This is a genomic window from Huijunlia imazamoxiresistens (assembly GCF_037132455.1).
In the GTDB taxonomy this organism is placed as follows: domain Bacteria; phylum Bacteroidota; class Bacteroidia; order Chitinophagales; family Chitinophagaceae; genus Flavisolibacter; species Flavisolibacter imazamoxiresistens.
Genome location: NZ_JBBBEI010000028.1, coordinates 1 through 57,671, shown reverse-complemented (window position 1 = coordinate 57,671; position 57,671 = coordinate 1). Strand labels below are relative to the sequence as shown.

The following is a 57,671-nucleotide window of genomic DNA, read 5'->3' as shown; positions in this document are numbered from 1 at the left end:
GTAAAGACGTAGCTGAAGCGGTTCTGGGTTTCGTTGGGACCCAAAGTAGGCAGGGGCGGCTGGGCGCCGATCAGCAGCTCGAGCTGGGGCAGCACCTCGGTCAGCACGCGGCCGTTGCGGCCCACGGCCTTCAGGATGCGTTCCTTCCAGAGGTCGATCTTTTGGGGGCCCTGCGTGAGGATATAGGCAGTAAATTCTTTAAAGGCCTGGATAAAGGCAAAATAAGGGATGTTGCGCTGGAACTGGTTGAACTTGCCCTCGATGAACAGGCCGCCTTCCTGCAGCACCGTTTCCTTCAGCTGGTGTACCAGGGCCGACTTGCCGATGCCGGAATAGCCGCCCACCAGGGCCACTTCCGTGGCGCTGCCGCGCACCCGTTCCAACGACTGCCGCAGGGCGGCGATCTCTTTTTCGCGGCCAAAAAACCGGCGGGGCTGCTGCAGCCGCCCGGAAAAATCCTGCTGCCCCAGCGGGAACAGCTCGGTGCCGGCACCCGCGTGCCACAGCTTCAGGCAGGTCAGCAGGTCGGCTTTCAGGCCAAAGGGCGACTGGTAGCGGTCGGGCGCGTTTTTCGCCAGCAATTTGAGGATGAGCCCCGACAGGGCCACGGGCACGTAGGGGTTGCGGCGGTGCGGCGGCTCGGGCTGCTTGGCAATGTGGCAATGGATCAGCGACAGGGCATCGGCGGCCACGAAGGGCACGCTGCCGGTGACCATTTCGTAGAGCAGCACGCCCAGGGAATACAGGTCGCTGCGGATGTCGATCTCGCCCTTGAGCCGGCCCGTCTGCTCCGGCGCACTGTAGGTGAGAAAATCCTGGCAGAATACCGGTTCCTTGACGGTGCGGTTGAGGGCGGAGACGGGCGAGGAATGGGAAAAGTCGATGAGCTTTACTTCCAGGGTCCGCCCATTCACCAGCAGGTTGGAAGGGCAGAGGTCCTGGTGCACGATGCCTTTGAGGTAGAAGTATTCGAGGATCTCGGTCAGGGAAAGGGCGATGGAGAGGCAGTCGCCGATGCCGGGTTTGGCTTCCCGGAGAAACTGGTCGAGCAGCACCCCTTCCATGTCTTCCAGCACGGCGATGTAGCGGTCCTGGTAGGTGTCGAGGGCCAGGTAGCGGGCGCCGCCCTTGCAGGCGATGCCCCGGCCGATCTCGTATTCGTTCTGGATGCGGGCCGCCTCGGCGCTGCGGGCGCTGGCGTTCTCATACACCTTCAGGATCACCTTTTGCTTGTCGCGGCACCGCTCGGCCCGGTAAAAAAGCTTGCTGCCCTTCAGGCCGATACGTTCCAGAATGATATAATCCGAGAGCAACACCATGGGTCACAATTAGTTTGAAAAGAATAGTCGCTTATTCTTTGGAGTGGTAATCAATGATTGCAAAAAAGCTTTCAGGGGACGGGCAGCGGTGCGGGAAGGCGGGCGGGTAGCCGGGACCTTTCCTGCACAGCTAGTTTTCGGAATCGATCTTAAAATTAGGACTTATTTGCACCCGGGCAAAAACGGCACAGGCATCCGGGGCCCCTTCGGGTTCTGCCTCCCGGCCCAGCTTGCGCAGCATCCGGTAGTGCGACCGCAGGGCGGCGCCGAATGTGGGGTACTCGATATAGGGCAGGTGGAACTCCCGGGCTGTTTCGCGGATGATGGGGTTAAGGGCAGGGTAGTGGATGTGGCAGATTTTTGGAAACAGGTGGTGGGCCGTTTGCAGGTTCAGGCCCCCGCAAAGGAAAGTGGCCAGGGAGCTGTCGCCGGCGAAATTCGAAGAAGTGCGCACCTGGTGCTCGGCCCACGACTCCTCCATATTACCCTGGGCGTTGGGCTCGGGGAACGCCGTATCCTCCACCACGTGGGTGACCGAAAAGACGAGGCCCGATACCAGTCCCTGTACCAGCTGCAGCAATAAAAAGCCCGTCAGCACCTGCCACCATGGTAGCGGCACCACCATAAGGGGCAGCACAATGAAAAGAACATAATAGACCGCTTTATAAAAGAACAGGTTGAAGTATTCTTTCTTCGGGTGCCGGCCGGAGCGGTGGCCGCCGATCTCTTTTTGGAAAAACTTTTCAAAATCCTTCCGGAATACCCAGTTGAGCATGGCCACGGCGTACAGCCCAAAGGCGTAGAGGTGCTGGTAGCGCTGGTGGGGCAGCATTTTTTCGGTGACGGACAACCGGATCAGGCCGGGCGCCATGTCGAGGTCGCCGTCATGGCCGGCGATGTTGGTGTAGGAGTGGTGGACGATGTTGTGGGTGATGTTCCAGACGTAGGGGTTGGCGCCGATAAAATGGAACAGCAGGCTGAAGGCCTTGTTGACGTGGCGGTTGGCCGAGAAAGCACCGTGGATGGCGTCGTGGCAGATGTTGAAGCCGATGCAGGCACCGAAGGCGCCCAGCAGGGCTGCCAGGAGGGCCATAACGGGGGCGCCGAAAAGTCCCGACAGGAGCAGCCCGTAGAGCGCTATATAGCCGGTAAGGAAAAACAGGGCTTTGGCCCAGAGGGACCGGTTGCCGTATTTCGACAGGGCGTTTTGGTGAAAATAGGCGTCCACCCTTTGCTTTAGGGTTGCGTAAAACTGGGACTGGCGCGTATTGGTGAATTTCAGCTTTTTTGCCATAGCAATGGATTATTTCAAAAATGAAGGCAGGGTCGTTGGCGGCGGCGGTACTGCAAGGTACGGCGGTTGCGCTTACCGCCAAGCTTTCAATAAGTCGCCGTCTTGGCGCACCTGGCCCCCTTCGATCCGTTCCTGCACCGCTTCCAGCAGTTCGGTCCGCATGTCTTCCGTCACCCGGGAAAAGCCGAACAGGCGGGCGATGTAGGGCACGGCGGCTTCGGCGCTGATGGCCACCGATTCGCGTACGACCTTCTGGATGGCCAGCGTCAGCTCTTCGGGGGCAATGTATTTGAGGCGGCGGCTGGGCGAGGGCAGGCCGCTGCGGTTGCGCACTACCGGCACCGGCAGGGCGGCATGCCACAGGAAATCGCCCCGCTGCTCCACGCGACCGCTGCCCTGGGCAAACTTGGCCGCCAGGCGGATGTGGTCGCGCATGCGGGGGCTGACGCGGACCAGGCCGGCGCCCTCCGCCAGGCGACGGGCCACCTCCTCCACGTGCACGGGACTTTCGGCCTGCACCACCGTTTCCACCATCGAAGCCACGCGGCTCATGGGCTGCTGGTGCAGCTGCTGGCCTGCGAGCTCTTCGGGCAGCACCGCCACCCGGTACAGCGGCTGGCCTTTTTCCGGCCCCCCGGCAGGCTCGCGCAGCAGGGCCTTTTCCTGCACGGACGCTTCCAGCACGCTTTCGGATTGCGCCAGCGCACAGGCCGCCTTGATGGCGTCCACCACCCGGAGCGCTTCCTTGTCGGGCTGGCGGAACCAGTCGGCGCTCCAGATGCGGTGGAGCTGCCAGCCCATGCCTTCGAGCACCTGCTGACGCAGGCGGTCGCGGTCGCGGGCCGAGCGGGCCGCCCCGTAGGAGGCGCCGTCGCACTCGATGCCCAGCACGTAGCGACCGGGATGCTCGGGGTGCACCACCGCCAAATCGAGGCAATAGCCTTTGGAGCCCACCTGCCGGTGCACGGTATAGCCCAGGGCCGCCAGCTTCCGGGCCACGGCCTCCTCGAAGGGGGGGCCTTCGGCCCTTTGATGGGTTTCGGTGGCTTCCGACATCTCGCCCTGCTGGGCATAATGCAGAAAGCGCCGAAGGGCTTTGACGCCTAAGGAAGGGGAGCGGTTGGATTCCAGGTCGGCGGCGGTGAAGTTGGAAAAAACCTCGCAGCGCAGCCTCGCCCGGGTCATGAGCACGTTCAGCCGCTTTTCGCCTCCTTCGAGGTTCAGCGGTCCGAAGGAATGGTGCAGCACCCCTTCGGCGGTGCGGCCGTAGCCGATGGAAATGAGGATCACGTCGCGTTCGTCGCCCTGGACGTTCTCGAGGTTTTTAATAAAGAACGGCTCGTGGGTATGGCGGGCAAAAAAGCCTTCGGCATCGGTCTCCCAGCGGCGCCGTCCCTCGAGGGCTTCCTGGATGGCTTCGCGCTGGGCCGAGCTGAAGGCCACTACGCCCAGGCTCAGGTAGGGGTGGCGGCGGGCATGCGCCATCACGGCCTCCGCCACCGCCGTGGCTTCCAGGGCATTGGTGCGGCTGCCGCCGCGGTCGTAGGCGGCATCCTTCAGGTGGTGAAAGGCCAGTCCCATGGGCACGGCCGAACCCGGGGAGGGAAATACCACGAGGCGGTTATTATAAAAGGCTTCGTTGGACAGGTGGATGAGCGACTCGTGGCGGCTGCGGTAGTGCCAGCGCAGCATTTGTTGCGGCACGCCCCGGGCGGTGCAGAGGCCCAGGATGCTGGGGATGTCGGCCGTGAGGCTTTCCTCTTCCGGGGCATCGGCATACAGCTTTTCGAAAAACGAGGTGGGCGGCAGCTGCTGCGTATCGCCGACCACCACCAGCTGTTTGCCGCGCAGCAGGGCGCCCAGGGCTTCCACGGGCCGCACCTGGCTGGCCTCGTCGAAGAGCACGAGGTCGAACTCCAGGGCACCGGGCGGCAGGAACTGGGCGATGGACAGTGGGCTCATCATGAATACCGGCTTGATGGCCTGGATGGCCAGGCCCGCCTCCTGCATCAGGCGGCGGATGGGGAGGTGCCGCGCTTTTTTATTGAACTCGGTGCGCAGGATGGTGGCCTGTCCGCCGGCATCTACCGCGGGCATGCCTTCCCAGTGCTTCAGGGCCGCCAGGGCCCGGTTGTACTGGAAGCTCACCAGGTCGAGGCGCCGGAAATGGCGCACCACCTCTTCGTGGGTGGCGCGTTCAAAGAGGCGCAGCGGCGGGCGGTGCACCAGCGCTTCCTGCAGCAGGTTTTCGTAAAGCGTTTTTTGAAAGGCGGTTTTGAGCAGGCTTTTGGCGCCGGCCCAGCCGGTGGCGGCAGTCACCAGGCCTTCAAAGCCTTCTTCCAGCGCCAGGGCGGCCAGGTTGTTCCAGGAAACGGTCCGATGCAGGGCGGGAAGGCCGCTGCGCCACTGCATCAGCAGCTCCAGCTGCAGGGCAAAGGGCTGGTGGGAAAGCGATTTGCTGCCGAAGCGCAGGGCCTCGTCCAGCTCCAGCTTTACGGCCAGGGCGTCCACGCTTTTGCCGTGGTCGTTCAGGCTTTCGAGCAGGGCTTCGTGGTAGCCTTTGGCGATTTGGGACGCCTCCTGGCGGGCCAGGTAGTCGATGAGGGTGGAAGGGCAGGCGCCGGCCTGTACCATGCGGTGCAGTTTCAGCAGGTAATGGGTCGCTGCTTCCAGGGCGGCCCAGTCGCTTTTGGCGCCCTGCCACTGGCTGCCGAACAGGTTGGCGGCCACGGGCTCGTATTCGGGAATAAAGGTGCGCAGGCGCCGGGCTTCCAGCAGGTCGTCCACGTATTGCAGCCGGCCGGGAAGTTCGGCCGGCAGCTCGCCCACGGTCAGGGCGCGCAGGCGTTTGAGCGATTTGCCGTACGAGCCTACCACGAAGCGGTACCACTGTTCGCCATGGGCCAGCAGCTCCTGCCGCAGGGGCAGCACGTCTTCTTCCCAGGCTTCGGGCAGGAAGATGCCGTCGTAGGCGGCATAAATTTCCGCCAGGCGCTTGCCGGAGGCCAGCAGCTCGGCCAGCCCCGTTTCGTGGCGGAGCCAGAGGTCGCTGTGCAGCGAGAGGTCGCGCAGGTCGGGCTTGGCGGCAGCCAGCTGCACCCAGGAGGCCAGGCGGATGCTTTCCTCGCGGTTGGCGGGAACGGGCAAACCCATGGTGCCGGCGATAAAGCCCGTTTCGGTCCGCAGGGCCACGGTGGCGGCCAGGGCCAGCTCGAGCTGGTGGTCGAGGGTATCCTGCACCAGCGGCGACACCACCTTCAGGCGGCAGCCCCAGAACAGGGCTTCCGCCGGCACGCCGGTTTCCTGCAGCAGCGCCTCCATGCGGCCGGCTATCAGCTCGGCCCTCCGGATGCGGTCGCGGTCCCAGCTTTCGGGCCGGTCCATGGAAATCCGGGGCACGGGGTGATGCTCTACCAGGGGTTGTAACTGCAACAGGTAACCGAACAACTGCTGCGGCGATAGGCCGGTCTGGCCGATGGCGTCATTGACGGCCCGGGCATAGGCGTTCAGCTCGTCGCGGTGTTGCTGCAGCAGGGCCACTTCCTGCTGCAGTTGGAAAATAGCGGGCTTGCCGAGGTCCATGACGCGGCGCAGCTCCTCGTGCAATTCTTTTTTATGAGCTTTATGGGAGTGCAGCTCCAGGCAGGCTTCGCCCAGGTTGGCGCTGTCGAGGCGGCGCTTCACCACTTCGAGGGCGGCCATTTTTTCGGCTACGAACAGCACTTTTTTTCCCTGCCCGATGGCATGGGCGATGATGTTGGTGATGGTTTGCGACTTGCCGGTGCCGGGAGGGCCCTGTACCACCAGGTGGCGGCCTTTGTCCACGGCCAGCAGTACTTCCAGCTGCGAGCTGTCGGCATCGACCACCTGCAGCAGGCGGGCGGCTTCGGGCCGGTCGTCGAGGAAGGGATCTTCGGCTGCCGGGGGCGCTTCCTCAAAGCCCGTATGCAGCAGGCGCTGCAGCAGGGGATGGTCGTGGGGCTGGCGGTCCTCGGGCCAGCCGGCGGGGTCGAGGTCATTGTACAGCAGGAATTTACCGAACGAGAAGAAGCCCAGCACAATGGCGTCGGGCACCACCTTCCAGTGGGGGTAGTGGGTGATGGCGGTGGCCATTTTTTCGAAATAGGCTTCGGGTTCGGCCTCCTCGCCCTCGGGCAGCAGCGGCAGCGACAGGCTGAAGTCGGCTTTCATCTTGGCGGCCAGCGACAGGTTGCCGCCCACTTCGCCGCCGGTATAGCGCAGGCGGAAGCGTTCGCGGGCCGAAGAGCGTTCCAGGGTCACGGGCACCAGCACCAGCGGCGCCAGGCGCGGTTCGGTGCTGCCCGATTCGTACCACTGCAGCATGCCGAGGGCCAGGTACAGGGTATTGACGCCCTGTTCTTCCAGGGCGATGCGGGCGGCGTAATACGTATGAAGGAGTTTGTGCTGCAGGCCTTCCTCCGTTTCGGGGGTGCGCAGCTTGTTGTCGTTCCAGTCGGCATCCCCTTCTTCCAGCTGGGCCATGGCGGCGGCGGTGATGCCGTCTTCGATGGGCGGCTTGGGTTTGAAGAACATGGTTTTGCCTTCCGTCACCAGGAACTGGTACACGGAGGCGGAGCGTTCCCGCACCACCTGCAGTCCTTTGGTGGCGGAGGGTCGGTAATGGAGTAACGGATTGCGAAGGCCCAGGTCCAGCAGTTCCTTGCGGGCGGCTTCCAATTTGGAACGAATTTCCTGCATGGAGGCAAAGTAAAAGATTTTGGGAATTGGCCCCTTGGGAATTAGGGGTTTAGGGGTAGAATTGGGGATAACTGGTCATGGGGGAAAGGGATATTCGTTAATTGGTTCATTGGGAGGGGGTGGTTATTCCAATACCAGGGCGAGGATGGCAAAGGCGTCGATCGCCAGCAGGGCGGGTGGGACTTCTTTTGTTTTGCCCAGGGCCAGCTTCAGCACCGTCCAGGTGAGGAAACCCCAGATGATGCCCTGGGTAATGGAATAGGTAAAGGGGATCAGCACCATCGCCAAAAAAGCCGGGATGGCGTCGTCGAGCTGTCCCCAGCTGATCTTGACCACGGGCCGTACCATAAAGGCGCCCACGAGCACCAGGGCCGGGGCGGTGGCGATGGCCGGCACTACCGACAGTAACGGCGCCAGGAACAGGAAGGGCAGGAACAGCAGCGCCGCCACTACCGCGGTCAGGCCGGTACGCCCGCCCGCCTCGATGCCCACGGCCGACTCGATATAAGCCGTTCCCGGGCTGGAGCCCACCAATCCCGCCAGGGTGGTGGCCACCGCATCGGTCACCAGGGCCTTTTTCAGGTTGCGGGGCTCGCCGTTCTCGTCCAGCAGGTTGGCGGCCTCGGCCAGTCCCACCAGGGTGGACAGGCTGTCGAACATGTCGGTAAACACAAAGGCAAAGATCACGGGCAGTACGCTCCACTGCAGGGAATGCACCAGGTCGAGGCGGAGCAGCAGGCTGAAATCCGGGGCGGCAAACAGCTCGGTCACCTGCACCAGCGGGGTGCTTCCGCCCCACCACCGTCCGATGGGATAGGCGGCAAGGGTGGTAAAGATGATGCCCAGCAGGATGGCGCCCTTCACGTTGCGGGTGATGAGCACGGCCATCACCAGCAGGCCGGCCAGGAAGGTGAGCACGGTAGGGTTGAGGCGGCCGGCACCGATGATGGTGGCCGGGTTATGGACAATAAAGCCCGCATTGGACAGGCCGATCAGGGTAATGAACAGGCCGATGCCTGCCGCTATGGCGTACCGCAGGGGCCGGGCAATGGCCCGTACAATATAGGTGCGGACGTTAAAGGCCGACAGCAGCAGGAAAACCACTCCCGACCAGAACACGGCGCCCAGCGCCACCGGCCAGGGTACCTTCATGCCCAGCACGGCCGTAAAGGTAAAAAAGGCATTCAGCCCCATGCCCGGGGCAACGATAATGGGGTTGCGGGCATACAGCCCCATCATCAGCGAGGAAAAAAAGCACACCAGCACCGTTGCCGTCAGCACGCCGGAAAACGGCATGCCGGCCTGGCTGAGCACCGAAGGGTTGACGACAATAATATAAGCAGTGGCCAGGAAAGCCGACAACCCGCCAATAACTTCCGCGGTGACCGTGGTTCCGGCTCGTTTTAACGCTTCGGATGAAAACATGCTTCTTTTTTGAGTTTACAAGTTTACGGGTTTACGGTTAATAGTTCCTGAGTTCCTATGTTCCTGGGTTCCTGGGTTGGGCGTACAGGGGTTTGGGGTGTTTTTCCTTTGGGGGTTGAACGGTAGGCAGTGTTTTTGTACATTTATCCCCGTCATGAATACACGCTTCAGCTTTCGAACAAACGGCATTTATGTCCGGCGGGCAGACGGGGAGCCTGACCCCCACTTTCTGCGGTTTTTCATGGAAGACCCGGAAAGGGACCAGGCCGATAACTACCTGTTGATGGGTACATTGCGCAACGGCGCCCGCAACGGGGGCAAATCCCTGCAGGAGGGAGCGGAAGGTACGGAACGTATCGACTTTCATATTGATGACAACGACGGTACCGAAGTGTTCTGGTACGGCTCCGACGAATCGCACTGCATCGTGACGGTGTACAACGAAGGGCAGTCCGTACTGTTCACCCGCACCCACCCCGAACGTCCCAAGCAGACCTTTGAATTTACCTTCCAGGGGTTTGAAAACGGCGCCTGATTTCCTGCCCGAATCTATTGAATAGCGGCCCGCACCAGGACCGCTATTTTTTTGCCCTGCCGGCAACCTACCGGTGACGCCCGCCCGAAAAATTCTGCCCGCTGGGTACCATGAAAAAAGTCCCGGGAACACCGGGACTTCTTCTGCAGGGCATTGGTTGCGACCGAAAAATTTTCTTTCCTTACAGGTTGATGCACAGTTCATCACTGGGGCTGTCGGTGCGCAGGGCCTTGCTTTGTTCCACCTTCAGCACGCTTTTGCCGGACTTGTAGGTGATGGTATAACGGGCATACAGCTTTTCCTTGCGCTTGCGCAGGCTGTCGACCCGCACGGTCTGGTCGAGGGAAGCCCCCATCGTTTCCAGCTGGTTCAGCTTTACGTCGGGGTATTGATTTTCCCAGATCACCTCGGTATTCTTTTTATTCACTTTGATCAGTTCGACATTCACCTGTGCCCGGGCCTTGGCATACACGCGGGCCTGGTAATCGCCTGCCGGTTTGATGGAGATGTTGATTTCTTTGCTGTTGCCGGCCGCCGGTTTGATCAGGTGGCCTACCTGCGCACGGAAAGAAGCAGTGATCACAATCAGGGTCAGCACGAGGGTCATTAATACTTTTTTCATATCCTTTCTTTTGGTGAAAAAAACTTCACAGGTAAGCAACAGGCAGTACAATCGAAAGCGGGCAGGCAGGAGTCGTAGCAGGCCGGGATCCGGATGGGGGAGGCGTTTCTGCGCCTTTGCTCCCGGCGATGCAACAAAAGTAAACCGCCCCTTCGGGGCCTGGAAATCAACTTCTTTCTCCATTTTGCATCGTAAAACAGGCTTTAAAAAGCCGGAACCCTTGCCCTGCCTGCATTTGGCGGAGGTGCATCTATAATGCCCAACGGCCATTTAAGGCGGTAAAAGGCAAAAGGCCGGTCCGGTCCGGATGCAAGCAGCATTCGGACCGGACCGGCCTTTGGAAAAAAATTCAGTGAGGGGGTTATACTTCCACCCAGGTTTCGCTTTGCGAGCTCTGGAACACGGCCTCGATGACCCGCATGTTGTTGATGGCGTCTTTCAGGGGCATGGGGACGGGGGTATCGTCCAGGATGGACTTGGAAAAAGCGTCGCCCTGCAGGGTGTATTGGTCCACGGGATCGAAAATAAATTCCTCGGCCCCGGCGGCGGTATGCAGCCAGATCCGGGTAACCTGGTCGGGGGGCGCGTTGAAGGGGATCTCGATCTCGATGCGGCCGGTGGTGCCCAGGATATTCACCCGCTGGAAGGGCGTCAGCTGGGTGGAGCAGGTAAAGGTGGAGGTGCCGGTAACGAAGTCGAGGATGCCCGATGCCTGGCGGTCGGTGCCCAGAACGGGGTCCACGTTCATCATGCCGAAGACCCGCACGGGCTCCTTGCCGAACAGCATCCGGGAGAGCGATACGCAATAGCAGCCGATGTCCATCATGCCGCCGCCGCCCAGTTCCTTCTGGTTGCGGATGTTCTGGGGATCCACGTTGTAATAGGCAAAGAACGACTGGATGGTCTTCAGCTCGCCGATGCAGCCGGAGGCTACCAGGCTGCCGGCCTGCTGCCATTGGGGGTGGTAGCGGTACATAAAGGCTTCCATCACCTTCAGGTGCGGCTTCTGGCGGGCCACCTTCAGCAGGTGTTCGCCGTCCTCGGGCGACAGGGCGATGGGCTTTTCGCAGAGCACGTGCTTGCCGGCCTCCAGCGCCTTGATGGTCCAGGGAATGTGCATGTGGTTGGGCAGGGGAATGTAAACGGCATCGATGTCGTCATCCAGCAGCAGCTCCTCGTAGCTGTCGTAGGCTTTGGGAATGGAGAGGCTGGAGGCGACGGCCCGGCCCAGCTCAGGGTCCCGCGATGCAATGGCCGTCACCTCGCCAAACTGGCTGTGCTGCATGGCAGGGATAACTTTCTCTCTTCCGATTTTCGCGGTGCTGAGCACGCCCCAACGTATTTTCTTCATGAACCATATCAATTTTTCCGGTACAGGGTGATCCTCCCCGCCCGAATACAATGCGGGGTGATTAACAGCTTAAAGCTAATATAAAAAAGGGCTAACTCATGCGTTTTGTTGGGAAGAAAAGCAGCAACGGGGACAAAGAGGGGATAACCCTTCCTTGTCCCCGTTGACCGTATGGGCACTTTTATCAGCGGTTGCGGTTTTTGTTCCGCCCTTCACCTGCCACGTCCTGGTCGCGGGAGGCGGGGTTGCTCCGGTGTTTTTCATTCTTGTTGCTGCTGACGGTTCCTTTTTCCTCCTGCTCGCGCTGCGCTTCCTGGTTCCTCGGGTTTCCGCTCTGGCTGCCGGTCTGGTTGGCCAGACGGGTGCCTGTTTTTCTGTTGTCTCTCATGATGAAACGTTTTGGAAACTGGGGCAAGAATGTTGCCATTCAGGGGATTTCGGATGTCGGATTTCGGATCCCCTTGATAGCAGAAAGTGTCTTTTCCTGCAGCAGGCATCCGGCATTCGGAATAAAATAAAAAATGCCCCCGGAATCCGGAGGCATTCAAAACTATAAAACATTTTCTGCTATCAAGGAATCCGAAATCCCAAATCCGAAATCCCTAGATTCCGTCTTTGCGGCGGATCTTCACGCGGATGGCGTCTTTGACGGGTTTTTCAGAGATGAAGATGAGGTAACCACCTCCACCGGCGCCGCTCAGTTTCCAGCCCAGGGTGTCGGCAGCATACAGCTGAATGTGCTGCCGGATCTCGGGGGTGACCATATGCGGAAACATGGCCACCTGTGCTTCGAAGGATTCGGTAAAATACCGGCCGACGGCGGCGGCATCCTTTTGCAACAGGGCGTTCCAGCAGTTGTCGGCCGCTTGGGCCAGCCGGCGGGCGCCTTCGGCGGAAACCCGGGTGGCTTCCAGTACCGAATAGTCCGATACGCGGGGTCCCAGCATCACCAGGTACAGGTGGTCTTCCAGCCAGTCGAGGAGGTCGTTGTCGTCCACCGAAGTGATCGCCTCGGGCCAGTAATGGCCGTTGTAGTCCAGCCGGTTCAGGCCGGGCAGTACGATGCCCAGGGCGTCCTGCGAGCCGGCCACCTCTTTGGTGCCGGGCGGGTTTTCGTAGGTGAAGAGGATCTTCGCCAGCTTTTGGCGGTCCCCGGAAGGAATGGCGTGGCGCCACAGCTCAATGGCCTTGTTGCGGGTGCTGGAGGCCATGCCGCTGCGGTGGTTGAACTCCAGGGTAGGTTCCAGCGAAATGGTCAGTACCGGCCCCGGGTGGTGCTGCGACACGAACGGTTGATCGAGCCAGCCCCCGGCCAGGTCAATCCGGAAGGGAATGAGGCATTCGGTCCGCAGGTTGGTGGTGGAGCGGGGTGGCAGGTTCTCGTGGGGAATGCGTTGCAGTATTTTGTACTCGATATTCCGCTGCCGGCACAGTTCGGCCTTGGCCGGGGAGGCGCCGTCTTCATTCACCACGAATATATCGGGCCGGATCTCGTCCAGCTCCTGGGTAAAGTCGATAAGGCCAAATCCTTTGTTGATGTGGCAGGCCGTCACACAGGCCAGGGCGTCGATCATGTATTTCCGCTCCTCCTGTGAGGTAACCGGGTAGCGGCCTTTCAGGCGGTACACATTCTCGTCGTTGCCGATGCAGGCATGGACTTGTCCATAGGTGGACGCTTCTTTCAAAAAGGCGATGTGGCCGCTGTGCAGCATGTCAAAACATCCGGAAACCATTACTCTTTTAGGGTAACTCATAATAGTGAAGTAGGGCAAAAGCCTGTTAATGCAATTGTTTGGCAGGCGCAAAGATAAAGGTAAAGGATTGAAAATCGTGCTGGTACGGAATTTCCTATGATGGGGTACAAATAAATAGCTTATGGTAAGAATGATCCTGCTGCTGATAATGATCCTCTCCGGGGCAGCCTCCCGGGCCCAGGGAAGGGTGGCGGCCCGCGTTACGGGCTTTGCCAGCGACAAAGGGGTATGCAGGGCCTGCCTGTTCACCAGCGAGGCTTCCTACGCCAAGGGAACGGATCCGTTCCGGTGCGTGCAGGTGGCGGTGGCCGGGCGGGAAGCCACGGTGCAGTTTGAAAACCTGCCGGATGGGCGTTACGCCCTGGCCCTGTTCCACGACGCCAACAACAACAACCGGATGGACAAAAACTTTTTGGGCATTCCCCGCGAAGGGTATGGCGCCTCCCGCAACCAGTTGCCCTTCGCCGCGGCTCCGGGCTTTAAGGAAAATGCTTTCGACGTGGCCGGCACCGCTACGGTCCGGCTGGAGATCCGGATCCGCAATATCGGCCTGTAGCCGGCTTGCCCGGGCATAAAAAAGCCGTCCCGTCTCTCCCAGGGGGAGACGGGACGGCTTTTCCTTATATACAATCTGCAACAACAAAAGGCAGCGCTGCCCTGATTTCCTTTTCCGGTCATTTCGCCAGCAAGGGGGCGGGGGCGGGCTTAGGGCCCGTTTCCAGCTTCCGGCGGCTTTGCAGGTATTTTTCCTGGATCACCTGGCTCATGGGCTTTTTCAGCACCTTGCTTTCCACCCAGGAAATGATGTCGAGGTAGCCGAAGGAACGGGCTTCGTAGCGGTTGGTGTTCAGCTGCTTGATCTTTTGCAGGAACTGCTCGAATTCGTGTTGCAGCTTGTGCCGCGACAGGTGGAAGGTGGAGCGTACAAAGCGGAAGATCTCTTCTTCCACGATGGTCAGCTTTTCCATCTTCGCCATGAAGCGGTATACCGATTTGATCAGCGACTCCATGATGGAATCGTTGCCCAGCTCGTAATGCGACATCAGGTGCAGCAGCCGCGCATAGCATTGCAGGTCGTTGCGCATCTCCACGTTTTCGTTGATGATGCGCTGCAGGTAATCAATGGCGGTATCGTAGTCGCCGCTTCCGAAATAAAGGGTGGCTATTTTGTAGTTGAACACCAGCAGGCGGTGCTTGTCCAGGAACATGGAGTGCTCCTGCAGCTGTTCCTCGATGGAGGGGACCAGCTTGACGCCTTCCTTGAAGGTGCCCAGCATAAAATGCAGTTTCAGCTTGGCGCTCTGGATGTATTCGAAGGTCTGCACCCGGAAGTTGTCGTGGTGGCGGATGAGGTCCGATTCGGCAAAGCCCTCGAACTCTTTCAGCACCGTTTCAAAGCCGCGGTAGTTGCGCAGGTTGAAGTGGGCGTTCAGCAGGTTGTGCATGCCTTTGATGTAGTGGCCTGCTTCCATATCCACCATCACGGGCTTTTCGCGGAACAGGTCGGTCCACTTCTGGGCGTAGCGGTAGGAGTTGAGATAATCCTGCCGGATAAAGGCAAACCAGAAATAACTTTGATAGAGGTACAGCTTTTCGTAAAAGCCGTTGTGGCGGTCCGCGTCTTTGGGAAAGTGTTCCTGGAAGTATTGGGTAACGCCGGCCTCGTCCTTCTGGTTGCGGGCATGGCCGTTCTTCACGAACCAGCTGTACATCTGCAGGGCCAGGTTGGAGAGTTGGGTGATCACCTGGCGCCGTTCGTGCACTTCGTTGGCTTCCGCCATCAGTCGTTCGGTCCGGTCCTGCATGCCGCGGGTGGAGTGCAGGATCTCGATTTTCTTTTCCAGGGAGATCACCTGCATCAGCACGGTGTCCTGGCTGTATTCGTGGGCCAGTTCCTTTACCTTGTCCAGGATCTTCTGGCTTTGGTTGTACAGGCCTTTGTAGTAAAGAATCCGGGCATAGTCCAGTTGTTCGTTCAGTTCCAGGTCCACGTTGCCCGTGCTTTTCAGCAGGCGCAGCGAGGCCAGGACCTCCCGGTACAGGTGGGTCTTCAGGTTGGAGAGCTGGGGTTTTTCCGTTCCCGGCAGTTTTTTCAGGAGCACCTTTTCGTCGTAGTCGTGCATCTTATCGAGGGCATCGAACAGCTGCACGATCTTCAGGTCTTCCTTGGCCGAACTCCGTTTGATGTACAGCTTGAAATGGCGCTTTTCGGATTTTTCCAGCGAATGAACCAATTGAAACAACGTATCTGAATATCTGTTGGACATAATAGCTTGAACCTCATGAAACCCAAGCCCGGTAAGGGCTTTAACAAAAAGCGGTTTCTTTTGGCGTAATGACTTTCCGGTTTTTTTGGTTTTAAGGGGAAAGTGCCTCATCCTACTTTTGGATCCTCGGAATGAGTAGATAAGGCAAGCAATCGGGTATGGTTACAATCGTCGGCACTTATTCCTGTTGAAAGCTGTTCGCACTACAAGATTTCTCTCAACTTTTTCATATGGCAAGCAATCGTTAGTCGCCCCTTGTTTCTACTCGGGGCTTTTTTCTTTTATGGCCTGCAAGATATGTTTTGACCTGCCAACTAAAAAATTAAATTTCCTGTTCCTCCTCTGTAAGGCCCCCGTTTTTACTAAAGAAATCCTAAAATAAGTTTACGAGTTTACGAGTTCGTTACCGGCGTCAGCAACTCGTAAACTTGTAAACCCGTAAACTCGTAAACTAAACTATCAAAACAACGTCCCCTCCAACGGCATGCCCCGTGCAGGTCAGTATCATTCCCTCCGCCCGCTCTTTATCGGTCAGCACTTCGTTGTGCGACAGCCATACCTGCCCCTGAATGCAGCGGGCGGCGCAATTACCGCAAACGCCCGATTCGCAGCTGTAGGGCAGTGCGATGCCCTGCTTTTTGGCAGCCTGCAGAATCGTATCCGGGTACTGTACCGGCACCAGGATTTTTTCCTGTTTCCAGTAAATGGTGACCCCGTGGGGGTCGGTATCAGGAGGCAGGAGCCGCTGTACGGCCTTCCGGGGAAAAAAGTTCTCGCGGCGGATGTGGGCTTCCGGGATGCCTTCGCGCTGCAGGGTGTAGGTGCACATCCGCATGTAGTTGACCGGGCCGCAGGTATAAAACAGCTGCCGGGCAGGAGGTGCGGTGCTGTACTGCTTCCACAAAGCCACCAGCAGGTCGGCATGCAGGTGTGCCCGGTACAGGTCGGGGGCATTGCTGAAGAGAAATTCCACCTGAAGGCGCCCGGGAAAGGCGGCGGCCAGCTCCTGCAGCTGCCGGTAAAAGACGGTGACGGCAGGGGAGGCGTTGCTGTAGATCAGCACCACCTGCAGCCCCGGCCAGTCGTGCAGGGCGGTTTTCAGCAGCGCGTAAATGGGGGTGATGCCGATGCCAGCGGCCAGGAAGAATACCTGGTCCACCGACTGCCGGTCGTGGGGCAGGACAAAAAAGCCGCCCGCCCCGGTGGTCAGGAGCTGGTCGCCCGGGCGGGCATGGTCCACCAGGGGACGCGAAAACACCCCGTTTTCCACCCGCTTGATGCCCACCGCCGGCGGCTCGCCCAGCGCCGGGGCCGATACCAGGGAATAGGAGCGGCGCACTTCGGACGGCCCGTCCCGGTACACGAAGGTCAGGTACTGCCCCGCCTGGTAGGAGCGTGGCCCTCCTTCCAATTCAAAAATCTTTACGTCCCGGGCTTCCTCTTTAATGCTGCTTATCGTAAGTGTCGTGTACAGGTTTGAGGCATCCATATCCTTGGGGTTTACGAGTTTACAAGTTTACGAGTTTACGAGTTGTTTGCGAGCAGTGAAGAACTCGTAAACTTGTAAACAAGTAAACTTGTAAATTTCTTAAAAATGGATACACAACTCAACGGAAAGACCGCCCTGGTGACCGGCTCCACGGTCGGTATCGGCTTTGCTATCGCCCGAATGCTGGCGCAGGAGGGCGTACGGGTCTGGCTCAACGGGCGCAGTACCGACCGGGTCCAGCAGGCCGTCGATCGATTAAAGGCCGAGCTGCCCGGGGCCGCGGTGTCGGGCGTGGCCGCTGATTTTTCAAAGGCCCGGGACGTGGGTGATCTGCTGCGGCAGTTGCCCAAGGTCGATATCCTGGTCAACAATGTGGGCATCTTCGAGCCTAAGGCCTTTACCGACATCAGCGACGAGGAGTGGTGGCGGTTTTACGAGGTCAACGTGCTGAGCGGGGTACGGCTGTCGCGCCATTACCTGCCCCTGATGCTCGGGGCCGGCTGGGGGCGCATCATTTTTATCTCCAGCGAATCGGCCATCAATATCCCCGAAGAAATGATCCATTACGGCATGACCAAGACGGCCCAGTTGGCCGTTAGCCGCGGTCTGGCCGAGTTGACCAAGGGCACGGCCGTTACGGTCAATTCCGTGCTGCCCGGCCCTACCCGTTCCGAGGGTGTGGGCGACTTTGTCACCAGCCTGGCGAAAGCCCGGAACGTATCGCCCGACCAGGCCGAAAAAGACTTTTTTCGCACGGCACGCCCCAGCTCGCTGCTGCAGCGCTTTGCCTCCGTGGAGGAGGTAGCCAGCCTGGTGACCTTCGTAGCCAGTCCGCTGGCCTCGGCCATCAACGGCGCCGCTTTACGTGTGGACGGCGGCGTGGTGAAGTCGGCTTTTTAAAATGTAAAATGGAGGTTGTGAAATTCAGATGTTACAATCTCCCTTTTACATTTCTTAAATTCACCCTACAAATCTCGCAAACATGGCTTTTGTCGACTACTATAAAATCCTGGGATTGGAGAAGCATGCGACGGAAGATCAGATCAAGAAGGCCTACCGCAAGCTGGCCCGCAAGTACCATCCCGACCTCAATCCCGACGACAAGGAAGCACACCGACAGTTTCAGCAGATCAACGAAGCCAACGAAGTGCTCAGCGACCCCGAGAAACGCAAAAAATATGACCAGTACGGCGAAAACTGGAAGCATGCCGATCAATATGAACAAGCCCGGCAGTCGCAGGGGGCCGGCGGCTTTGGCGGCTTTAGCGGCAGCGAAGGCTTTTCCGGTTGGGGAGAAGGCGGCGGGGAATTTTCCGATTTTTTTGAATCCCTTTTCGGCCGCCAGGAACGCAAAGGGCCTACGCGGTTCCGGGGCCAGGACTACAATGCCGAACTGCAGCTGACCCTTCGCGAGGCCTACCATACCCACCAGCGCACCATTACCGTCAACGGCAAGAACATCCGCCTGACCATCCATGCCGGCGTGGAGCACGGGCAGGTGGTGCGGCTCAAAGGCCATGGCGGCCCCGGCGTCAACGGCGGTCCCGATGGCGACCTCTTTATCACCTTTGTCCTGGCCGACGACCCTTCCTTCCGGCGCACGGGTAACGACCTGCACCTGACCGTGGAACTCGACCTGTACACGGCGGTGCTGGGCGGAGATATTACCATTGATACCCTGGGCGGCAAGGTAAAGCTGAAAGTGCCCCCCGAAACCCAGAACGGGGCCAAAATCCGCCTGAAAGGCAAGGGCTTTCCCGTCTATAAATCCGAAGGCCAGTTCGGCGACCTGTACGTTACCTACAAGGTAAAGATCCCTACCCAGCTTACCGAGCGGCAGAAAGAGCTGTTCCGGGAGCTGGCAAAGTCGGGAACCTGAGGCGGTTCCCCTGGAACCGCCCTTCCGCAACTTCATCCGAAACATTCCAAACGCAATTCAAATGGAAAATGAACAATTGATACCGGCGGATGCGCTTTGCGCTCAATACAATATAGAATACGCCTTTATCCGGTCCCTGCAGGATTACGGCCTGGTAGAGATCGTAACGGTGGAGGACAGGTGCTTTCTGCATCCCGAGCAGTTGCTGGAGGTGGAGCGGTACATTCACTTCCACTACGACATGGACATCAACCTCGAAGGGATCGAGGTCATTTCCCGCCTCCTGGGAAGGATCCGGACGATGCAGCGCCGCCTGAACCTGCTGCAAAACCGCCTGCACGTATACGGGGAAGAATTGCCAACGGGCAACAGGTAATCAGCAATAGGCAATTGGCAATAAGCAACAACCCATCATTCACCTTAAAAAAACAACCAATGGAATCAACTCAGCAGGAACGGAAATCCCAGGGCGCCAACATCAGCCTGGAACAGGCGCAGGCCGCCGTACAGGCGGCGGTAAATAAATCAAGGGACCTGGGCGTTAAAATGAACATTGCCGTGGTGGATGCCGGCGCCAACCTGACCGCCTTTGCCCGCATGGACGGCGCCTGGCTGGGCTCTATCGACATCGCGATGCGCAAAGCCCGCACGGCCCGCTACTTCGATATGCCCACCGGCGACATCGGCCAGCTTTCACAGCCCGGCGGCTTCCTCTTCAACATCGAGCACTCCAATGGCGGGCTCATCACTTTCCCCGGCGGCATTCCCATCAAAGGCCCCGGCGACGCGATCATCGGTGCCATCGGCGTCTCCGGCAGCACGGTCGAAAACGACCATATTGTCGCGCAAGCGGGAGTGGAGGCGATTTAGGAAGTTTACGAGTTGCTGGCGCCCGTCCGGAAGAAACTACAAAAGTCTTTAAGACTTTTGTAGTTTGACGGTCCTTCAGGCTGCTGCTTCCGGAGTTACGCCAATTCGTAAACTCGTAAACCCGTAAACTCGTAAACTGCTCAAGCGTAGTAAAATATTCCAGCACATCAGTAAAACATTGCATTTTTCGTAACAGGCAACCGTTCTACCTTCACACCTCCTAAAAACCCCCTCCGAGCATGAAACTAACGAAGGTTTACGGTTTTGCCGCCGTCCTGATGTTTGCCTTTGCCGCACCGGCCGTTGCACAGGCGCCCCAGTCCAAAAAAGAAAAAGAAGCTGCTTACGTTAAGGTGGTAACCCCCCGGGCCGACAAGATCGTGGCTACCCTGGGCATTACCGACTCTTCTACCTACAAGAAGGTGCGCAGCATCATGGTGGACCAGTACTGGTCGCTGAGCGAGATCCACGATGCCCGGAACGAAAAGATTAAAGCCGCCAAGGCAGAGGGTTTGGAAAAGGCCGCCCTGGAAGCGAAGATCAAGGGATACGAGGACGAAGCCAATGCAAAGCTGGACAAGCAACATAAAAAATACCTGTCCGCCCTGAAGAAGAAGCTCAACGAAGACCAGGTAACGAAGGTAAAAGATGGCATGACCTATGGCGTCGTTCCCATTACCTACCGTGGCTATGTGGAGATGCTGCCGGAAATGAAGGAGGAGCACAAGCAGCAGATCATGGCCTGGCTGGTGGAAGCCCGCGAACATGCCATGGACGCCGAATCCTCCGATAAAAAGCACGCCTGGTTCGGTAAGTACAAGGGTAAGATCAATAATATGCTGTCGGCTGCCGGTTATGATACCAAGACCGCCCGTGCCGTTTGGGAGAAAAAGCTGAAAGAGCGCGAAGACGCCGCCCGGGCTGCCAAAGCCGCTCATTAAGGTCCACTGAAGTAGTCTCTTCGATTTACGATTTCTTATAAAAAAGCAACAAGTGCACTCCTTTTCAAGGGGTGCATTTTTGTTTTCAGTACTAAGGCGGAGGTGGCATATAATTAATAGGAGCAGCCATGTGCGGCAATTCTTCAGGTATACGGCCTGCCCTAGGCGGCGAAGCGGTTAAAAAGAACAAAATAGTCCATTGTTTGCCAGGTCACCCTTTTTGTGGTTCTGGTGCCGGTTCCTGGCCCAGGAAAGGGATAATTGCCGGTGGGGATTTGCCGGACAATTAAAAAAAGCGCCTTCTTTTTTTGAAAAGAAAGGCCTTAAAATTTTATTCCTTTGGGTTCCAAGTAATTTTCCCAATTCTTGTTTAAACATTAATATGTAGATCAGAGCTCATCTGTGTCGGAATTCACCTGTCTTTTCACCTTTTTCACCTGCCTATTTTAGGATTCTACGGAGTTGTTTTACCAGGTCCTGTTGAATTGATTAATTTGGATATAGAAAATAATCATACGTATGCTGGGAGTGAAAATAGTAAAATGTTCCATCAATGCAGTAAAACATGTCATTGTTCAGCCTACGGAACCATTCTACTTTTATGCTCCCGGTTTTACTTCAAAAATGCTTGCTAAAACCAGCTTTTCTATCACATTCAACGATTAATAAAGTCAATGCTTATGAAGCAATTATTGCTTGCCGTAGGAGTATCGCTGATTATTTCAGTGCCTACCCTGGCTACTCCCCGCTCCGACAGCGACCCTGCCTTTCTCAGAGAGTATTTCAAGAATGACCCGATCTCCGGTAAGGTGACCAATGACAAGGGCGAACCCCTGGCTGGTGTGACCGTGCAGGTGAAAGGATTGTCTACCTCCGCGGTAACGAATGCAGAGGGTGCCTTCTCCATCAACGTACCTACCGGCGCTTCTACTCTGGTGTTCTCCTTTGTGGGCATGGAGCGGAAGGAAGTAAGCATTGCCGGAAAATCAACTTTTCAAATTCAGCTGAAGAGCGCTGAAACCACCCTTACAGATGTGGTGGTAGTGGGCTACGGCAGCCAGAAGAAATCGGATGTTACCGGTTCCGTAGTGGCCGTTGATCCCAAGAAACTGGAAGACATGCCGGTGCGCACGCTTACAGAAGCGCTGGCCGGACAGGTTCCCGGTTTGAACGTTTCCGGTGGTAACTCCCGCCCCGGTGTGAACGCCTCGCTGAGCATCCGCCAGACCTTCGGCTGGGGTAAGGACGCCAGCAGCCCCAACCCCCTGATTGTAATTGATGATGTGATCCAGGTGGATCCCAGCACCGGTCTTCCCTCGATGGAGCAGTTCAACCTGCTGGATCCCACCGAAGTGGAAAGCATTACAGTGCTGCGGGACGGTACCGCCGCCATTTACGGCTCCCGTGCCGCCCAGGGCGCCATCATCGTGAAAACGAAGAAAGGCAAAACCGGTCCTCCGAAAATTTCTTATTCCGGTAAATTCGAGTATAACGACGCCGTAGGTCATGTGAAAACCATGAACGCCTACGAGTATGGCGTGTTCGCCAACCGTTTCGGCCGTGCCGCCGGCTGGCAGAAGGAGCAATTCTTCAGCGATGCCGAGCTGGACACGATGAAAACCCTCAACTACGACTGGCGCAAAGAAGCCTGGAAACCCGCCGGTGGCATGCAGCATTCGCTGAACGTTAGCGGCGGTTCGGACAGGGCTACCTACTTTGCCGGCGCCACTTACTTTACCCAAAGCGCCAACCTGGGCGAGCAGGATTACAACCGCTGGACCTTCCGTACCGGTACCGATGTGAAAGTGGCGAACAACCTGAAACTGAGCGCTACGCTTTCTGCCAACAACTTTACCCTGGAAAAGTCCTTTACCAAGCTCACCGGTATCAACGACGGCAGCTACGGCAAGCAATCGGAACAAAACGACTACCTCATCTTAAGCCACATGCCCCAGTACATTCCCTGGACCACCACGGTGAATGGGGTACAGCAATTCGTTTCTCCCGCCCTGGCGCCCAACCGCGCTTTGACTACCCCTGCGGGACAAAACAACATGGCCGGCTGGAACTACTTCGCCATGCTGAACAACGGTTCGAAAACTTCTTCCGAGAACTTCTCCTACAACACCAACTTTTCACTTCAGTATGATGTGCCGTTTGTAAAAGGCTTATCATTGAAAGGAACGTACGGTCTTAACTATATGCTGGAGAATTCCGACCAGGTGTCCATGCCGCAAATGCTGGCCCTGGCCCTCACCAACAACCAGGCAGGCAAACACCTGTATGGCACCGGCTCCAACTATATTGTTGCTGAAAACAAACAGGGCGCCCGCGTATCGTATTCCGACGCCGTAGGCAAGTCCGAGCAGATGAACTTCTTTGCCACCTACGACAAGACCATCGGCCTGCACAGCATCTCTGCCCTGGCCTCCGTGGAACGTGCCGAGCAGGACTGGCAGAAGAAATACGTAATCTACGACAACCCCCTGGCCAACGCCTATAACGGCGCCTCCACCACGGCCGGTACCCTGAACACTTCCAACTCTTATGTAAGCCGTATGGAAGGTGGTACCCTGTCGTACTTGGGTCGCATCAACTACAACTACAACAGTAAATACCTGCTGTCGTTCCTGCTGCGCTCCGATGCCTCTACCAAATTCGCTCCCGAGAACTACTGGGGCACTTTCCCGAGCCTTTCCGCCGGCTGGGTAATTTCGAAAGAAAACTTTTTCCGCGATAACGTTCGCTTCGTTGACAACCTGAAGCTGCGGGCTTCGGTAGGTTTGACCGGTAACGATAACGTAAAACCCTGGCGCTGGACACAGATGTACTCCTATGCTGCCGACAAGGGCCTCGGATTCGGCGCCAATGGCGGCACCCTGGTGGCCGGTGTCACTCCTGACCCCGCCCCGAACAGGGCCGCTACCTGGGACAAGTCCCTGAAGCGCACCTTCGGTATCGATGCCTCGTTCCTGAAGAACCGCCTGTCGCTGAGCGTGGACCACTACCGCGACAATATTTCCAACATCCTGACGCCTATGGCCGGTATGATCGGCATGCCCATCAGCGTAGGTGGCGCTTTCTCCGAACAGAACTTCAGCGCCGTGAAAGCCTGGGGTACCGAACTGAGCGCCAACTGGAAAGACCGCGTAGGACAAGTGGATTACAGCATCGGCATGAACTTCGGCACCGGCAACAACAAGGTGACCAAGTACTTCGAGCTTCCCTTTAACTTCCCTTCCGCCAACCTGCGTATGGAAGGACAGTCTTCCAGCATTTACCCTTACTGGGGCTTTGAAACCTGGAAAAACACTTCTGCCGGCGACGGCATGCTGCGGACCGACGCAGATATCGATTCCTACTGGGCTTACCTGACCGACCTGGCAACCAAGGCAGGAACTACACCTTCCTTCCTGGGTATCACCAACAAGAACAGCCTGAAAAAAGGTATGCTTGTCTACCAGGATAAAGGCGGACCGCTGAATGCTGCAAACAAAACCATCGGCGGACAGAACGGTAGAATTGAAAAGACCGGCGAGGATTATGTACAATTGCTGAAAGAAAACAGGAGCTACGGCGCCAACACCAACCTGAGCGTTTCCTGGAAAGGCATCACCGTTAACGCCCAGATCGCTACTTCCTGGGGTGGTTGGAACAGCCTGGATTATATCAAGCAGGGCACCAGCTCCTCCAACATGTTCTGGTCGCACGAGGTGTTCATGAACGATATGTACGACAGCACCGACAACCCGAACGGCAAATACCCGAACCTGTATTACTTTGATCAGAACGGTACCCCTTCGGATTTCTGGAAAGTTTCTTCCTTCCGCAGCTATGTGCGCAGCATGACCGTTGGTTATTCCCTGCCCAAAGACCTCTCCCGGAGACTGCATACCGAAGGCGTTCGCTTCTCCCTGTCGGGCTTCAACCTGTGGGATTTTTACAACCCCTACCCGAAAAAGTACCGTTCCATGTATGATGCTCCCGATGTGGACTATCCGACACTGCGTACCTGGGCACTGGGTGTAAACGTCACTTTCTAATCAATCAAAATCCATCGTTCTATTACCATTATTATCATGAAAAAGATTAAAATATTCTTATACTTATCCCTGGCTGCTGCAATGGCTACTGGCTGCAAGCAGGACTTCCTGGAGGAAAAGAAGAGTTACGATAAATTAGACGAAAGCCTCTTCACCAACGAAACGCAAACCGGCTGGTATATTGACCGGGTGTATTTCGATTATTTTTCGGCCTATAAATCGCCCCTGTCCACCGTTGTCGGCACTTATGACGGCACCCGGTCGCAGATGACCGAGGAAATCGGCGGCACGATTCCCAAGTGGATCAACCCCAACCTGACCTACACGAACGCCGCCGATGCGGATGCTTATTATGGAGCAGCCCTTTCGTCCAGTGTGACCAATAACCCGTATACCCGGATCCGTTACGCCAACTTCCTGCTGGAGAAAATGGAAACCGTAGGCCAGACATTGTCCGCGCAGTTCCGTGACCGCGCCAAAGGGCAGATGTTTTTCCTGAGAGGCCTGCAGTATTTTGAACTGGTGCGTATTTACGGAGGCGTACCCCTGGTGACCAAGGTAACCGACGTGAGCGCTACCGACGAGAGCATCAAACTGCCCCGAGCCACTGCTGCCGAGTGTTTCGCCCGCATTGCGGCCGACTTCGACTCTGCTGCCGCCCTGCTGCCTCCTACCTGGGAAGCCACCAACTGGGGCCGCTTCACCAGCGGTGCGGCACTGGCCATGAAAAGCCGTGCCCTGCTGACCTTCGCCAGCCCCCTGTTCAACCCGAACTGGGACAATGCAGGTGACGAACGCTGGCAGAAGGCCCTCGAGGCCGGCCTGGCTGCGGAAACTGCCTTAACCTCCGCCGGATATGGCCTGTACGGCTCTACCGCCAAGGAGTGGGGTGAAATGTGGTATTCGCGGGATAACGTCTTCAACAAGGAAGCCATCATGGTGCAGCTGTTGTCGAACTCCACAGCCGCTTCCGGTGTCTCCAACAACGGCTGGGAACGCTCCGTCCGCCTGACCAAACAAGCCGGCGGTGGCGGTGTGGCCGCTCCCAAGGATATGATCGACCTGTTTCCCATGGCCGACGGCTCCCGCCCGGTTGTCGGCAGCAACTACGACAGCCTGAACTTCTTCATGAACCGCGACCCCCGGTTTTACCGCACCTTCGCCTTCTCCGGTTCTAAGTGGCCCACGAAGGACAGTGCCAACGACGTGGTTTGGCTGTACCGCTGGAAAAACGGGAACACCTCCGTGTACAGCGATGGTAACAGCGTCAACAGCCCCGCCGTTGTGCGTAAAATGTCGAACCCCAACGCGGTTATGGCTACCCTGGCCAACTCCGGTACCGATATCATGGAATACCGTTATGCCGAATTGCTGCTGAACATCGCCGAATGTTATGCTGCCAAGGGTGACATCGGCAACGCTGTCAACTACCTGGGTAAAATCCGTGCCCGTGTGGGCATTCCTTCCGCCAACAACTATGGCATCGGTACCCCGGCGGATAAATACCAGGCACTGGAAGCCGTACTGTACGAGCGCCGCGTGGAACTGGCCTATGAAGGCAAACGTTTTTGGGATATCCATCGCTGGATGCTGTACGATGACGTGAACGGTGACCAGACCAACGCGAAACTGGGCATTGCCAAGATCAACGGCACCCAGCGTGTCGGCCGCAACTGGCAGTACAAAACCACTGCTTCGTCTGCCGATCCCCTGCTGGCCACCCGCAAGAGCATGATCTCCGGCATTGACCCTGATGCGTCCAACTTCAGCGCACAGCTGGACAGCCTGAAAAAGTTCGTTACCAATAATATTGTCGTACTGAATACCGATCAACCGGTTGACCGCGATAACAACGTGGCGGTGTCGATCAACTTCAGACCCCATTATTACATCCAGGGTCTGACCGCTACTATTCTTTCCCAAAACCCCTGGTTGCAACAAACCATCGGTTGGAATGATTACAGCGGAGCCCCCGGAACGTTCGATTTCAAAAAATAAGCAACTGATTGTTGTTGTAAAGGCTGTCTCAACGTAATAGTTGAGACAGCCTTTCTTTTTTTCAAGCCTTTTGAGATAGCCAAAGGCCAGGCCGGGTGCAACAAAGCTGGGTAAATATCCTGTTTTTCAGTTGCTCATGTATAACATAATAGTCCATTATTTGCAAAACAAACTGTCCTGCTCTTGCCAAAAAAATTTCCTTTATCGCTTCTCCTACAGTCCTTTCTAGGTATACGGTTAAAAATTCGGAACGACTCGACTGTAATAAAAAAATGAAAATGGATTTTGGCTACATAGTTTTACTTATTAAAACCGTTGAATCTCATCTTATTTAACACCTCTTTATCGTATTTCGCCTGCTAAATGGTAGGATTCGCCGAGTCGAGGCGGTTGTTTGGTTGGAATTGAGAAATTTGCAGGTGCAGGACAGTTGGTTGCACTATTTACTTAAAAAGCAGTAAAATAGTCCATCACTTCAGTAAAACCTGACATTTTCCAGATGAGCTTTCTAATCTATTTTTAATCTCTGTTAAAAGAATGTGATAAGCTAACCTGGATCACCACCACTTCACTTTTTTTATTAAACAACGACAATGCTTATGAAGCAACTCTTGCTTGCCCTGGGAGTTACACTGGTCATTTCCGTGCCTTCACTGGCCACTCCCCATGCTGTCTCTGACCCGTTTTTCCGCAATGAATTTTTTAAGAACGATCCCATCAAGGGTAAAGTCACCAACGACAAAGGCGAACCGCTGTCCGGCGTTACTGTGCAGGTTAAAGGAAGCGCCAAAAGCGTGGTGACCGATGCCGATGGAAATTACAGCATTGATGTTCCCGCCAATGCTGCGCTGGTCTTTACCTATGTGGGTATGGAATCCCAAACCGTATCAGCCGGTGGCAAAACCATGCTCAACCTGAAAATGAAGGGCATTGAAAGTACCTTGAACGACGTAGTGGTGGTAGGGTATGGTACCAAGAAAAAAGCCAACGTTATCGGCGCCGTTTCCTCCATCCGTGCCGAAGAAGTAGAAGACCTTCCGGTAGCCAACCTGGGTACCGCCCTGATGAACCGCGTACCGGGGGTAGGGGTGAGCGTTGCCTCGGGTAAGCCGGGTGCCACCACCACCATCAGCATCCGCAATCCCACCACTTTCAGCGCTTCCGCAGGCCTGGGCCTGACTTCGGACCCGCTCTATGTTATCGATGGGTTGATCCTGCCCAAAACAGACTTCGACAACCTCGATGCCAGCCTGATCGAGTCCATCACCTTCCTGAAAGATGCCTCGGCTGCCGTTTATGGTGCGGCTGGTGCCAAAGGGGTAGTGCTGGTGACTACCAAAAAAGGGAAGCCCGGCAAGCCCAAGATCAGCTACACCGGCTATTACGGGCATTCCGACGCCACGGTAAAGCCCAAGGTGCTCAGCGCCTATGAGCACGCCAAAATGCTCAACGACGGCTATGAGCTGAACAACTCAGCCTTTAACAGCCGTTTTTCCCAAAACGATCTCAATTACCTTGCTACCGATCCGTACAAAAGCTGGTATGATGAATTCTGGAAGCCTGCCGGCCTGATGCGCCAGGTGATCAACGTCAGCGGCGGCAACGACCGGGTAACCTTCTTTGCCGGCGGTAACTATTATAAAGAGACCGGCAACTACGCCGACATCTCGATCCAGAAATACGGTATTCGTTCAGGCATGAACGCCAAAATTACCGACGGCCTTACCGCCAACATCAGCCTGAATACCGATTTCTCCCGCGATAACCGCAATACGCTGAAAGGAGCCAGCGCGGAAACCGATGACCAAACCATCCGGGCCCTGTTCCTGACGCCCCAGTGGGTGCCGCTCAGCCTAAACGGTAAATACAACGCCTGGAACGGTCCCAACCCTCCCGGCCGCTGGAACCCCCAGGCCATGTTCGAGACCGAAAGCTACAAGTGGAACAAATCGCAGGGCATGACCCTCAACACCTCGCTGGAGTACAAGCCCGCCTTTGTAAAAGGCCTGACGGCCCGCGTTCAGTTTGGTAAGGTGAACCGCAGCGGTGGCTCCAAGGAATACTATGCCCCTTATATTGCCTACGACCTGGGTACCATGGGACAAAACGGCCTGTTGTTCGATACCGCGAAGAATGCCACCGCTACTTCCCGGACCATTTCCAACAACGACCAGATCCTGACCAACTCCAACAACGCCAGCAGCTACCAGGTCAACGCTTCACTGGCCTATGCCCGCTCCATCGGCAAGCATGATTTCGACGTGATGGTGCTGAGCGAACAGAACGAAAGCACCAGCGACGTGCTGCAGGTGTACCGGACTGGCCAACTGATCCCGGATGTGGACCAGTACTGGGCATATCCCATCACCACCACCACCATCCAAACCGCTACCAATAACGAGGCCGGCAAGCGGTCGTACCTGGGACGAGCCAACTATTCGTTCGACAACAAATACCTGGTAGAAGTGATCGCCCGCTACGACGGTTCGGCCAACTTCCACCCCGATTACCGCTGGGGTCTGTTTCCCTCGGTAGGCCTGGCCTGGAGGCTCAGCGAAGAGAACTTCATCCGCGATAACTTTCATTTCATCAACAACCTGAAGGTCCGCGCCAACTACGGACTGGTAGGGGATGACCGGGTAAACAACTACCAATACAAGGCCCGCTATACCCAAACTACCGGCGCCCTGTTCGGTACCACGCCTTCCAACGGTCTGGATCCCAGCATCGTACCCAACCCCCAGATCAGCTGGGAAAAGGCCCGCACCAAGAACCTGGGCGTTGATGCCGAACTGTTCAAGAACAAGCTGTCCGTTACGGCGGAATTTTACCATCGCCACACTTACGACGGCCTGGACAACATGAGCAACTCCACCATCCCGACGACCGCCGGTGTCACAACCGGTATCACCAACTATGGTATCCAGGACAGCTGGGGTACCGAGTTCTCGATCGGCTACCGCGGCTCGGTGACTCGTGATTTGAAGTTTAACGTCGACCTGAACTTTGGAACTTCGGACAACCAGATGATCCAGACATATTACAATCCCAACAACCTGGCCCTGCCGTACGAAGAGTACAAGGTGATGATCGGCAAAAGCTCGCGTAAATACAATGGCAGCAACTACGGCTTTATCGCCAAGGAAATCCTGCGTACCCAGGCGGAAGTGGACGCCCTGCTGGCGAAAAACCCCAACTACAAGATCGGCGGCGTGAAGCCCCAGGTAGGCTTTTTGGACTACGTGGACGTGAACAACGACGGTAAGATCGACGACTGGGATATCGTGCCCATGTTCGATAATACTTCCACCATCGTCGGTGGCGGCCTGTCCGTTGGCCTGAGCTGGAAGGACCTGAAGTTCAACACCAACATTCAGTGGTCCTTTGGCGGAAAGAAATTTTATGATTCGGAAGCCCGTAAGGTGCCCACCACCACGCAGAACGCCGTGGAATTCTGGGCCGACCACTGGACGGCGGAAAACCCGAACGCAAAGTTCCCCCGCGCCGATGCGCCCCTGGCCAAGGAAAATTCCACCTTCTGGGCGGTTACCGGTACCACCAGCCGGATCAACAACATGGTGCTTTCGTACAAAATGCCCAAGCGCATCTCCGAAGCACTGCGGATCCCCGATTTCCGCGCCGTGATCACCGGCACCAACCTGTGGAGCCTTTACAACCCCCTGAAATATAAGGATCCTTCCACCAGCAACTTTGCCTCTTACCCCACCCTGAGAACCATCTCCCTGGGTATCAACGCCTCCTTGTAATTGCGTGAATTTTTCTAAACTAATTATTGAAATGAAGTACTTGAATATATCTTCTCTGAAGAAAGCGGCAGCCGGCATGGCCATGGCTACCGTTTTCCTGAGCTGCTCCAAAAACGTTTTCGATAAAAAAGACCTCAACGGCGTGGACGTGGGCATCTGGGATACCGAAGGCGCCGTGAACCTTTTCCTGAATAAAACCTACGACCTGATCATACCGCAATGGCCGGTAGCCGGTGGCATCCACAACACCACCGATGAAATGAACAGCGCCAGTACCGCCCTGCTGTACGGCCAGCTGACCGGCAACGAGATCACCGATATTTATTCCGGCAACAATGCCACCGGCAACCGGTATTTCGACATCCGCCGCTGTTCGGAGGCCATCGAGGGGCTGACGAACAGTAACCTGGCCCCCGATCTGAAGGCAAAGCTGAAAGGCCAGTTCTATTTCCTGCGCGCCCTGACCTATTTCAACCAGGTGCGCCTCTACGGCGGCATCCCCTTGGTCCTGAAGACCCAGGACCTGGTCAACGATGACCTGGCAGTGCCCCGTGCCTCCACCAAGGACTGTATCGAAGCCATCGTTCGCGACCTGGATTCCTGCTACGCCTTGCCGGCTACCTGGCCTTCCGCCGAGCAAGGAAAGGTAGTGAAAGGCGCCGCCATGGCCCTGAAGGGAAAAGCACTGATGTACTGGGCCAGCCCGCAGTTTAACCCCGGCAACGATATTACTCGCTGGCAGAAAGCCTACGAGGCCTGCAAAGCCGCCTACGATACCTGTAAGGCCCACGGGTATGCGCTCAACCCCGATTTCTCCAAGATCTTTACCGACGAGACGGCCGCCAACAAGGAGCCCCTCCTGATCCGCAAGCACGATGCGGTTTCCGTGAACCCGGGCCGTGGTACCAATATTGAAGCTGCGATCCGTCCCTTTTCCGAAGCCGCCAGCGGCACCGGATCCTACCGGCCTACCTGGAACCTGGTAAAGATGTTCCCTATGAAGGACGGCTCCCTTCCCTACAAAGCCGACGGAACCGTCAATACGGCTTCCGGCTATGACGAGCTTTTATACTGGAAGGACCGCGACCCGCGCCTCGAGCAAACCCTGGCCTACAACGGCAGCGTTTGGGCCCTGAGCGGGAAAGGCGGCCGCCGGCAGTGGGTATACCAGAACCTGGTGGAAGACGGCAGCAACGTTTCGGCTACAGGTTTTTATACCAAGAAGTTCTCGATTCCTTCGCTTTCCGCCACAGCGGCCGTGTATAACAGCAATACCGGCGGCGGCAGCGGCATGGACTGGGTGGAAATGCGCTTCGCCGAGGTGCTGGTGAACTATGCCGAATGCGCCAACGAGATCGGCAACCTGTCCGAGGCCAAGGACCTCGTCCGCTTACTGCGCCAGCGTGCAGGCATCGTTGCCGGCGCCCAGGATTACGGACTTGCACTGGCCAGCACCGCCGACCAGATGCGCGACCTGATCCTGAATGAGCGTGCCGTGGAGTTCGCCATGGAAGGCAAACGTTACCATGACCTGCGCCGCACCAAGCGCTTCCACCTGCTGTCCGGTACGGTTCGCCAGGGTATCCGGCTGACCGCCAAGGATCCCTATATCGCCGGTAACCCTCCCGCTAACCCGGTAGCCGGTAAGATTTACCTGGATGCACTGACCCCGACCGGCGCACGTAACCGCGATACCATCAACATCAACAACAAGGAAGTGTACAACAAGATCTTTAAAGTGGATCTGGTAACTCTGGATGGAGCGAACTCCATCACCTACCCGCAAAACTATTATTTCTATCCCCTGCCTTCCGGCGTGGTCTCCTCCAGCTATGTGATCGAACAGACCATTGGCTGGCCCGGCGGCACCTACGATCCCCTGAAACAGTAACTTTCCCGACAGAAAAACGGAATCATCACCATCAAACGCATTTTCATGAAAAGAAACAATATATTTTTTGGATCCCTTTTCCTGGCGGGCTTGCTGCTGGGAAGCTGTACCAAAAATGCAGAACCGATTTCCTATGGCGTGTCGATCAACTATAAGAACAGTAGCGCCAAAGCCCTTACCGGGGATGTTACCCTGAATCCCAAGGACACCATTTATCTGGATTTCGACATAACTTCTGCATCCGAAGACATCAAGTTCCTGGAGATCCAGAAGAATAACACCAGGATCGATACCATGAACATCGATCCGTCGAAGCCCAGGAGCTTTTCCGGCTTTAAGAAATACGTAACGGACAGCATTCCCGGGCAATATACCTACCGGATTTTCGCCCGCAATGCAGAGAACGTGTTCATCGGCGATGGCAGCAAAACCCTTACGGTGACCATTCAGCCCGACTTCATCTACTACACCCTGCGCCAGCTGAATGTTCCGGACACGGTGGCGAAAGTGAAGGAGAGCTATTTCTCCACCACTACCGGTCAAACCTACAGCTATACCACCGGTGCTGGCCAAAGCAACCTGATCGATTTTGGCTATTTCTTCGATACCACCAATTTGTCGTCGTCCACCGGGCCCAAGAACACCATTTATGCCCTGACGGCTAACCCCTTCCAGCCGTACGACCTTTCGTCCTGGACAAAGAATGCCACGATCATGAAGAAGGTGACCTCGGGTTCGATCACCCCCGGCGCTTATACCTTCGACAGGTTGAATTCGGCCGGAGCCCTACGCGCCGCCGGCCTTTCCAACCTGGCGTCGGGTACTTCCAATAAGATCACCCAATTGGCTGCCGGTAACATCATCCTGTTCAAAACCGCCGCCGGTAAATACGGAGCCATCAACATCAATTATGTGGATGGCGCCACGCAGAACGGCATGCCCCGGTTCGTAAACATCGATGTGAAGATCGAAAAGTAAACAAGTGACAACTAAAAGCACCCAAAAGCCCCGGAACCAGTCCGGGGCTTTTGGCGTTAAAACAGCTGCCTGCGCGGGTGCATTCGGGTATCCAGGCAATAAAGCAGCTTCATCTTTTTAAAAGACCCGGTAGTTCCTCTGAGAAGAAAATAATCCATTGTCCTCCTTTTTTTTAACGCTAATTAACTTTTCTCCCTATCCTTTTTTCCTATGCAGATAAAACAATTTTTAACCGGGTACTGCGGGCTCGTCCCTCGGCACTTCCGCTTATTTTGATCGATGGTAAAACATCAGTATGAAAATTAATGTTTAAACTCTTCCGCCTGAACGATCTTTTTCCCTCGTTGACCTCCAGTTTCGGGCATTTTGCGGATGCGGCCTATGGCTCCTGGTGAATTCGCGTAACTTGGTTTAGCAAACGAAAACGTTACGCGGATGAGTGAATTAATAGTAAAATGTTCCATCAGGTTAGTAAAACCTGACATTGCCGGCGGAAAGGAACCATTCTAATTTTATGCCTCCGGCGGATCAGTTATCAAAACCACTAAAAACGGATTTCACCGGGATTTCTTTTACATGTTTTAAACGAGTTTGCCCATGAACCCCTCATTGCTAACCCTCGGATCTTCGCTCGTCGTAGCAATTTCCACCCTGGCTACCCCAGCCGTTGTATTTATTACCCAAGACTTTTCCGGTCCCGCAGGATCGATGGTGATCAAAGGAAAATAATCCTTTCCCGCCCTTACGCTCCCCGTAATAAATCCAATCCACCAGCCAAAAAAACTTAAACCGTTCACAATCTACCAAACGAATATTCAGAATGAAAAAAAATGCAGTTCGCTCCTTGATGGTTGCCTCCGCCATTTGCCTGGCGTCCTCTGCCATGGCGCAATACCCCTCCATTCCCGCGGATGTACAGCGCTGGTCCGACTCCCTGATGGGCGTTTCCCGTAAGCGCTCCGATGATGCCTGGACCAAGGCCCTTCCCATCATTGAAAAGGAAGCCCGTGAAGGCAAGCCCTTTATTCCCTGGGCTGCCCGCCCGGACGACCTGCCCCAGGCCTCGATCCCGGCCTTCCCCGGTGCGGAAGGCGGTGGCAAGTACACCTTCGGCGGCCGCGGCGGTAACGTATACGTGGTGACCAACCTCGAAGACAGCGGCCCCGGTTCTTTCCGCTGGGCCTGCGAACAAGGCGGCGCCCGCACCGTTGTATTCAACGTTGCCGGTATCATCAAACTGAAAACTCCCGTAGTGATCCGCGCTCCCTATATCACCATTGCCGGCCAGACCGCTCCCGGCGACGGCGTGTGCATTGCCGGTGAAACCGTTTGGATCAACACCCACGACGTGATCGTGCGCTACATGCGCTTCCGTCGCGGGGAAACCAACGTAGGCCGCCGCGACGACGCCATCGGCGGCAACCCGATCGGCAACATCATCATCGACCACGTTTCCGCTTCCTGGGGCCTGGACGAGAACATGTCGATGTACCGCCACATGTACAACGACAGCACCGGTTCGATCGAGCAAAAGCTGGGCACCGTGAACATCACCATCCAGAACTCGATCTTCGCCGAAGCCCTCGATACCTGGAACCACGCCTTCGGCAGCACCCTGGGCGGCGAGAACTGTACGTTCATGCGCAACCTGTGGGCCAACAACGCCGGCCGTAACCCCTCTATCGGCTGGAACGGTATCTTCAACTTCGCCAACAACGTCGTATACAACTGGGTACACCGCTCCATCGACGGCGGCGACTACCGCGCCAACTACAACATCATTAACAACTATTTCAAACCGGGTCCGGCCACCCCGACCAACTCCCCGGTGGGCCACCGTATCCTGAAGCCTGAATCGGGCCGCAGCAAGCTGAAATACCACGTGTATGGAAAGGCTTATGTGAACGGCAACATCATGGAAGGCAACGACAAGGTGACCAAGGACAACTGGAACGGCGGCGTACAAGTGGAAGAGCTGTCCAATACCGGCGAGCATACCGCCAACATGAAGTGGAGCAAGCCCCTGCCCATGGCCCCGATCACCATCCTGCCCACCAAAGACGCGTTTAACTACGTAATGGACAACGTAGGCGCCACCCTTCCCCGCCGTGATGCCGTGGATACCCGCGTGACCAAGCAGGTGAAAACCGGCAAGGTGGAAGTACCCGCCGGCGTAGTAGCGCCCACCGAACAGTTCAAGCACCGCCGCATGCCCCTGGATTCGTACAAGCAAGGTATCATCACCGACATCAGCCAGGTGGGTGGTTACCCCGAGTACAAAGGCACGCCCTATAAAGATTCCGACAACGACGGCATGCCCGACGCCTGGGAAATCAAAAACGGCCTGAACCCGAAAAACGCTGCCGACGCCTCCCTGGACCGCAACAAGGACGGCTACACCAACATCGAAGAATACCTGAACAGCGTTATCGATGTATCGACCGTGAAACCGGCAGTCGCCAAAAAATAAGTTTCTAAGTTCCTGAGTTCCTAAGTTCCTGAGTTCGTTGAGTACCTGAAGTTTACTTTAAGCCATTGCTGGTAAAGAGAAAACTCAGGAACTCAGGAACTTAGGAACTCAGGAACTTTTTAGCTTTCCCCCTTAAAACATTTTCGCCTTGACCCCCCATTTCCTCCGAAAGAACAGTCCCGTTTTTCTTACCCTTGCCTCCTGGGCGCTGCTGACCCATACGGCGCAGGCGCAAACCGCCTCCGGAACACAGACCGCTCCCGCCGCTCCCGCCGCTGCCGCTGCGAAAAAGGCCAAACCCGTACCACCACCGCCCCCGGTTACCGCCGGCGCTGGTGGCCGACTGGTGTATACCCCTGACGCCCTGGGCAACCGGGTGCCGGATTTTTCGTACAGCGGTTATAAGGCCGGTGCCGCGGCTATCCCCAATGTGCCGGTCCGCATCGTGGTGCCGGTAGCGAATGGCGATGCCACCGCCCGCATCCAGGCCGCCCTCGACTATGTGGCCGCCCTGCCGGCCGATAAGGACGGCTTCCGCGGCGCCGTGCTGCTGCAGAAAGGCGTGTACGAAGTATGGGGCGGATTGAAACTTTCGGCTTCCGGCGTCGTCCTCCGCGGCAGCGGCATGGGCGAAGACGGCACGGTGCTCCTCGGCGCCGGCATCGACCGCCAGACCCTGGTGTCCGTAGCGGGAAAAGGTGACCAGACCCTCGGGCCCTCCATCGCGGTTACCGGAGGCTACGTGCCCGTCAATGCGACGAAAATTAAAGTGGCGGATGTTTCCGGCATCAAGGCCGGGGACAAGATCCTGGTGCAGCGACCCAGCACCAGGGAATGGATCGACCTGCTGGGTACGGACCACTTCGGCGGCGGCGAAACCGCCCTGGGCTGGAAGCCCGGCGCACGCAATGTTTCCTGGGACCGCACCGTGCTGGCCGTCAACGGCAACGAGCTGACCCTGGACGCACCGCTGACCACCGCCCTCGACCCCGCCTATGGCGGCGGCACCGTGGCCGTGTACCAGTGGCCCGGCCGTATCAGCGGGGCAGGAGTGGAGCACCTCCGCCTGCGCTCGACCTTCGACAAAAACAATCAAAAAGACGAAAACCATCGCTGGATGGCCGTCACCCTCGAAAATATTGCCGACGCCTGGGTGCGCCAGGTGGTGTTCGAACACTTTGCCGGCTCGGCCGTGGCAGTGCTCGAAAGCGCCAGCCGTGTCACCGTGGAAGACTGTAAATCGCTGGCGCCCGTGTCGGAGATCGGCGGACAGCGCCGCTACACCTTTTATACCTCGGGCCAGCAGACCCTGTTCCAGCGCTGCTACGCCGAGCGGGGTTTTCATGACTTTGCCGCCGGCTTCGCCGCCACCCTCAACGCCTTCGTGCAGTGCCAGTCGGACCGCCCCTACAGCTTCAGCGGTACCATCGACAGCTGGGCCTCGGGCATCCTGTTCGACATCGTGAACGTAGACGGCCAGGCCCTGCGCTATGCCAACCGCGGCCAGGACGGCGCCGGCGCCGGCTGGACCGCCGCCAACTCGGTTTTCTGGCAGTGCTCCGCCGCCCTGGTGGAATGTCCCGCCCCGCCTACCGCTACCAACTGGGCCTTCGGCACCTGGTCGCAGTTTGCCGGCAACGGCCACTGGGAAAGCTCCAACGAACACATCCGTCCCCGCTCGCTCTACTACGCCCAGTTGGTCGACCGCCTGGGCGACAGCACCAGGGGCCGTGTGCAACTGCTGCCCGTGGAGTCGGAAGCTTCCAGCAGTCCCCCGGTGGAGGTGGCCATGAAGCTCACCCGCCAGGCGGTGGATCCCGCCCCGCTGCTGACCGACTTCATTGACGCCGCTGCTACCCGCAACCCGATCCCCGTAAACAGTGAGGCTGTCAAAACCATTGACCAGGTAAAAACTTCGGCTCGCCCCGCATTCGTCGGCGCCCCCGCCATGCGCGTGCTGAACGGCTGGCTGGTCCGTGGCGGCCAGCCCGTGATCGGCGGCCGCATGAACGAACCCTGGTGGCGCGGCAACGTGCGCCCCGACGGCATCAGGGCGGCATCCCCCGCCATCACCCGCTACGTGCCCGGCCGCACCGGCACCGGGCTGACCGACGACCTCAATGCCCTGACCGACACCATGGCCCTGCGCCGCCGGGTGGTGCTGGAGCACAACTACGGCCTGTGGTACGAGCGTCGCCGCGACGACCACGAGCGCATCCGCCGCATGGACGGCGAAGTATGGCCGCCCTTCTACGAGCAGCCCTTCGCCCGCAGCGGGCAGGAAAGCGGCTATGACGGCCTGAGCAAATACGACCTGACGAAATACAACCCCTGGTACTGGAGCCGCCTGAAGCAGTTTGCCGACCTGGCCGACCAGAAAGGGCTGGTGCTGGTACACCAGAACTATTTCCAGCACAACATCATCGAAGCCGGCGCCCACTATGCCGACTTCCCCTGGCGCCCGGCCAACAACATCAACAACACCGGCTTCCCCGAGCCCGTGCCCTATGCCGGCGACAAGCGGGTATTCCTGGCCGACCAGTTTTACGACGTCAACCACCCGGTTCGCCGTCCCCTGCACCGCGCCTACATCCGCCAGTGCCTGGAGAACTTTAAAAACAACAGCGGTGTGATCCAGCTGGTCAGTGAAGAGTATACCGGCCCCGCCCATTTCGTGCGGTTCTGGCTCGACGTGATCAACGAGTGGGAAACTGAAACCGGCAAGCAGGAGATCATTGGGCTGAGCACCACCAAGGACGTACAGGATTCCATCCTGGCCGACCCTGCCCGGGCCGCCGTGGTGGACCTGATCGATATTCGTTACTGGCACTACCAGCCCGACGGCAGCGCCTATGCCCCGGCCGGCGGCCAGAACCTGGCGCCCCGCCAGCATGCCCGCCTGCTGAAGCCCAAACGCACCACTTTTGAGCAGGTGTACCGGGCCGTGCGGGAGTACAAGCAGAAATTCCCCGACAAGGCGGTGCTGTTTTCCGCCGACGGCTGGGACGCCTTTGGATGGGCCTCCTTTATGGCCGGCGGCTCGCTGGCGACCATCCCCGCCATTGCCCACCCCGGCTTCCTGGCGGCGGCCTCCTCCATGCGGCCCCTCGACCTGCCCGGCGCTGCCAAAGGCGTGCTGGCCCTGGGCAACAAGGACCGCGAATACATCATTTACAACGAGGACGACGCCCCGGTTTCCGTGGACCTGTCCGGTGTAAAAGCCACCTACAAGGCCCGCTGGATCGATACCCGCAGCGGCGCCCTGCTGAAGGAGCAAAAAGTAAAAGGCGGCAGCGCCCTGGAGCTGAAAGCCCCCAAAAAAGGCGCGCTGCTGTGGCTGGCCCGTAACTAGGAATTAGGGTATTGGTTAATTTGTTCATTGGGAATCAGGAGCGATCCCACAGCCATCAAGGCCCAAATTAACCAATTAACAAATTAACCAATACCATGAATTTTCAATTCGGTTGTAGGGGAGAAGGGCGGCCTTGTCGTCATTAAAAGAATCCGGAACTGTCTTCCCTGTTTTCGCAAATAGATTTTCTTTGTTGATCATGAATAAAAAATCGATTCTCGCTTCTCTTTTATCATTTTCCTCTCTTTTTTCGCTGGGCCAGCAGGCAGCGCTGCCGAAGCTGAAAGTGTCGGCCAACAAACGGTTTATCGTAACCGAAAAAGGCGACCCCTTCTTCTGGCTGGGCGATACCGGCTGGCTGCTGTTTGGCAAGCTGTCCCGCGAGGAGGCGGAAAAATACCTGGAAGACCGTCGTCAGAAAGGCTTTAATGTGGTACAGGTGATGGCGCTGCATACGGTGGGCGCCGTAAACGTGTACGGCGATAAGGCCCTCCACAATAAGAACGTGGCACAGCCGGCCACCACCCCCGGCAACGATCCTTCCGATTCCACCCAGTACGATTTCTGGGACCATGCGGATTACATCATCGACCTGGCCGCCCAAAAGGGCATCTACATGGGACTGGTACCCGTGTGGGGTACCAACGTGGGCGAGGGCATGGTGGCCGAAAAGGACGCCAAAGTTTACGCGGCTTTCCTGGCCAACCGCTATAAAGACCGCTCGAACATCATCTGGCTGAACGGCGGCGACATCAAGGGCAGCGATTCGCTGAACACCTGGAAGACCATCGGCCGCACCATCAACCAGATCGACAATAACCACCTCATTACCTTCCATCCCCGCGGACGGACGACCTCCTCCGTATGGTTCCATAACGAACCCTGGCTGGACTTCAATATGTTCCAGTCGGGCCACCGCCGCTACGAGCAGGACACCACCAAGGGCGAGCCGTTCCATTACGGCGAGGACAACTGGAAGTTCGTGCAGCACGACTTGGCGCTGAAGCCCCTCAAGCCCACCATCGACGGCGAGCCTTCGTATGAAGCCATTCCCCACGGCCTGCACGACAGCTTGGAAAAACGCTGGACCGATGCCGACGTGCGCCGCTATGGCTACTGGTCGGTCTTTGCCGGCGGCTTCGGCTATACCTATGGCCACAACGACGTGATGCAGATGCGCAAGCCCACCGAGCGGTCCGGCGCCTTCGGGTCGCTGTACAACTGGTACGACGCCATCAGCCACCCCGGCGCGGGCCAGATGGTGCACCTTAAAAACCTGGTGCTTTCCAAACCCTTCCTGGAGCGCGTGCCCGACCAGTCGCTGGTTGCCGGCGCCCCCGGCCAGCGCTACGACCGCATCCTGGCCACCCGGGGTAAGAACTATGCCTTCCTGTATACCTATACCGGCCGCAACTTCAGCGTGAACATGGGCAGGATCGCCGGCGCTAAAGTAAAAGCCTCCTGGTACGATCCCCGCACCGGCGACAAGCAGGCCATCGGCTCGTTTGCCAACAAGGGCGTGAAAGCCTTCAATCCCCCGGGAGAAAAGAAGGACGGCAACGACTGGGTGCTGATCCTGGAAAGCCTCTGAATTTTTTGAACAAACGAAAAAACTACTTTCGGGCATGTTGAACCGGATATCACTTTTACTTCTTTCGATCGTCCTGCTGGCGGGCTGCCGCTCGGCCAAGGACGTTTATATGTTCACCTCGTTTCATGAGCCGGCGGATGCGGGACTGCGGATGCTGTACAGCAAGGACGGCTACCACTGGAAGGACCTGGACACCGTGCTGCTGAAACCTCAAATTGGTGCCCAAAAGGTGATGCGCGATCCTTCCATCGCCCGGGGCGCCGACGGCACCTACCACCTGGTATGGACCAGCAGCTGGCGCGGCGACAAGGGCTTTGGCTATGCCTCCTCCAAAGACCTTATTCACTGGTCGGACCAGCGCTTTATCGAGGTGATGAAGAATGAGCCCACTACGGTAAACGTGTGGGCGCCGGAGCTGTATTACGATGCGGACGGCAAGCAGTTCGTGATCGTATGGGCCTCCTGCATTCCCAACCGTTTTGCAAAAGGCGTGGAGGACGAGAACAACAACCACCGCCTGTACTTCACTACTACAAAGGATTTCAAAGAATTTTCCGAAACCAAGCTCTTTATGGACCCCGGCTTCAGCGCCATCGACGCGGTGATCCTCAAAAAAGAGCCCGGTAAATACGTGCAGGTGCTGAAGGACAATACCCGCCCGGAGCGCAACCTCAAAACGGCGTTCAGCAGCAGCCTGCTGGGTCCTTATACCAACGTATCCAAACCCTTTACCGGCAATTTCATTGAAGGCCCTACCGTGGCCAAAGTGGGCGAGGACTGGCTGATCTACTTTGATGTGTATGAAAAGAAGATCTACGGCGCCATGAAAACAAGGGACTTTCAAACCTTTACCGACATCACGGGCGAAGTGAGCGTACCCGTCGGCCACAAGCACGGAACGATCTTTAAGGCAACGCAAAAAGATTTAAAGAAGCTGCTGAAATATGCAGGGAAGAAATAGGCAAGAAGCAATAGTCAACAGGCAAATTATTACCGCACTTTTAAGAAATAACGAACGACTTGGATAACATGAAACATATTCTCGCAACCACCATGGCGGCCGCACTTTGCGGATTGAGCCTTTCAACTGTACAGGCGCAGGATACCGTGCGCTATACCGGCAAAACCCTGGTAAACGTGGACTACCACCACGGCCAGCTGAGCCCTGCCGTAGGCGTGCACAACATCCAGACCCTCCGCGCCAGCCGCGAACGGCCCGAGACCGCCGACTCCTTCGGCTGGACCTACAACCATGCCCCCATGCTGGCGTACTGGAACAACAAGTTTTACCTCGAATACCTCAGCGATCCCGTGGGCGAACACATTCCCCCCAGCCAGACCTACCTGCAAACCTCGAACGACGGTTATAGCTGGTCGAAGCCCATCGTGATCTTCCCGCAATACAAAGTGCCCGACGGCACCAAAAAGGAAAGCCATCCCGGCGTGGCCAAAGATCTGTACGCGGTGAACCACCAGCGCATGGGCTTTTTCGTCTCCAAAAAGAAGCGCCTGCTGGCCCTGGCCTACTACGGCTTTGCCCTCGACGCCAAGGACGATCCGAATGACGGCAACGGCATCGGCCGCGTGGTACGCGAAGTACTGCCCGACGGCAAGTTCGGCCCCATCTATTTTATCCGGTACAACCATGCCTTCAACGAAAAGAACACTTCTTTCCCCTTTTATGCCAAAAGCAAGGACAAAGGTTTCGTTGAGGCCTGTAACGAGCTCCTGGCCAACCCGCTGATCACGCAGCAATGGGTGGAGGAAGCCGACCGCAACGACCCGCTCATTCCCCTGAAAAAAGAATACAAGGCGTTTTGCTGGTACACCCTGCCCGACGGCCGCACCGTGGGCCTGTGGAAGTACGCCCTGACCGCCATCAGCAACGACAAGGGCAAGACCTGGCCGGCCAATGCCGTGCGGGCGCCCCGCTTCGTCAATGCCAACGCCAAGATCTGGGGACAGCGTACCTCCGACAACCGCTACGCCACCGTCTACAACCCTTCGGAATTCCGCTGGCCCCTGGCGCTCTCCACCAGCGAGAACGGCCTGGACTATAACAACCTGCTGCTGGTAAACGGCGAGATCACCTCCATGCGCTACGGCGGCAACTACAAATCCTACGGTCCGCAGTACGTACGCGGCATCGTGGAAGGCAACGGCACGCCCCCCGACGGCAACATGTGGGTGACCTACAGCATGAACAAGGAAGACATGTGGGTGTCCAAGATCCCGGTGCCCGTACGCGGCAGCGTATCGGAGCATGCCAACGAGGTGTTCAACAACATCAAAGAAGGAGAGGAGCTGAAAAACTGGAACATTTACAGCCCGCTCTGGGCCTCCGTGCGCATCGAAAAAGCAGCCGACGGCACCCGTGTGCTGGCGCTGCGCGACAAGGACCCCTTCGATTACGGCAAGGCGGAACGCGTCATCCCCGCTTCCAAGCGCCTGGCCGTTGAATTTTCCATTACCCCTGCGCAGGCCGACAAAGGACTGCTGGACATAGAATTTGTTGATGCAAAAGGAACCCCGGCCATTCGACTTTCGTTCGATTCGGCCGGACAGTTCCGAACCAAGGCCGGCTATCGCAACAAAGGCCTGGCTACCTACACCGCCGGTCAAAAGATGGACATCCGCGTAGAGCTCAATACCGAGACCCGTTTTTATACCGTGACCGTCAACGGCAAGAATACCGGCAACAACCTCACCTTCGCGCCGGTGGAAAGCATCGAGCGCATCGTGTTCCGCACCGGCGGGGTACGCCGCTTCCCCGATGCCGATACGCCGACCGACCAGAATTACGACCTGCCCAATGCAGGTGGTATGGATCCCGAAGCGGTGTATTTCATCCGGTCGTTCAAAACCGCGAACAATTAATTGTAACGTCGCCCTTAACCAAACCTGACAGGTGTTTCCACCCTGTCAGGTTTTCTTCTTTATCCAACTTATTAAAAATTCATGACCCGCATAAAATTCTTCCTGGCCTTCCTGCTGCTGTCCCTGGCGGGCAGGGCGGAGGTGAGCCTTCCCAAGGTCCTCGGCAGCAACATGGTGCTGCAGCGCCACAAGCCCGTGTGCATCTGGGGCAAGGCGGCTGCCGGAGAGGCGGTGACCGTCACTTTTGGCAAGCAGGTAAAAAAGACCGTTGCCGCCATCGAGGGCAGCTGGCAGGTATTCCTGTCGCCGCTGGCGGCGTCGGCCCAGCCCGCGCAGCTGGTAGTGGCGGGCACCAACACCCTTATCCTCGACAACGTGCTGGTGGGAGAGGTGTGGCTTTGCTCGGGGCAGTCCAACATGGAATTCACCATGAACAAGAGCAGCAAGTACGCCAACGCCGTACACGGCAAGGGCCTGGACCCGGAAGCGCTGCAGCAGGAAAAGAACGGCAACATCCGCCTGTTCCTGGTGAAACGCGACCTGAACAAGGGGGGCGATATCAATAAAGGCTGGAATGCCGCCGAAGGGGAACACCTGAAGGCCTTTTCGGCCGCCGGCTACCACTTCGCCAAAAAGCTGTACGAAGAGCTGCGCATCCCCATCGGCGTCATTTCTTCCTCCATACCCGGCAGCCGCATCGAGCCCTGGATGGCTCCCGGCGACTTTGCCGGCACTTCCGGCTTCCGGATGACCGGCAGCGGCGACAGCCTGAACGTGGACGGCGAGCGGGTGGGCAAGTTCTATGCAGGCATGATCCGCCCCCTGGCGCCCTTTACCCTGCGGGGCTTTTTGTGGTACCAGGGCGAGTCGAACTGCATGCTGAACGAGCGGGAGCCATACACCCGAAAGCTGAAAATGCTGATCGGCAACTGGCGCCGCACCTGGAAGGATGAAAAGCTGCCGTTTTATTTCGTACAGATCGCTCCCTTCCTGTATTCGGGCAGCAATGGCGGCGACCAGGCGCATACGCCCGAGGCGCTGGCCGAATTCCGCGAAGCGCAGGCCGCCGCCCTGTCGGTGCCGTATACCGGCATGGTGGTGACCACCGACCTTTGCGACAAGCTCGACGACATCCACCCGACCTATAAATGGGAAGTTGGCCGCCGCCTGGCGCTGCTGGCCCTGGAAAAGGATTACGGCAAGAAAGTAGTAGCCTCAGGTCCCGCTTTCAAAAAACTCAAAGCTGCAGGAAATAAGCTGGAAATTGAATTCAACCATACCGGCAGCGGGCTCGTGAGCCGTGACGGGCAGGCCCTGACCTGGTTCGAGCTGGCCGGCGCCGACGGTAAATTCGTGCCGGCGGAAGCCCGCCTTGCGGGTAAGAAAGTAGTGGTATCTGCGCCCTCCATCGCCCGGCCCACGGCGGTTCGCTTTGCCTGGAACGAGGCCGCACAACCGAATTTATTCAACAGGGAAGGTTTGCCCACCGTACCTTTCCGCACATTATCCAATCAGAAGAATTAATACGCAAATTGATAATTGTAAATAACCCTTGATGAAGTCGTTTTTTCAGAGATCATTTTTACTCGCACTTACTTCCTGCTCCTTGTTCGGGTTGAAGGCACAAAAGACCGAAACGGTCTACCTGTCCGGTACGGGCAGCGACCAAACCGTCAACTGGCAGTTCTTCTGCACCGAAGGACGCAATTCCGGCAAATGGACCACCATACCCGTCCCTTCCAACTGGGAGCTCCAGGGTTTTGGAAAATACAATTACGGTTTCCAGAAAGACAGCTCGAAGGGCAGGGAAAAAGGCCTGTACAAATATGAGTTCAAGGTGCCCGCGGCCTGGAAAGGCAAGAAAGTGCAGATCGTCTTTGAAGGCTCCATGACCGACACCGAGGTAAAGATCAACGGCAAGTCCGCCGGCCCGATGCACCAGGGTTCCTTTTATGCTTTCAAATACGATATTTCGGACCTGCTGCAATACGGCGGTAACAACGTGCTGGAAGCTACCGTAGCCAAGCATTCCGCCAACCAATCCGTAAACGAAGCCGAGCGCAAGGCCGACTTCTGGATCTTCGGCGGCATCTTCCGCCCCGTTTTCCTGGAAGCCCTGCCTGCCCAGAACATTTCAAGGGTAGCCCTCGATGCCAAAGCCAACGGCGCCTTCAAGGCCAATGTATACGTGCAGCCCGGTACCGCCAATGAAGTATCCGCCCAGATCTATACCCTGGCTGGCCAGAAGGTGGGAACGGCATTTAAGAAAGCCCTGAAAGGAGGCGACAGCCTGGTGCAGGTGGCCACCTCGGTAGCCGCTCCCCGGCTGTGGACGCCCGAAACACCGAATCGGTACCGGGTCGAATTCAGCCTGCTGAAAGGCGGCAAACCGGTGCATACCGTTTCCAAAAATTTTGGCTTCCGCACCGTGGAAGTGAAGGAGCGCGACGGCGTGTACGTCAACGGCGTCAAAATTAAGTTCAAAGGCGTTAACCGCCACTCTTTCTGGCCCGAGACCGGCCGCGCCCTGAGCAGGAGCCGCAGCATTGCCGACGTGCAGCTGATGAAGGACATGAACATGAACGCGGTGCGCATGTCGCACTACCCGCCCGACGGCCATTTTTTGGAGGTCTGCGACTCCCTCGGCCTGTTCGTGATGGACGAGCTGGCAGGCTGGCACGGCCACTACGATACCCCTACCGGCACCAAGCTGTTTCATGAAATGCTCGAGCACGACGAGAACCACCCCTCCGTCGTGTTCTGGATCAACGGCAACGAAGGCGGCCACAACTACGAGCTGGACCACCTCTTCGACGAACACGACATCCAGCGCCGCCCCCTGATCCACGCCTGGGAAGATTTCCGCGGATTTGACACCCAGCACTACCGCGAATACAACTACGGCGTGGGCAACTACATGCACGGCCACAGCATCGTGATGCCGACGGAGTTCCTCCACGGCATGTACGACGGCGGCCACGGCGCCGGCATCGAGGACTATTGGGAAGCCATGTGGCATTACCCGCAATCGGCCGGCGGCTTCCTGTGGGACTTTGCCGACCAGGGCGTGGTGCGTACGGATAAAGACGGCTTCATCGATACCGACGGCAACCACGGCGCCGACGGCATCGTAGGTCCCCACCACGAAAAAGAAGGTTCCTATTATACCATAAAAGAGGTCTGGTCGCCCGTCTACTTCGAGCGCCGCGAGCTCACACCTTCCTTTGACGGCACCTTTTACCTGGAGAACCGTTATCATTTCACCAACCTCAATCAATGTAAATTTTCGTACAAGCTGGCGACCCTGCCCCTCCTGGGCTCCCGGGCGAAAAAGGACAGCGTGACCGGTTCCATTCCGGCGCCCAACCTGAAGCCCCTGGAAAAGGGTGCCCTGCGGATGGCCCTGCCCGCCAACTGGAAGTCCTTCGACGTGCTCCACCTCACCGCTACCGACCCCCACGGCCGCGAGCTGTTTACCTGGAGCTGGCCCATTACGCTGCCGGCTGCCGTAGCACCGAAGATCGTAAAAACGGAAGGCCCCGGGAAAGTGGACATCACTACTGCCGATTCGGCCTTTATCGTCAAGGCCGGGGGCAACGAATACCGGTTTCACCAGCGCACCGGCATCCTGCAGCAGCTGCGCAGCGCCAAAGGCGAGGTGCCTTTTAACAACGGTCCCGTATTGCAGGAGGCCGCCAACAACTTTGCCGGCTTCAAACACCGCTACGACGGCAACAACCTGGTGATCGAATCGACCTTCGACCGCAAGAACAGCTACAACACCCTGCAGTGGACGGTTTATCCCTCGGGCTGGGTACGGATGAAAGTGAACTACTTCCCCGGCGCCTATTTCACCCGGATCCTGGGCGTGAACTTCTCGTTCCCGCAGGACCAGGTGAAAGGCATCCGCTACATGGGCAAAGGTCCCTACCGCGTCTGGAAGAACCGCATGAAGGGCAATGCCTTCGGCGTGTGGGAAAAGGCGTTTGACACGGTGGCTACCGGCATGACGCCCTGGAAGGTTCCCGAATTCACCGGTTACCATGCCAACATGTACTGGGCGCAGCTGCAGACCACCGGCCAGCCGCTGACCTTCGTGACCGACCAGGAAGACCTGTTCCTGCGGCTCTTTACGCCCCACCTGGAATTCGATCCCTGGCACAACATTGACCCGACCTTTCCTTCGGGCGATATTTCGTTTATGCAGGGCATAGCCCCCATCGGCACGAAAACCCAGAAGCCGGAAACCACCGGCCCCATGAGTGATAAGCATATTTATTACGACTACGAAAAGGATCCCAAACGCTACCGGGAGATCAACGTATACTTCAAGGCAGGAGAGTAGTGCTACAGGATATTCCCCCCGCCTCTACCTAAAAAGGCGCTCCTTAACGCAAAGGGCGCCTTTTTAGGTAGAGGCGGTAAAATAATCCATCAATAAAGTCAAAAATTATATTTCCCACCCTGAACGCCTCTTCTAACTTTACCCGTCCCAAAAACCGTCCGCCTTTCCGGCCTTCCGAAAAAGGCCAAGGGCGAAAAAAAAGCGCCGGCCACCGAAAAACGGCGCGGTGAACGGGAAAATAAAGGTTCTTTAAGAGCATTTACCGCCAAATTGGCCCACATTGTTTTGTCATATGAAGCATAAAAAACTTACGTTCCTCCTTGTCCTGGCGCTTGGCGCCGGCGCTGCCCTGGTTTCTTTCAAAAAGGAAGGCCCCGGCGCCCTGCAGCTCTCCAACCTCCGCACCGAGATGCTCCGCAACCCGCAGGGCATCGACGCCGAAGCTCCCCGCCTGAGCTGGGAAGTGGAAGGCGCCGGCCGCGGCATCGAACAAACCGCCTACCAGGTGCTGGTAGCCTCCAGCCCCGCCAAGCTGGCCGCCGGCGAAGGCGACCTCTGGAACTCCGGCAAGGTCGCCTCCTCCCAGTCTGTACTAGTACCTTATGGGGGCAAACCCCTTTCCAGCCGCACCGCCGCCTTCTGGAAGGTCAAGACCTGGACCTCCAAAGGCGAAAGCGACTGGAGCCCCGCCGCCCGCTGGAGCATGGGCCTGCTGGCCGAAAAGGACTGGAACGCCCAGTGGATCGGCATGGACAGCGCCTTTGCCTGGGACAGCGTCAGCCAGTTCGCCCGCCTCTCCGCCCGCTACTTCCGCAAAGAATTTGCCGCCACCGCCCCGGTGAAGAAAGCCACCGTCTACATCGCCGGCCTGGGCCTGTACGAGCTGTTCCTCAACGGCAAGCGCGTCGGCGACGCCGTGCTGGCACCCGTACCCACCGACTACAGCAAATCCGTTAAATACAACACCTACGACGTTACCGCCGCCCTGAAACAGGGAAAGAACGCCCTGGGCACCGTGCTGGGCAATGGCCGCTTCTTTGCCATGCGCCAGAACTACAAGCCCCATAAGTGGCACACCTTCGGCTATCCCAAGATGCTGCTGCAGCTGGAGATCGAATACGCCAACGGCAAAAAAGAAATCATTAAAAGCGACGACAGCTGGAAGATGACCGCCGACGGTCCCATCCGCACCAACAACGAATACGACGGAGAGGAATACGACGCCACCAGGGAGCTGACCGGCTGGACCACCGCCGGCTATGCCGCCAAAAGCTGGCTGCCCGTGCAGCTGGTAAAAGCCCCGGGCGGCAGGGTAGAGGCCCAGATGACGGACAACATGAAGGTGATGGAAGTGCTGAAGCCCCGGAGCATCACGCAACAGAAGCCCGGTACCTGGATCCTCGACATGGGCCAGAACATGGCCGGCTGGCTGCAGCTGAAAGTGCGCGGCCAAAAGGGCCAGCAGGTGAAGCTGCGCTTTGCGGAAACCCTTCAAAAGGACGGCTCGATTTACGTGGCCAACCTCCGCGATGCCCGCGTGACCGATATCTATACCCTGAAAGGGTCTGGCGCCGAAACCTGGCACCCTTCCTTCGTGTACCACGGCTTCCGCTACGTGGAGATCACCGGCTATCCCGGCACACCTACGGTAGGGGACTTCGAAGGCCAGGTGGTGTACGACGACATGCAGACCACCGGCACTTTTGAAACTTCGGACCCCACCATCAACGCCGTCTTCAAAAATGCGTACTGGGGCATCCGCAGCAACTACAAGGGCATGCCCGTAGATTGCCCGCAGCGCAACGAGCGCCAGCCCTGGCTGGGCGACCGTGCCACCGGCGCCCACGGCGAGAGCTTTATCTTCGATAACGGCCGCCTGTATGCGAAATGGCTCGACGACATCGAGCAGTCGCAGACCGCTGAAGGAGCCATCCCCGACGTGGCGCCTTCCTTCTGGTTTTATTACAAGGACAACATGACCTGGCCGGGCACCTACCTGGTGATCGCCAATATGCTCTATAACCAGTACGGCGACAAGCAACCTATTGTGAAGCATTACGCGTCCATGAAAAAATGGATGGGCTACATGAAGAGCAAGTACATGACGCCGGAATATATCGTGACCAAGGACAGTTATGGCGACTGGTGCGTGCCGCCGGAATCGCCCGAACTGATCCACTCCAAGGATTCGCTGCGCCAGACCGACGGCAAGCTGATCGCCACGGCTTACTACTACTACCTGCTGCAGCTGATGCAGCAGTTCGCCACCCTGTCCGGCCACCAGAACGATATTCCGGAGTTCCAGGCCCTGGCGGCAAACATCAAGGAAGCCTTCAACAAGAAATATTTCGACCCGCAAAGCGGGCGCTATAGCAACAATGCGGTAACCGCCAACCTGCTGCCCCTGACCTTCGGCATCGTGCCCGAAGCCAGCAAGAAAGCGGTGTTTGACAACATCATCCAGAAAACCGTCGTGGAAAACAAAAGTCACCTCAGCACCGGCCTGATCGGCTCGCAGTGGCTGATGCGCGGCCTGTCGGCCTATGGCCGTCCCGACGTGGCCTTCACCATCGCCGCCAACCGCGACTACCCGAGCTGGGGCTATATGGTGGCCAACGGCGCCACCACCATCTGGGAGCTGTGGAACGGCAATACCGCCAACCCGGCCATGAACTCGGGCAACCACGTGATGCTGCTCGGCGACCTGGTGATCTGGTACTATGAGAACCTGGCGGGCATCAAAACGGCCCCCGGCGCTCCCGGCTTTAAAAAGCTCGAAATGAAGCCCACCCCTGTAGCCGGGCTGACCTCCGTGAACGCCTCCTTCCGCTCCGTGCAGGGAATGATCCGGAGCTCCTGGAAAACCGAAGGCGGCCGCTTCCAATGGCAGCTGTCCCTCCCCGGCAATACCGAAGCCGAGATCTATGTGCCGGCCCGTTCCATGGAAGACGTAACCGAAGGCGGCAAGGCCCTGGCTTCCGTGCCCGGAGTGACCTTCCTGCGCCAGGAAGGCGACCGCGCCGTACTGCGGGTAGGCTCCGGGTCCTATTCCTTCAGCAGCCCCGTCACCGGTGTAAAAAGCTTCTAAACCCACAAATAACTATTCCCCCGATAATGAAGAAAATTGTAAGCCTGCTGGCCGTTGTTGCCCTGAGTGTCCCGGCTGTTTTTGCCCAGACTTCCGTGAAAGCAAAAACCGCCCCCGGGAAAGGTCCCTGGAAAAGCGGCATCCTGGTAGACGAATTCGTGTATGAGAAAGCGCCTTTTCCGCAAAGCCATTCCGCTACCATCGTGGAAACCCCCAAAGGACTGGTGACCGCCTTTTTCGGCGGCACCCGGGAACGCAACCCCGATGTGTGCATCTACGTGAGCCGGCTGGTGAACGATAAATGGTCGGCCCCGGATAGCGTGGCGGACGGCAAAGTAAACGACACCCTTCGTTACCCTACCTGGAATCCCGTGCTGTTCCAGGTGCCCAACGGCGAACTGCTGCTGTTTTACAAAATCGGTCCCAGCCCTTCCACCTGGCAGGGCTGGATGCGGACGTCCAAAGACCATGGCGTTACCTGGTCGGCCCCTCAATCCCTGCCCAAAGGCTTTATCGGGCCCGTAAAGAATAAGCCCGTGCTGTTGAACGATGGTACCATCCTGGCACCTTCCAGCACGGAAGGCTCCGGCGGCTGGCGCGTGCACTTCGAAGCCTCCAAAGACCAGGGCAAAACCTGGGAAAAGATCGGTCCCATCAACGACGGCAAGGAGCTGAATGCCATCCAGCCTTCCATCCTTTTTCACAAAGGCGGCAAGCTGCAGATCCTGGCCCGCAGCCGCAACCGGGCCGTGCTGGAAAGCTGGTCGTCGGACAACGGCAAGACCTGGTCACCCCTGGCTAAGACAAATTTACCCAACAACAACAGCGGAACCGATGCAGTCACCCTCAAGGACGGCCGCCAGTTGCTGATCTACAACCACGTACTGCCTCCCGGCGACCTGGCCAAAGGTCCCCGTACCCCGCTGAACATTTCCGTTTCCAAAGACGGTAAGAACTGGTCGGCCGCGCTGATCCTCGAAGACTCGCCCATCAGCCAGTATAGCTATCCTTCCATCATCCAATCCTCCGACGGCATGGTGCACGCGGTGTACACCTGGCGCCGTGAGCGGATCAAATACGTAAAGATCGACCCCTCCAAACTAAAGCCGGTAAAGATCGAGAACGGCGTTTGGCCCAAAAAGAAAGGCTACGAAGCCCCCAAGGGTGGGGAGATCACCAACGATTAGGGAATTGGGATATTGGTTAATTGGTTAATTGGTTAATTGGTTAATTGGACGGGGAAACCTACAACGGACGGCTCCTCCTAATTAACCAGTTAACCAATTCCTTCAAAAAAATATGGCATGAAAAAAAGCTTACTGGTCCTGTTAACGTTCTTTGGGCTTTCCTCCTTTGCACAAACCTCCGACGATGGTTTTAAACGGCCGTTGAAAGAAGTATTGCAGGAGATCGAAAACCGCTACAAGGTAAAGCTGAAATATTCGGAGCCGATGGTGAAGGACCACTGGGTGACCTATGCCGGCTGGCGGTTCCGCCCCAGCGTGGAAAAGACCCTGGAGAACATCCTTCCGACCCAGGATATGACCTTTTCCAAAACCGGCACCCATTCCTATGAGCTGCAGGGCTACCGGTATCACCTGAAAACCCCGGAAGAAGGAAAAGAGCAGCTCGACTACCTGTCCACGCGCTACCACGATAAAGAATCCTGGGAAAAGCGCCGGGCGGCGCTGCGTTCCTGCATCCTGTCCACCCTGCGCCTGTCGCCGCTGCCCGCCAAACCGGCTTCGCAGCCGATAGTAACGCCGGTACGCACCATGGACGGCTATACGGTGCAGAACGTGGCCATCGAAACGCTGCCCGGCCTCTACGTGAGCGGCTCGCTCTACAAACCCCTGAAGCCGAAAGGGAAGATGCCCATCATCCTCAATCCCGACGGGCATTTCGGCGACGGCCGCTACCGGGCCGACTGCCAGTACCGTTGCGCCATGCAGGCCCGCATGGGCGCCGCAGCCTTTAGCTACGACCTGTTTGCCTGGGGCGAATCGGCCCTCCAGTTCAAGGCCGAAGACCACCGCCGCAGCCTGGCCCAGACCATCCAGGTGCTCAACGGCATCCGCATCCTCGACTACCTCACCACTCTTAAGGGCGTGGACACCAGCCGCATCGCCGTAACCGGCGGATCGGGCGGCGGCAGCCAGACGATGTTCCTCACGGCCATCGACGACCGCATTAAAGTGAGCGTGCCCGTGGTGATGCTGTCGGCCTTCCACAACGGCGGCTGTCCCTGCGAAAGCGGCATGGGCATCCAGCTGTGCGAAGGCGGGTCCAACAATACCGAGATCGCCGCCCTGGCAGCGCCCCGCCCCATGCTGGCGGTATCCGACGGCAAGGACATGACCCAGACGGTACCCAAATACGAATACCCTTTCCTGCAGCGCATCTATGGCTTTTACGGGAAGACGGACGGGGTGCAAAACGTGCACCTGCCCGCAGAAGGCCACGATTACGGCCTGTCGAAGCGGCTGGCCACCTACGATTTCCTGGCGCAGCACCTGAAGCTGAATGCCGCCGCCGTAAAGAACAAGGAAGGCAAATACGATGAATCCAAAGTGACCATCGAGAAATACCCTGCCCTGTACGTGTTCGGCGACAAAGGCGAACGCCTCCCGGCTAACGCCCTCAAAAGTTTCGACGAACTGACGAAGGTTTTTAATGAAAGCATTTCCCAATAGTACGATGCACCGGCGCCCCGTAAGGGCGCTGTTTTACCCTTTAAAATCACCCCTGCTGTCATCATGAATACTCCCCAACAGGATAACCCTTCTTCCGATTTTTCCCGCCGGCGCTTTTTGGGCGCGGCCGCTACTCTTACCGCCGGCCTGCTGTTTTCCCGGCAACTCTCCTGGGCCGGATCGGCCCAACCCGACCTTTTGGACGTTTTTGCCAAAGGAAAACCCCGCTATAAAATTGCCGTGGTGGACCTGATGATCCTGAAGCGCCAGAAACTCAGCGCCTTCCAGCTGGCCAAGGACCTCGGCGCCGACGGCCTGGAGGTGGACATGGGCGGCCTGGGCCAGCGCGAAACCTTCGACAGCCAGCTCGCCAACCCCGATACCCGCAAACAGTTCCTGGACAAGGCCAAAGAGCTGAACCTCGAGATCTGCTCCCTGGCCATGACCGGCTTCTATGCCCAGTCCTTCGCTACCCGCGCCACCTACCAGCGCATGGTGCAGGACTGCATCGATACCATGAAAGCCATGAACGTCAAGGTGGCCTTCCTGCCCCTGGGCATCCAGGGTGACCTGAAAAAGAATCCCGGGCTGCGCCCCGCCATCGTCGAGCGCCTGAAGGTGGCCGGCAAAATGGCCGAGGAGGCCGGGGTGGTCATCGGCATCGAAACCGCCCTGGACGCTGCCGGGGAAGTGCAGCTGCTCCAAGACATCGGCTCGCCCGCCATCAAGATCTATTTCAACTTCGCCAACCCGCTCTCCGAAGGCCGCGACCTGTACCGGGAGCTGAAGATCCTTGGTAAAGACCGCATCTGCATGATCCACTGCACCAACAAGGACGGCGTATGGCTGCAGAACGACAAGCAGGTGGACATGAAGAAAGTGAAGAAGACCCTCGATAAAATGAAGTGGAAGGGCTGGCTGGTGATCGAGCGTTCCCGCGACCAGACCGACCCCACCAACGTGCGCAAGAACTTTACCGCCAACACGGCCTATATGAAAAGCGTTTTCCAGTAAAGCGCGCAGCACACCAGACGAATTACACGAACCAATCAAAGGATAGAATTGATGAAACGGTTGTCTCTTATTTTCTCGTTTACGTTATTGATTTCCCAAGCCTTTGCCGCCGATATATGGGTGGCGCCGAACGGGGCGGACAGCAATCCCGGCACCTCCGCCCAGCCCAAAGCCACCGTGCAGTCGGCCCTGCGGCAGGCCCGCGAGCTCCGGCGCCTGAAGGACCCTTCCGTAAAGGACGGCATTCACATCATTGTCAAAGGGGGCACCTACCGCCTGTTCGAACCCCTGTTCGTACGGCCCGAGGACGCCGGCACCGAGGGCAGTCCCACCGTTATTGAAGCCGCTCCGGGCGAGCGGCCGGTATTCAGCGGGGGCGTGGCCGTCACGGGCTGGAAAAAGGCGCCTGCCGTAGCGGGACTGCCGGCAGCGGCCCGCGGCAAGGTATGGGTGGCCGATGCTCCCACCGAATGGGGCCAGGTGCAGTCCTTCCGGCAACTGTGGGTCAACGACCAAAAAGCCATCCGCGCCAAGAGCGTTAACGGCGACAGCATGAGCCGCATCCTTTCCTGGAACCACAAGGACGAGACCTGCTGGATCCCCAAACCCAAAACCGGCGACATTTCTTCCCTGCAGGGTATGGAAATGTTCATCCACCAGTGGTGGGCGGTGGCTAACCTGCGGGTACGGTCGGCAAAGGTGCAGGGCGACAGCGTGCTGCTGTCCTTTTACCAGCCCGAAAGCCGCATCCAGTCGGAGCACCCCTGGCCCGCGCCCTGGCTCTCCAAAAAGACGGGCAATTCCGCTTTCTACCTGGCCAATGCCCTGGCGTTCCTCGACGAGCCGGGCGAATGGCACCTCGATAGCAAGGCGGGAAAGCTGTATTACTGGCCCCGTAGCGGCGAAAACCTGGCATCTGCCCGCGTGATCGCCCCGGTGCTGGAAACCCTGGTGCGGGTGGAAGGAACCCTCGATAATCCCGTAGCCTACTTCCAGTTTAAAAATATTTCCTTTCAGCACGCCACCTGGCTGCGCCCCTCCCGGGAAGGCCATGTGCCCCACCAGGCCGGCATGTACATGCTGGACGCCTACAAGCTCAAAATTCCCGGTACTCCCGACAAGAAGGGGCTGGAGAACCAGGCCTGGGTAGGACGCCCCGCCGCCGCCGTTTCGGTAAAATACGCCCACCATACCGGCTTTGAAGGCTGCCGCTTCGAGCACCTGGCCGCCACCGGCCTCGATTACGTCCGGGGCACGCACGACGACGTGGTAAAGGGCAACCTGTTCCGCGACATCGGGGGCACCGCCCTGCAGGCCGGCGTCTTTTCGGATGAAAGCGTGGAGGCCCACCTTCCCTACAATCCTTCCGATGCCCGCGAGGTATGCACCAACATGCTGATACACGATAACCTGGTGACCAACGTGACCAACGAAGACTGGGGCTGCGTCGGCATCGGCGCGGGCTATGTCCGCGGCATGCGCATCGAATACAACGAGATCTGCGACGTGTACTATTCGGGCATCTCCCTGGGCTGGGGCTGGACGAGGACCGTGAACGCCATGCGCAACAACGCCATCACGGCCAACAAGATCCACCATTACGCCAAGCAGATGTACGACGTGGCGGCCATTTACACCCTGTCGGCCCAGCCCGGCTCGGTCATCACCCGCAACTACGTGGACAGCATTTACGTGGCGCCTTATGCCCACGACCCGCACCACTGGTTTTACCTCTATTGTGATGAAGGCTCGTCCTATTTTACCGTGAAAGACAACTGGTGCCCGGCGGAGAAATTTTTGCAGAACGCCAACGGCCCCAACAACCTGTGGACCAACAACGGCCCCATGGTATCCGACAGCGTGAAAACGGAAGCCGGCATCCGCCCGCCTTACCAGCACCTCCTGAAAGAAAAAGTAATTTCTTCTAACTGGCCCATTAACCACAAAGAACCATGAAACTGAAATTCTATTGCCCCTGGTGGGGAAGCGAGCACCTGTGCTGGGATGATTTCCTGTCCGCCGTAAAGCAGGCGGGCTATGACGGCATTGAATACGCCATTGCCAATGACTCCTCCCGGGCTAAGCTGGAAGGCGTTTGGGAAAAGCTGGAGCAATACGGGCTCGAAGCCATCCCCCAGCACTACGGCACCTATGATGCCGACTTTGCCAAACACTTCGATACCTATGCCGCCTGGCTGGAGCTGGTAAAGCCCCTGCCTGCCCCCAAAATCGATTCGCAGACCGGCAAGGATTTCTTTTCCTTTGAGCAGAACAAGCAACTGGTCGACCTGGCGGTAGCGCATACCCAGAGCTCCGGCGTGGACGTATTCCACGAAACCCACCGGAACAAATTTGCCTTTGCCGCCCACATCACCAAAGAATACCTGCAAAAAATTCCTTACCTGAAACTTACCCTGGATGCCTCGCATTGGGTGAATGTAGCCGAATCCTACCTTGACGACCAGCCTGAAGCAATGGCCCTGGCCATCTCCCGGACGGAGCATATTCATGCCCGTGTCGGTTATCCCGAAGGCCCGCAGGTACCGGATCCCCGTGTACCCGAATGGCAGGAAGCCGTGGAAAAGCACCTTGCCTGGTGGGACAAAGTGGTAGCGCGGAAACGGGCCGAGAAGGCTACCTCCTTCACCATCACCCCCGAATTCGGTCCTTATCCCTACATGGTATCGCTGCCCTTCACCCGCCAGCCCATCACCAGCCAGTGGGAAGTCAACAAGTACATGATGGACATGCTGCGGGAGCGGTACCAGGATGTTCGTGTGGCCACCAGCAGCAGGAGCGCATCCGAGATTATAGAAGGTTAAGGCGTAAAACCTCTCCCCCGGTCTAGCCTAAGGCTACGAACCCCCTCCCCACATAGGGAGGGGGTTCGTAGCTTCGCGGGAGAAGTGCATGTAAATCAGAAGCAAGGTAGGGCATACCAGTGCGGCTTCAGCTCTTACTATTGTTTCTCTCATAATAGGCTGCTGCCGCGGAGCTACGAGACTTCACCCCTCCCTATGTGGCTACCGTTAGGACACATTTAAGGCCCAGCCCGGTTAAGGGCTTCCTGGGCAAGTTTCCATCCTTCATAGATGGCCA

At 57.5% G+C, this 57,671-nt stretch carries 35 protein-coding genes (1 of these 35 running past the window's edge); 25 read left to right on the top strand and 10 right to left on the bottom strand.

The genetic code is table 11. The annotated features are described in order from the left end of the window. The 4 genes from V9K67_RS22935 to V9K67_RS22920 form a co-directional block, all read right to left on the bottom strand. Nucleotides 1–1,319 carry the 5' portion of an AAA family ATPase gene (locus V9K67_RS22935; RefSeq protein ID WP_336726671.1) on the bottom strand. 3,790 nt of this gene lie to the left of the window's left edge, so only the first 1,319 of its 5,109 coding nucleotides appear in the window; its start codon is at nucleotides 1,317–1,319; the stop codon falls past the left edge of the window. Nucleotides 1,320–1,449: 130 nt separating this feature from the next. Then, nucleotides 1,450–2,613, bottom strand: a complete 1,164-nt coding sequence (locus V9K67_RS22930) for a fatty acid desaturase family protein (protein WP_336726668.1) — start codon at nucleotides 2,611–2,613, stop codon at nucleotides 1,450–1,452. A 72-nt stretch (nucleotides 2,614–2,685) separates the two neighbouring features. Next, complete coding sequence (locus V9K67_RS22925) at nucleotides 2,686–7,332, bottom strand: DUF3320 domain-containing protein (protein WP_336726665.1); 4,647 nt, start codon at nucleotides 7,330–7,332, stop codon at nucleotides 2,686–2,688. A gap of 123 nt (nucleotides 7,333–7,455) precedes the next feature. Further along, nucleotides 7,456–8,757 carry an NCS2 family permease gene (locus V9K67_RS22920; RefSeq protein WP_336726663.1) on the bottom strand — a complete coding sequence of 434 codons (1,302 nt, stop codon included), beginning with the start codon at nucleotides 8,755–8,757 and terminating at the stop codon, nucleotides 7,456–7,458. 154 nt (nucleotides 8,758–8,911) lie between these two features. Here V9K67_RS22920 and V9K67_RS22915 point away from each other — a divergent pair, with 154 nt between their 5' ends. Further along, nucleotides 8,912–9,292 (top strand): hypothetical protein, encoded by a 381-nt coding sequence (locus V9K67_RS22915; protein ID WP_336726661.1) that lies wholly within the window; start codon nucleotides 8,912–8,914, stop codon nucleotides 9,290–9,292. Nucleotides 9,293–9,473: 181 nt separating this feature from the next. Here the strand turns inward: V9K67_RS22915 and V9K67_RS22910 are convergent, their stop codons facing one another. The 4 genes from V9K67_RS22910 to V9K67_RS22895 all read right to left on the bottom strand — a co-directional run bounded on the left by V9K67_RS22910 (nucleotide 9,474) and on the right by V9K67_RS22895 (nucleotide 13,019). Next, nucleotides 9,474–9,914 (bottom strand): hypothetical protein, encoded by a 441-nt coding sequence (locus V9K67_RS22910; RefSeq protein WP_336726660.1) that lies wholly within the window; start codon nucleotides 9,912–9,914, stop codon nucleotides 9,474–9,476. Nucleotides 9,915–10,275: 361 nt separating this feature from the next. Further along, the gene (locus V9K67_RS22905) at nucleotides 10,276–11,265 is read right to left on the bottom strand and encodes a Gfo/Idh/MocA family protein (RefSeq protein WP_336726658.1); all 990 of its coding nucleotides are present in this window, start codon (nucleotides 11,263–11,265) and stop codon (nucleotides 10,276–10,278) included. A gap of 184 nt (nucleotides 11,266–11,449) precedes the next feature. After that, nucleotides 11,450–11,653, bottom strand: coding sequence for a hypothetical protein (locus tag V9K67_RS22900; protein ID WP_336726656.1), 204 nt, complete (start codon nucleotides 11,651–11,653; stop codon nucleotides 11,450–11,452). Nucleotides 11,654–11,867: 214 nt separating this feature from the next. After that, on the bottom strand, nucleotides 11,868–13,019 hold the full coding sequence (locus V9K67_RS22895) for an adenylyltransferase/cytidyltransferase family protein (RefSeq protein WP_336726655.1): 1,152 nt from the start codon (nucleotides 13,017–13,019) through the stop codon (nucleotides 11,868–11,870). A 121-nt stretch (nucleotides 13,020–13,140) separates the two neighbouring features. Here V9K67_RS22895 and V9K67_RS22890 point away from each other — a divergent pair, with 121 nt between their 5' ends. Then, a complete protein-coding gene (locus tag V9K67_RS22890) occupies nucleotides 13,141–13,575 on the top strand; it encodes a DUF2141 domain-containing protein (RefSeq protein WP_336726653.1) in 435 nt (144 codons plus the stop codon). Between the two features lie 118 nt (nucleotides 13,576–13,693). Here the strand turns inward: V9K67_RS22890 and V9K67_RS22885 are convergent, their stop codons facing one another. Together V9K67_RS22885 and V9K67_RS22880 are read right to left on the bottom strand one after the other, a co-directional pair. Further along, entirely contained in the window at nucleotides 13,694–15,262 is a 1,569-nt protein-coding gene (locus V9K67_RS22885; protein WP_336726650.1) for a hypothetical protein, read from the bottom strand. A gap of 475 nt (nucleotides 15,263–15,737) precedes the next feature. Further along, nucleotides 15,738–16,775 (bottom strand): flavin reductase family protein, encoded by a 1,038-nt coding sequence (locus V9K67_RS22880; RefSeq protein WP_336726648.1) that lies wholly within the window; start codon nucleotides 16,773–16,775, stop codon nucleotides 15,738–15,740. A 105-nt stretch (nucleotides 16,776–16,880) separates the two neighbouring features. Here V9K67_RS22880 and V9K67_RS22875 point away from each other — a divergent pair, with 105 nt between their 5' ends. The 23 genes from V9K67_RS22875 (at nucleotide 16,881) to V9K67_RS22765 (ending at nucleotide 57,394) form a co-directional block, all read left to right on the top strand. Beyond that, on the top strand, nucleotides 16,881–17,675 hold the full coding sequence (locus V9K67_RS22875; RefSeq protein ID WP_336726647.1) for an SDR family NAD(P)-dependent oxidoreductase: 795 nt from the start codon (nucleotides 16,881–16,883) through the stop codon (nucleotides 17,673–17,675). Between the two features lie 82 nt (nucleotides 17,676–17,757). Continuing rightward, complete coding sequence (locus V9K67_RS22870) at nucleotides 17,758–18,654, top strand: DnaJ C-terminal domain-containing protein (protein ID WP_336726644.1); 897 nt, start codon at nucleotides 17,758–17,760, stop codon at nucleotides 18,652–18,654. Between the two features lie 61 nt (nucleotides 18,655–18,715). After that, nucleotides 18,716–19,030, top strand: coding sequence for a chaperone modulator CbpM (locus V9K67_RS22865; RefSeq protein WP_336726641.1), 315 nt, complete (start codon nucleotides 18,716–18,718; stop codon nucleotides 19,028–19,030). 59 nt (nucleotides 19,031–19,089) lie between these two features. Next, entirely contained in the window at nucleotides 19,090–19,524 is a 435-nt protein-coding gene (locus V9K67_RS22860; protein WP_336726639.1) for a GlcG/HbpS family heme-binding protein, read from the top strand. Nucleotides 19,525–19,763: 239 nt separating this feature from the next. Continuing rightward, on the top strand, nucleotides 19,764–20,465 hold the full coding sequence (locus V9K67_RS22855) for a DUF3826 domain-containing protein (RefSeq protein ID WP_336726637.1): 702 nt from the start codon (nucleotides 19,764–19,766) through the stop codon (nucleotides 20,463–20,465). A gap of 680 nt (nucleotides 20,466–21,145) precedes the next feature. Further along, the gene (locus V9K67_RS22850; protein ID WP_336726635.1) at nucleotides 21,146–24,508 is read left to right on the top strand and encodes a SusC/RagA family TonB-linked outer membrane protein; all 3,363 of its coding nucleotides are present in this window, start codon (nucleotides 21,146–21,148) and stop codon (nucleotides 24,506–24,508) included. Nucleotides 24,509–24,544: 36 nt separating this feature from the next. Then, on the top strand, nucleotides 24,545–26,506 hold the full coding sequence (locus V9K67_RS22845; RefSeq protein WP_336726633.1) for a RagB/SusD family nutrient uptake outer membrane protein: 1,962 nt from the start codon (nucleotides 24,545–24,547) through the stop codon (nucleotides 26,504–26,506). A 599-nt stretch (nucleotides 26,507–27,105) separates the two neighbouring features. Beyond that, nucleotides 27,106–30,273 (top strand): SusC/RagA family TonB-linked outer membrane protein, encoded by a 3,168-nt coding sequence (locus V9K67_RS22840; protein ID WP_336726631.1) that lies wholly within the window; start codon nucleotides 27,106–27,108, stop codon nucleotides 30,271–30,273. 31 nt (nucleotides 30,274–30,304) lie between these two features. Further along, nucleotides 30,305–32,164 carry a RagB/SusD family nutrient uptake outer membrane protein gene (locus tag V9K67_RS22835; protein WP_336726628.1) on the top strand — a complete coding sequence of 620 codons (1,860 nt, stop codon included), beginning with the start codon at nucleotides 30,305–30,307 and terminating at the stop codon, nucleotides 32,162–32,164. Between the two features lie 45 nt (nucleotides 32,165–32,209). Further along, complete coding sequence (locus V9K67_RS22830) at nucleotides 32,210–33,142, top strand: hypothetical protein (protein WP_336726625.1); 933 nt, start codon at nucleotides 32,210–32,212, stop codon at nucleotides 33,140–33,142. Nucleotides 33,143–33,962: 820 nt separating this feature from the next. Then, nucleotides 33,963–35,612, top strand: a complete 1,650-nt coding sequence (locus tag V9K67_RS22825; RefSeq protein WP_336726624.1) for a polysaccharide lyase — start codon at nucleotides 33,963–33,965, stop codon at nucleotides 35,610–35,612. 148 nt (nucleotides 35,613–35,760) lie between these two features. Next, nucleotides 35,761–38,964: a DUF6298 domain-containing protein gene (locus V9K67_RS22820; protein ID WP_336726622.1), complete on the top strand. Its 3,204-nt coding sequence runs from the start codon at nucleotides 35,761–35,763 to the stop codon at nucleotides 38,962–38,964. Between the two features lie 199 nt (nucleotides 38,965–39,163). Then, nucleotides 39,164–40,555 carry a glycoside hydrolase family 140 protein gene (locus tag V9K67_RS22815; protein WP_336726621.1) on the top strand — a complete coding sequence of 464 codons (1,392 nt, stop codon included), beginning with the start codon at nucleotides 39,164–39,166 and terminating at the stop codon, nucleotides 40,553–40,555. A 34-nt stretch (nucleotides 40,556–40,589) separates the two neighbouring features. Further along, a complete protein-coding gene (locus V9K67_RS22810; protein ID WP_336726618.1) occupies nucleotides 40,590–41,516 on the top strand; it encodes a glycoside hydrolase family 43 protein in 927 nt (308 codons plus the stop codon). Nucleotides 41,517–41,584: 68 nt separating this feature from the next. Next, nucleotides 41,585–43,432 (top strand): six-hairpin glycosidase, encoded by a 1,848-nt coding sequence (locus tag V9K67_RS22805; RefSeq protein WP_336726615.1) that lies wholly within the window; start codon nucleotides 41,585–41,587, stop codon nucleotides 43,430–43,432. Nucleotides 43,433–43,513: 81 nt separating this feature from the next. Beyond that, entirely contained in the window at nucleotides 43,514–44,956 is a 1,443-nt protein-coding gene (locus tag V9K67_RS22800; protein WP_336726614.1) for a sialate O-acetylesterase, read from the top strand. Between the two features lie 31 nt (nucleotides 44,957–44,987). Continuing rightward, nucleotides 44,988–47,777 carry a glycoside hydrolase family 2 protein gene (locus tag V9K67_RS22795; RefSeq protein WP_336726612.1) on the top strand — a complete coding sequence of 930 codons (2,790 nt, stop codon included), beginning with the start codon at nucleotides 44,988–44,990 and terminating at the stop codon, nucleotides 47,775–47,777. 292 nt (nucleotides 47,778–48,069) lie between these two features. After that, on the top strand, nucleotides 48,070–50,865 hold the full coding sequence (locus V9K67_RS22790; protein ID WP_336726609.1) for an alpha-L-rhamnosidase: 2,796 nt from the start codon (nucleotides 48,070–48,072) through the stop codon (nucleotides 50,863–50,865). 26 nt (nucleotides 50,866–50,891) lie between these two features. Beyond that, nucleotides 50,892–52,052: a sialidase family protein gene (locus tag V9K67_RS22785; RefSeq protein ID WP_336726607.1), complete on the top strand. Its 1,161-nt coding sequence runs from the start codon at nucleotides 50,892–50,894 to the stop codon at nucleotides 52,050–52,052. A gap of 117 nt (nucleotides 52,053–52,169) precedes the next feature. After that, complete coding sequence (locus V9K67_RS22780) at nucleotides 52,170–53,558, top strand: alpha/beta hydrolase family protein (protein WP_336726605.1); 1,389 nt, start codon at nucleotides 52,170–52,172, stop codon at nucleotides 53,556–53,558. Nucleotides 53,559–53,621: 63 nt separating this feature from the next. Further along, nucleotides 53,622–54,572 (top strand): sugar phosphate isomerase/epimerase family protein, encoded by a 951-nt coding sequence (locus V9K67_RS22775; RefSeq protein ID WP_336726604.1) that lies wholly within the window; start codon nucleotides 53,622–53,624, stop codon nucleotides 54,570–54,572. A 51-nt stretch (nucleotides 54,573–54,623) separates the two neighbouring features. Further along, a complete protein-coding gene (locus tag V9K67_RS22770) occupies nucleotides 54,624–56,528 on the top strand; it encodes a right-handed parallel beta-helix repeat-containing protein (RefSeq protein ID WP_336726602.1) in 1,905 nt (634 codons plus the stop codon). Next, nucleotides 56,525–57,394, top strand: coding sequence for a sugar phosphate isomerase/epimerase family protein (locus V9K67_RS22765; protein WP_336726601.1), 870 nt, complete (start codon nucleotides 56,525–56,527; stop codon nucleotides 57,392–57,394). Before V9K67_RS22770 ends, V9K67_RS22765 begins: the two co-directional genes overlap by 4 nt. Nucleotides 57,395–57,671 lie beyond the last annotated feature (277 nt).

Excerpts from the sequence above, each read along its gene's own strand:
- V9K67_RS22895 (WP_336726655.1), bottom strand. The coding sequence starts at position 13,019 with ATGAGTTACCCTAAAAGAGTAATGGTTTCCGGATGTTTTGACATGCTG.
- V9K67_RS22825 (WP_336726624.1), top strand. The coding sequence starts at position 33,963 with ATGAAAAAAAATGCAGTTCGCTCCTTGATGGTTGCCTCCGCCATTTGC.
- V9K67_RS22920 (WP_336726663.1), bottom strand. The coding sequence starts at position 8,757 with ATGTTTTCATCCGAAGCGTTAAAACGAGCCGGAACCACGGTCACCGCG.
- V9K67_RS22770 (WP_336726602.1), top strand. The coding sequence starts at position 54,624 with ATGAAACGGTTGTCTCTTATTTTCTCGTTTACGTTATTGATTTCCCAA.
- V9K67_RS22855 (WP_336726637.1), top strand. The coding sequence starts at position 19,764 with ATGAAACTAACGAAGGTTTACGGTTTTGCCGCCGTCCTGATGTTTGCC.
- V9K67_RS22810 (WP_336726618.1), top strand. The coding sequence starts at position 40,590 with ATGTTGAACCGGATATCACTTTTACTTCTTTCGATCGTCCTGCTGGCG.
- V9K67_RS22780 (WP_336726605.1), top strand. The coding sequence starts at position 52,170 with ATGAAAAAAAGCTTACTGGTCCTGTTAACGTTCTTTGGGCTTTCCTCC.
- V9K67_RS22875 (WP_336726647.1), top strand. The coding sequence starts at position 16,881 with ATGGATACACAACTCAACGGAAAGACCGCCCTGGTGACCGGCTCCACG.
- V9K67_RS22910 (WP_336726660.1), bottom strand. The coding sequence starts at position 9,914 with ATGAAAAAAGTATTAATGACCCTCGTGCTGACCCTGATTGTGATCACT.
- V9K67_RS22915 (WP_336726661.1), top strand. The coding sequence starts at position 8,912 with ATGAATACACGCTTCAGCTTTCGAACAAACGGCATTTATGTCCGGCGG.
- V9K67_RS22765 (WP_336726601.1), top strand. The coding sequence starts at position 56,525 with ATGAAACTGAAATTCTATTGCCCCTGGTGGGGAAGCGAGCACCTGTGC.
- V9K67_RS22785 (WP_336726607.1), top strand. The coding sequence starts at position 50,892 with ATGAAGAAAATTGTAAGCCTGCTGGCCGTTGTTGCCCTGAGTGTCCCG.
- V9K67_RS22900 (WP_336726656.1), bottom strand. The coding sequence starts at position 11,653 with ATGAGAGACAACAGAAAAACAGGCACCCGTCTGGCCAACCAGACCGGC.
- V9K67_RS22860 (WP_336726639.1), top strand. The coding sequence starts at position 19,090 with ATGGAATCAACTCAGCAGGAACGGAAATCCCAGGGCGCCAACATCAGC.
- V9K67_RS22845 (WP_336726633.1), top strand. The coding sequence starts at position 24,545 with ATGAAAAAGATTAAAATATTCTTATACTTATCCCTGGCTGCTGCAATG.
- V9K67_RS22890 (WP_336726653.1), top strand. The coding sequence starts at position 13,141 with ATGGTAAGAATGATCCTGCTGCTGATAATGATCCTCTCCGGGGCAGCC.
- V9K67_RS22870 (WP_336726644.1), top strand. The coding sequence starts at position 17,758 with ATGGCTTTTGTCGACTACTATAAAATCCTGGGATTGGAGAAGCATGCG.
- V9K67_RS22905 (WP_336726658.1), bottom strand. The coding sequence starts at position 11,265 with ATGAAGAAAATACGTTGGGGCGTGCTCAGCACCGCGAAAATCGGAAGA.
- V9K67_RS22805 (WP_336726615.1), top strand. The coding sequence starts at position 41,585 with ATGAAACATATTCTCGCAACCACCATGGCGGCCGCACTTTGCGGATTG.
- V9K67_RS22790 (WP_336726609.1), top strand. The coding sequence starts at position 48,070 with ATGAAGCATAAAAAACTTACGTTCCTCCTTGTCCTGGCGCTTGGCGCC.
- V9K67_RS22775 (WP_336726604.1), top strand. The coding sequence starts at position 53,622 with ATGAATACTCCCCAACAGGATAACCCTTCTTCCGATTTTTCCCGCCGG.
- V9K67_RS22795 (WP_336726612.1), top strand. The coding sequence starts at position 44,988 with ATGAAGTCGTTTTTTCAGAGATCATTTTTACTCGCACTTACTTCCTGC.
- V9K67_RS22865 (WP_336726641.1), top strand. The coding sequence starts at position 18,716 with ATGGAAAATGAACAATTGATACCGGCGGATGCGCTTTGCGCTCAATAC.
- V9K67_RS22830 (WP_336726625.1), top strand. The coding sequence starts at position 32,210 with ATGAAAAGAAACAATATATTTTTTGGATCCCTTTTCCTGGCGGGCTTG.
- V9K67_RS22850 (WP_336726635.1), top strand. The coding sequence starts at position 21,146 with ATGAAGCAATTATTGCTTGCCGTAGGAGTATCGCTGATTATTTCAGTG.
- V9K67_RS22930 (WP_336726668.1), bottom strand. The coding sequence starts at position 2,613 with ATGGCAAAAAAGCTGAAATTCACCAATACGCGCCAGTCCCAGTTTTAC.
- V9K67_RS22840 (WP_336726631.1), top strand. The coding sequence starts at position 27,106 with ATGAAGCAACTCTTGCTTGCCCTGGGAGTTACACTGGTCATTTCCGTG.
- V9K67_RS22815 (WP_336726621.1), top strand. The coding sequence starts at position 39,164 with ATGAATAAAAAATCGATTCTCGCTTCTCTTTTATCATTTTCCTCTCTT.
- V9K67_RS22925 (WP_336726665.1), bottom strand. The coding sequence starts at position 7,332 with ATGCAGGAAATTCGTTCCAAATTGGAAGCCGCCCGCAAGGAACTGCTG.
- V9K67_RS22880 (WP_336726648.1), bottom strand. The coding sequence starts at position 16,775 with ATGGATGCCTCAAACCTGTACACGACACTTACGATAAGCAGCATTAAA.
- V9K67_RS22835 (WP_336726628.1), top strand. The coding sequence starts at position 30,305 with ATGAAGTACTTGAATATATCTTCTCTGAAGAAAGCGGCAGCCGGCATG.
- V9K67_RS22800 (WP_336726614.1), top strand. The coding sequence starts at position 43,514 with ATGACCCGCATAAAATTCTTCCTGGCCTTCCTGCTGCTGTCCCTGGCG.